At 63.9% G+C, this 57,671-nt stretch carries 47 protein-coding genes (2 of these 47 only partly in view); 21 read left to right on the forward strand and 26 right to left on the reverse strand.

Going from position 1 to position 57,671, the window contains the following annotated elements; translation table 11 throughout:
- The 17 genes from HLH35_RS09900 to HLH35_RS09980 all read right to left on the reverse strand — a co-directional run.
- Positions 1–502, reverse strand: partial view of an NADH-quinone oxidoreductase subunit N gene (locus HLH35_RS09900; protein WP_182978976.1) — the 5' portion only. Its footprint begins 959 nt before the window's first position; 502 of the gene's 1,461 nt are visible here — the first part of the coding sequence; its start codon is at positions 500–502; its stop codon lies off the left edge, out of view.
- The gene (locus tag HLH35_RS09905; RefSeq protein ID WP_182978977.1) at positions 499–2,001 is read right to left on the reverse strand and encodes a complex I subunit 4 family protein; all 1,503 of its coding nucleotides are present in this window, start codon (positions 1,999–2,001) and stop codon (positions 499–501) included. Before HLH35_RS09905 ends, HLH35_RS09900 begins: the two co-directional genes overlap by 4 nt.
- Entirely contained in the window at positions 1,998–3,848 is a 1,851-nt protein-coding gene (gene nuoL, locus HLH35_RS09910) for an NADH-quinone oxidoreductase subunit L (RefSeq protein ID WP_182978978.1), read from the reverse strand. The genes HLH35_RS09905 and nuoL overlap by 4 nt, the downstream gene beginning before the upstream one ends.
- A gap of 4 nt (positions 3,849–3,852) precedes the next feature.
- Positions 3,853–4,164 carry an NADH-quinone oxidoreductase subunit NuoK gene (gene nuoK, locus HLH35_RS09915; protein WP_182978979.1) on the reverse strand — a complete coding sequence of 104 codons (312 nt, stop codon included), beginning with the start codon at positions 4,162–4,164 and terminating at the stop codon, positions 3,853–3,855.
- Between the two features lies 1 nt (position 4,165).
- A complete protein-coding gene (gene nuoJ / locus HLH35_RS09920; protein WP_182978980.1) occupies positions 4,166–4,693 on the reverse strand; it encodes an NADH-quinone oxidoreductase subunit J in 528 nt (175 codons plus the stop codon).
- 14 nt (positions 4,694–4,707) lie between these two features.
- Complete coding sequence (nuoI, locus tag HLH35_RS09925; RefSeq protein ID WP_182978981.1) at positions 4,708–5,220, reverse strand: NADH-quinone oxidoreductase subunit NuoI; 513 nt, start codon at positions 5,218–5,220, stop codon at positions 4,708–4,710.
- Between the two features lie 14 nt (positions 5,221–5,234).
- On the reverse strand, positions 5,235–6,191 hold the full coding sequence (gene nuoH, locus HLH35_RS09930) for an NADH-quinone oxidoreductase subunit NuoH (protein WP_182978982.1): 957 nt from the start codon (positions 6,189–6,191) through the stop codon (positions 5,235–5,237).
- Entirely contained in the window at positions 6,188–8,893 is a 2,706-nt protein-coding gene (gene nuoG, locus HLH35_RS09935) for an NADH-quinone oxidoreductase subunit NuoG (protein WP_182978983.1), read from the reverse strand. The genes nuoH and nuoG overlap by 4 nt, the downstream gene beginning before the upstream one ends.
- Before the next feature lie 13 nt (positions 8,894–8,906).
- Positions 8,907–10,202 (reverse strand): NADH-quinone oxidoreductase subunit NuoF, encoded by a 1,296-nt coding sequence (gene nuoF, locus HLH35_RS09940; RefSeq protein WP_182978984.1) that lies wholly within the window; start codon positions 10,200–10,202, stop codon positions 8,907–8,909.
- On the reverse strand, positions 10,199–10,693 hold the full coding sequence (gene nuoE, locus HLH35_RS09945) for an NADH-quinone oxidoreductase subunit NuoE (protein WP_182978985.1): 495 nt from the start codon (positions 10,691–10,693) through the stop codon (positions 10,199–10,201). Before nuoE ends, nuoF begins: the two co-directional genes overlap by 4 nt.
- A complete protein-coding gene (nuoC, locus tag HLH35_RS09950; protein ID WP_338029332.1) occupies positions 10,680–12,410 on the reverse strand; it encodes an NADH-quinone oxidoreductase subunit C/D in 1,731 nt (576 codons plus the stop codon). The genes nuoE and nuoC overlap by 14 nt, the downstream gene beginning before the upstream one ends.
- A gap of 63 nt (positions 12,411–12,473) precedes the next feature.
- Positions 12,474–13,115 (reverse strand): NADH-quinone oxidoreductase subunit B, encoded by a 642-nt coding sequence (locus HLH35_RS09955; protein ID WP_182978987.1) that lies wholly within the window; start codon positions 13,113–13,115, stop codon positions 12,474–12,476.
- A gap of 2 nt (positions 13,116–13,117) precedes the next feature.
- Complete coding sequence (locus HLH35_RS09960) at positions 13,118–13,534, reverse strand: NADH-quinone oxidoreductase subunit A (protein WP_246384999.1); 417 nt, start codon at positions 13,532–13,534, stop codon at positions 13,118–13,120.
- 67 nt (positions 13,535–13,601) lie between these two features.
- Positions 13,602–15,026, reverse strand: coding sequence for an efflux transporter outer membrane subunit (locus HLH35_RS09965; RefSeq protein WP_182978988.1), 1,425 nt, complete (start codon positions 15,024–15,026; stop codon positions 13,602–13,604).
- The gene (locus HLH35_RS09970; RefSeq protein ID WP_182978989.1) at positions 15,016–16,215 is read right to left on the reverse strand and encodes an efflux RND transporter periplasmic adaptor subunit; all 1,200 of its coding nucleotides are present in this window, start codon (positions 16,213–16,215) and stop codon (positions 15,016–15,018) included. The genes HLH35_RS09965 and HLH35_RS09970 overlap by 11 nt, the downstream gene beginning before the upstream one ends.
- Entirely contained in the window at positions 16,208–19,378 is a 3,171-nt protein-coding gene (locus HLH35_RS09975; RefSeq protein ID WP_182978990.1) for an efflux RND transporter permease subunit, read from the reverse strand. Before HLH35_RS09975 ends, HLH35_RS09970 begins: the two co-directional genes overlap by 8 nt.
- Before the next feature lie 465 nt (positions 19,379–19,843).
- Positions 19,844–20,374: a hypothetical protein gene (locus HLH35_RS09980; RefSeq protein WP_246385009.1), complete on the reverse strand. Its 531-nt coding sequence runs from the start codon at positions 20,372–20,374 to the stop codon at positions 19,844–19,846.
- 327 nt (positions 20,375–20,701) lie between these two features.
- On the opposite strand from HLH35_RS09980, the gene HLH35_RS09985 reads away from it, so the two are divergent.
- The gene (locus HLH35_RS09985; protein ID WP_182978991.1) at positions 20,702–21,739 is read left to right on the forward strand and encodes an alpha/beta hydrolase; all 1,038 of its coding nucleotides are present in this window, start codon (positions 20,702–20,704) and stop codon (positions 21,737–21,739) included.
- A 145-nt stretch (positions 21,740–21,884) separates the two neighbouring features.
- Here HLH35_RS09985 and HLH35_RS09990 read toward each other — a convergent pair whose 3' ends face one another.
- The 3 genes from HLH35_RS09990 to HLH35_RS20310 are packed head-to-tail and all read right to left on the reverse strand — an operon-like array spanning position 21,885 to position 25,384.
- On the reverse strand, positions 21,885–22,475 hold the full coding sequence (locus tag HLH35_RS09990; protein WP_246385000.1) for a polysaccharide biosynthesis/export family protein: 591 nt from the start codon (positions 22,473–22,475) through the stop codon (positions 21,885–21,887).
- 45 nt (positions 22,476–22,520) lie between these two features.
- A complete protein-coding gene (locus HLH35_RS09995) occupies positions 22,521–23,837 on the reverse strand; it encodes an outer membrane beta-barrel protein (protein ID WP_182978992.1) in 1,317 nt (438 codons plus the stop codon).
- Positions 23,838–23,890: 53 nt separating this feature from the next.
- Entirely contained in the window at positions 23,891–25,384 is a 1,494-nt protein-coding gene (locus tag HLH35_RS20310; RefSeq protein ID WP_182978993.1) for an O-antigen ligase family protein, read from the reverse strand.
- A gap of 230 nt (positions 25,385–25,614) precedes the next feature.
- Between HLH35_RS20310 and HLH35_RS10005 the strand changes: the two genes are divergently transcribed.
- The gene (locus HLH35_RS10005) at positions 25,615–26,484 is read left to right on the forward strand and encodes a glycoside hydrolase family 16 protein (protein WP_182978994.1); all 870 of its coding nucleotides are present in this window, start codon (positions 25,615–25,617) and stop codon (positions 26,482–26,484) included.
- On the forward strand, positions 26,481–27,380 hold the full coding sequence (locus HLH35_RS10010; RefSeq protein ID WP_182978995.1) for a glycosyltransferase family 2 protein: 900 nt from the start codon (positions 26,481–26,483) through the stop codon (positions 27,378–27,380). The genes HLH35_RS10005 and HLH35_RS10010 overlap by 4 nt, the downstream gene beginning before the upstream one ends.
- A gap of 338 nt (positions 27,381–27,718) precedes the next feature.
- Here the strand turns inward: HLH35_RS10010 and HLH35_RS10015 are convergent, their stop codons facing one another.
- Positions 27,719–29,716: a hypothetical protein gene (locus HLH35_RS10015; RefSeq protein WP_182978996.1), complete on the reverse strand. Its 1,998-nt coding sequence runs from the start codon at positions 29,714–29,716 to the stop codon at positions 27,719–27,721.
- A gap of 1,027 nt (positions 29,717–30,743) precedes the next feature.
- On the opposite strand from HLH35_RS10015, the gene HLH35_RS10020 reads away from it, so the two are divergent.
- From HLH35_RS10020 to HLH35_RS10065, 10 genes are all read left to right on the forward strand, one after another.
- Positions 30,744–31,448, forward strand: coding sequence for a sugar transferase (locus HLH35_RS10020; RefSeq protein WP_246385001.1), 705 nt, complete (start codon positions 30,744–30,746; stop codon positions 31,446–31,448).
- Positions 31,449–31,456: 8 nt separating this feature from the next.
- Positions 31,457–33,688, forward strand: a complete 2,232-nt coding sequence (locus HLH35_RS10025) for a GumC family protein (protein WP_182978997.1) — start codon at positions 31,457–31,459, stop codon at positions 33,686–33,688.
- The gene (locus tag HLH35_RS10030; protein WP_182978998.1) at positions 33,675–34,823 is read left to right on the forward strand and encodes a glycosyltransferase family 4 protein; all 1,149 of its coding nucleotides are present in this window, start codon (positions 33,675–33,677) and stop codon (positions 34,821–34,823) included. Before HLH35_RS10025 ends, HLH35_RS10030 begins: the two co-directional genes overlap by 14 nt.
- Complete coding sequence (locus HLH35_RS10035) at positions 34,820–36,118, forward strand: glycosyltransferase (RefSeq protein WP_338029329.1); 1,299 nt, start codon at positions 34,820–34,822, stop codon at positions 36,116–36,118. The genes HLH35_RS10030 and HLH35_RS10035 overlap by 4 nt, the downstream gene beginning before the upstream one ends.
- Positions 36,115–37,317 carry a glycosyltransferase gene (locus HLH35_RS10040; protein ID WP_182978999.1) on the forward strand — a complete coding sequence of 401 codons (1,203 nt, stop codon included), beginning with the start codon at positions 36,115–36,117 and terminating at the stop codon, positions 37,315–37,317. The genes HLH35_RS10035 and HLH35_RS10040 overlap by 4 nt, the downstream gene beginning before the upstream one ends.
- The gene (locus HLH35_RS10045; protein WP_182979000.1) at positions 37,305–38,888 is read left to right on the forward strand and encodes a lipopolysaccharide biosynthesis protein; all 1,584 of its coding nucleotides are present in this window, start codon (positions 37,305–37,307) and stop codon (positions 38,886–38,888) included. The genes HLH35_RS10040 and HLH35_RS10045 overlap by 13 nt, the downstream gene beginning before the upstream one ends.
- 203 nt (positions 38,889–39,091) lie before the next feature.
- Positions 39,092–40,183 carry a glycosyltransferase family 8 protein gene (locus HLH35_RS10050; RefSeq protein WP_246385002.1) on the forward strand — a complete coding sequence of 364 codons (1,092 nt, stop codon included), beginning with the start codon at positions 39,092–39,094 and terminating at the stop codon, positions 40,181–40,183.
- A gap of 290 nt (positions 40,184–40,473) precedes the next feature.
- Positions 40,474–41,937, forward strand: coding sequence for a mannose-1-phosphate guanylyltransferase/mannose-6-phosphate isomerase (locus tag HLH35_RS10055; protein ID WP_182979001.1), 1,464 nt, complete (start codon positions 40,474–40,476; stop codon positions 41,935–41,937).
- A gap of 84 nt (positions 41,938–42,021) precedes the next feature.
- On the forward strand, positions 42,022–43,029 hold the full coding sequence (gene galE, locus HLH35_RS10060) for a UDP-glucose 4-epimerase GalE (RefSeq protein ID WP_182979002.1): 1,008 nt from the start codon (positions 42,022–42,024) through the stop codon (positions 43,027–43,029).
- Between the two features lie 36 nt (positions 43,030–43,065).
- On the forward strand, positions 43,066–43,272 hold the full coding sequence (locus HLH35_RS10065) for a TOBE domain-containing protein (RefSeq protein WP_182979003.1): 207 nt from the start codon (positions 43,066–43,068) through the stop codon (positions 43,270–43,272).
- Between the two features lie 20 nt (positions 43,273–43,292).
- On the opposite strand, the gene HLH35_RS10070 is transcribed toward HLH35_RS10065, so the two are convergent.
- On the reverse strand, positions 43,293–45,365 hold the full coding sequence (locus HLH35_RS10070) for a UvrD-helicase domain-containing protein (protein WP_182979004.1): 2,073 nt from the start codon (positions 45,363–45,365) through the stop codon (positions 43,293–43,295).
- A gap of 217 nt (positions 45,366–45,582) precedes the next feature.
- Here HLH35_RS10070 and HLH35_RS10075 point away from each other — a divergent pair, with 217 nt between their 5' ends.
- From HLH35_RS10075 to HLH35_RS10085, 3 genes are read left to right on the forward strand one after another with little or no spacing between them, the layout of a single operon-like run.
- A complete protein-coding gene (locus HLH35_RS10075; protein ID WP_182979005.1) occupies positions 45,583–46,374 on the forward strand; it encodes an ImuA family protein in 792 nt (263 codons plus the stop codon).
- Positions 46,349–47,812, forward strand: a complete 1,464-nt coding sequence (locus tag HLH35_RS10080) for a DUF6504 family protein (RefSeq protein WP_456305638.1) — start codon at positions 46,349–46,351, stop codon at positions 47,810–47,812. Before HLH35_RS10075 ends, HLH35_RS10080 begins: the two co-directional genes overlap by 26 nt.
- Complete coding sequence (locus HLH35_RS10085; RefSeq protein ID WP_182979007.1) at positions 47,809–50,973, forward strand: error-prone DNA polymerase; 3,165 nt, start codon at positions 47,809–47,811, stop codon at positions 50,971–50,973. Before HLH35_RS10080 ends, HLH35_RS10085 begins: the two co-directional genes overlap by 4 nt.
- A 21-nt stretch (positions 50,974–50,994) precedes the next feature.
- On the opposite strand, the gene HLH35_RS10090 is transcribed toward HLH35_RS10085, so the two are convergent.
- The 4 genes from HLH35_RS10090 to HLH35_RS10105 form a co-directional block, all read right to left on the reverse strand.
- Complete coding sequence (locus HLH35_RS10090; RefSeq protein ID WP_182979008.1) at positions 50,995–51,174, reverse strand: hypothetical protein; 180 nt, start codon at positions 51,172–51,174, stop codon at positions 50,995–50,997.
- A gap of 96 nt (positions 51,175–51,270) precedes the next feature.
- On the reverse strand, positions 51,271–51,606 hold the full coding sequence (locus HLH35_RS10095; RefSeq protein ID WP_182979009.1) for a hypothetical protein: 336 nt from the start codon (positions 51,604–51,606) through the stop codon (positions 51,271–51,273).
- A gap of 126 nt (positions 51,607–51,732) precedes the next feature.
- Positions 51,733–52,548 carry a family 1 encapsulin nanocompartment shell protein gene (locus HLH35_RS10100; protein ID WP_182979010.1) on the reverse strand — a complete coding sequence of 272 codons (816 nt, stop codon included), beginning with the start codon at positions 52,546–52,548 and terminating at the stop codon, positions 51,733–51,735.
- Between the two features lies 1 nt (position 52,549).
- Complete coding sequence (locus HLH35_RS10105; protein WP_182979011.1) at positions 52,550–53,602, reverse strand: Dyp-type peroxidase; 1,053 nt, start codon at positions 53,600–53,602, stop codon at positions 52,550–52,552.
- Positions 53,603–53,939: 337 nt separating this feature from the next.
- On the opposite strand from HLH35_RS10105, the gene HLH35_RS10110 reads away from it, so the two are divergent.
- The 5 genes in view from HLH35_RS10110 to HLH35_RS10130 are tightly spaced (at most 53 nt apart) and all read left to right on the forward strand, a layout consistent with a single transcriptional unit that may run on beyond the window.
- Entirely contained in the window at positions 53,940–55,370 is a 1,431-nt protein-coding gene (locus HLH35_RS10110; RefSeq protein WP_182979012.1) for a cytochrome ubiquinol oxidase subunit I, read from the forward strand.
- Positions 55,371–55,373: 3 nt separating this feature from the next.
- A complete protein-coding gene (cydB, locus tag HLH35_RS10115; RefSeq protein WP_182979013.1) occupies positions 55,374–56,393 on the forward strand; it encodes a cytochrome d ubiquinol oxidase subunit II in 1,020 nt (339 codons plus the stop codon).
- The gene (locus HLH35_RS10120; protein WP_182979014.1) at positions 56,380–56,529 is read left to right on the forward strand and encodes a DUF2474 domain-containing protein; all 150 of its coding nucleotides are present in this window, start codon (positions 56,380–56,382) and stop codon (positions 56,527–56,529) included. The genes cydB and HLH35_RS10120 overlap by 14 nt, the downstream gene beginning before the upstream one ends.
- A 53-nt stretch (positions 56,530–56,582) precedes the next feature.
- Positions 56,583–57,032, forward strand: coding sequence for a nitrate reductase associated protein (locus tag HLH35_RS10125; RefSeq protein WP_182979015.1), 450 nt, complete (start codon positions 56,583–56,585; stop codon positions 57,030–57,032).
- 43 nt (positions 57,033–57,075) lie between these two features.
- A protein-coding gene (locus tag HLH35_RS10130) for an FdhF/YdeP family oxidoreductase (protein ID WP_182979016.1) crosses the window boundary here: on the forward strand, positions 57,076–57,671 show its 5' portion. Its footprint extends 1,708 nt past the window's final position; 596 of the gene's 2,304 nt are visible here — the first part of the coding sequence; its start codon is at positions 57,076–57,078; the stop codon falls past the right edge of the window.

The raw sequence follows: 57,671 nt of genomic DNA on the forward strand, positions 1-57,671 counted from the left end.
ACAGGAGGATAGCCGATGAGAGGCCGGCCAGGATCAGATATTTGATCGCAGCTTCGTCGGCCGTGGGATGGGTGCGGTGCCAGGCGATCAGGCCCAGCAGCGACAGGCTCAGTGTCTCCAGCCCCAGGAAGAAGATCACCATGTCCGCGCTGCCGGCCATGACCAGCGCGCCGAGCGTGCCGAGCAGCAGCAGCAGGTAGAATTCGTCGGAAGACGTGCCGGTCTCCCGCCATGCCATGATCATGGTGGCGGCCGAGGATAGCAGGATGAGCGCGGCAATGTAGGTGAACCATCCGTCGGGCACGAACAGCATGCCTGTCGGGTCGCCTGGCCAGGGGAGGAGAGGCCACCACAGGCTGGCGAAGGCCAGCAGCAGCGTTGCCAGTGCGATGAGGATGGCGCGCGCTTCGGACCGGCGCCACGCGATGCACAGCAGCAGAAGCGCGATGCCGCCGCCCAGGATTGGCAGCGAGGGTGGCAGGCCCGGAAGCAGGGCGGTCATGGGCGGGGGACCTCCGTCTGTGGCGCGGCGTGGGCGGGCGCCGGCAGTGACAGGTCCAGGACCGGTTGGGGATAGGTGCCCAGCACCAGCAGAAGGGCCATGGTGAGGCCCAGAACCGTCATTTGACGGGGGCCGAAATCCGCCGGCGGTGGCGCGTGAGTTGCCCCCTGGCCTGCGTGAGGCGGGCCCACGAAGGCGCGGCCGACCATGGTGAGGGAATAGACCGCCGAGAGTACCAGCCCGGCGGTGCCGAGGATCGCCATCGGCGGGCTGACGCGCCAGGTGGCGAGCAGGGTCAGGAACTCGCCGACGAAATTGCCCATGCCCGGCAGGCCGAGCGACGCGATGGCAAAGAACAGGCCGACGGAGGAGAGATGCGGCAGGGCCTGCCACAGGCCGCCCATGCGCCGCATGTCGCGCGTGTGCAGCCGGTCCTGCAGCGAGCCGGCGATGACGAACAGGGCGCCGGTGCTCAGCCCGTGGGCTACCATCTGCACCACCGCGCCGCGCATGCCCATGGGCGAGCCTGAGAAGATGCCCAGCAGCACGAAGCCCAGATGGCTTACACTGCTGTAGGCGATCAGGCGTTTTATGTCGTCCTGTGCCAGTGACAGCCACGCGCCGTACAGGATGCCGGCCACGCCCAGCGCCAGGGCCATCGGCGCGAACCGGGCCGCGGCCTCGGGGAACAGCAGGACGACGAAGCGGATCAGCCCGTAGCCGCCGGTTTTCAGCAGGATGCCTGCCAGCAGCACGCTGCCGGCGGTGGGGGCCTGGGTATGGGTATCGGGCAGCCAGACATGCAGCGGCACCACCGGCAGCTTGACGGCGAACGCAATGAAGAAGCCCAGCATCAGCACCATGGCGGCCGTTGGCATCAGGGGGGTGTCGGCCAGGGCGAAATAATCGAAGGTGAGGATGCCCGTGGCATGCTGGTGCAGGATGACGAGGCCCAGGATGGCGACCAGCATCAGCAGGCCGCTGCCCTGCGTGAACAGGAAGAACTTGATGGCGGCGCGACGCCGGTCCTCATGCCCCCATTGCAGGATCAGCACGTACATCGGCACCAGCATCAGTTCCCAGAAGAAGAAGAACAGGAAGAGGTCGGTGGCCAGGAAGACGCCGTTGATGCCGGCGATCGTCGCGAGAAGCAGCAGGTGGAAGAGGCCCGGCCGCTCACCGACGTCGCGTGCCGACAGGATCACGCAGGGAAAGGATAGGAGAGTCGTCAGCCACAGCATCACGAGGCTCAACCCGTCCATGTCCATGCGCGCGGCGATGCCCAGCGCAGGAATCCAAGGCACGGAGAAATGGGCGAGCCATGGGCCGTGGCCCCACCCGGCCGTACAGGTGATGAAGAGCAGCAGCAGCGCCTGCAACAGGATGGTTGTGATCGCAACCCACCAAGACAGGGACGATGCCTGTCTGTCCCGGTCGGATAGCCACGCGGCGAGACCACCGGCTGCCGGCAGCAGGATGAGGGCGGGTAGCGCGATCATGCCCGGATGCCCAGGCACAGGGCCACGACCGTGCCCGCCGCGATCCAGCCGGCATAGCGGCGGACCTGCCCGCTTTGCATGTGGCTGAGCATCCGGCCGCCGGTGCGAGCGGTCGCCGCCGTGGCGTCGGACAAGCGGTCGCATATATCGCTCTGGTTCAGTCGGCCGAGCGTGATGAACGGGCGTACGAACAGCATGTCATAGAGCGTGTCGAATCCCCAGCCGGTGCGTGCCAGGCGGGCGATTGCGTCCTCCGGCGTCGTTCGTGCCTGCGTGCGGGGGCGCCACAATAGCCATGCCACGCCGACACCGGTTAGCGGCACCAGCGAGCCCGCCCACAGCAGCCAGGATGGGCCCTCGGCCATCGGTGTGCCGAACAGGGGTGACAGGAGGTGCGACAGTAGATGCACTGGGGCGATGGTGTCGGGCATTTCCATCCATCCGCCCGCCAGTGCGAGAATAGCGAGGCAGGCGAGGGGAATGGCCATCGTTGCGCCGGTGTGGCCCTTGGGTTCCGTGTGCCGGGTTCCGAAAAACACGATGAAAACGCAGCGGAAGATATAGATCGCTGTTGCGAAGGCGCCGAGCAGGGCGCCGGCCCAGAGCAGGGGATTGGCGTGCCACGCGCCCTGGAGAATCATCTCCTTGCTGTAGAAGCCGGCCGTCAGCAGCGGCAGGCCGGCCAGTGCCGCAGCACCCGCCAGGAAGGCGGCGAACACGCCCGGCATGGCGGGTGCCAGTCCGCCCATCTGGTAGATATCCTGCCGGTGATGGACGCGCAGGATGATTGCGCCGGCCGCCATGAACAGCAGGGCCTTGAAGAAGGCGTGCGTGACCAGATGGAAGATCGCTGCCTGCCAGGCGCCGGAGCCGAGGGCCAGGAACATGTAGCCGATCTGGCTCATGGTCGAGTAGGCGAGGATGCGCTTGATGTCGGTCTGTACCAGGGCGCTGCCGGCGGCCAGCAGCAATGTGACCAATCCGACCAACGCGACGGCCGTCATCGCGGCGGGGACCGCCATGAACAGGGGGTGCAGGCGTGCGATCAGATAAACGCCTGCGGTGACCATGGTCGCGGCATGGATCAGGGCGGAGACCGGCGTCGGACCGGCCATGGCGTCGGGCAGCCAGGTCTGGAGCGGCACCTGCGCGGATTTGGCGACGGCGCCCCCCAGCAGCAGGAAAGCGGCCGTTGTCGGCAGCAGCTGGGCCGGGCCGGTGGCCACGATATGCAGCAGGGCCGCGATATCCAGCGTGCCGGCCTGGGTGGCCAGCAGCAGCAGGCCGCAGAGCATCGCCGCGTCGCCGATGCGGGTGACGATGAAGGCCTTGCGCGCGGCGGCGACGTTGGCAGCGTCGGTATGCCAGAATCCGATCAGGAGATAGGAGCAGATCCCCACGCCTTCCCAGCCGATATACAGGCTCAGCAGGTCTGATGAGAAGACCAGGACCAGCATCGCCGCGACGAACAGGGTCATGCAGCCGAAGAAGCGGGCGATGTCGGGGTCGTCGTGCATATAGCCGCCTGCGTAGAGAAGGATCAGGAAACCGACGCCGGTGACGACCAGCATCATGACCAGCGAGAGCGGGTCGAGGGCGAATGCGATCCGGGTACTGAAGCCTTCGACCTGCATCCACGACCAGAGCGTCACATGCAGGGCGCCGGTGGGCGGGGGAGCTGCCAGGAAACCGGCAGCGAGCCGGCCGGCCAGCAGGGCCGAGAGCCCGACCGATCCGGCACCGATCACACAGGAGGGGCGCGCAGGCATGCGGCCGGTCGAAACGAACAGGATTCCCGCGGCGAGAAGGGGGCAGAAGACGATCAACGGCAGGAGCAGAGCGTCCATTTCGCTATCCCTTCAGTCGGTTGCCGGTATCGGCGTCCAGCGTCGGGCGGCCGGCGGCATGCAGGCGCAGGATGATGGCCAGCCCGACGGCGGCCTCGGCGGCGGCGAGCGACAGGATCATCAGGAACATCACCTGCCCCTGTGCCGCGTGCCAGCGCGCGCCGGCGGCGATGAAGGCGAGTGCCGCCGCGTTCAGCATGATCTCGATGGACATCAGCATCAGCAGCAGGTTGCGCCGGGCCAGAACGCCCAGCAGGCCGGTTGCGAACAGGATGGTCGCCAGCAGCAGCGCCTGGGTGGGAGAGGCTGCGTTCATCTCACGCCTCTCCTGTCGCGGCGCCGGTGCCGCGAATGTTGCGGCCGATGTGAAAGGCGCTGACGAGGCCGGCCAGAAGCAGGAAGGAGGCCAGCTCCACGCTCAGCACGTAGGGGCCGTAGAGCATGATGCCGACGGCTTGCGGCCCGATCGAAACCAGGGTGTCGGGGGCTGCCGTGGGCGGCATGGCGCGCAGCGTGATACAGAGTGCAGCCAGCAGGAGGCACGAGAGGATGGCAGGGCCAATCCAGATTCCCGGTGCCATCCAGTGCCGTTCCCGGTCGCGGTCGGTCCGGCCCAGATTGAGCATCATCACCACGAAGACGAACAGCACCATGACGGCGCCCGCATAGATGATGATTTCCAGCATCGCGGCGAACGGTGCGCCCAGCGCCTGGAACACGCCGGCGAGCGACAGCAGGAGCACGACGAGATACAGCAACGCGTGCACCGGAACGGCGCGCGTCACGACCATGAGGGCGGCGCAGGCGGCGACCAGCGAGAAGAGGATGAAGGGGAGGTCCGACATGGTGCCTCTCCCGGCTATGGCAGCAGGGTGTGGATGTCGACGGGCGGTGCCTCGCGTTCGGCCTCGCCCTTGTCCTTGCCGGGAATTTTCACGCCGGCGACGCGGAAGAAGCTGTAGTCGGGATATTTTCCGGTGCCGCTGATCAGCAGATCTTCCTTTTCGTAGACCAGGTTCGGCCGCAGATATTCGCTCATCTCGAAATCGGGGATGAGCTGGATGGCGTAGGTCGGGCAGGCTTCCTCGCACATGCCGCAGAAGATGCAGCGGGAGAAGTTGATCCGGAAATAGTCGGGATACCATCTGCCGTCCTGCTCGGCCTTTTGCAGGCTGATGCAGTCCACCGGGCAGGCCACGGCGCACAGATTGCAGGCCACGCACCGTTCCATGCCGTCCGGATCGCGCGAGAGGATGATGCGGCCGCGATAGCGCGGCGGCAGGGGGGGCTTATGCTCGGGATAGCCCACCGTCACGCGGCGGTGGCCCATATGCAGGAAGGTCAGCCAGAGGGTGCGCAGGATTCCGAACATGGCATGGTCTTCCTCTATCCCGGCGCATGCAGGAGCAGGATCGCGCCGGTGGCGGCGATGTTGAGCAGGGAGAGCGGCAGCAGGATCTTCCAGCCCAGGGCCATCAGCTGGTCGTAGCGCGGGCGGGGGAGTGCCGCGCGCAGCAGGATGAACAGGCAGACCAGCGCCCCGGTCTTCAGGCCGAACCACAATGCGGGGGGCAGCAGCGGCCCCTGCCAGCCGCCCAGATACAGCGTGACCAGCAGGGCCGAGATCAGGACCACGCCGGCATATTCGGCCAGGAAGAACATGCCGAACTTCATGCCCGAATATTCGGTGTGGAAGCCGGCGCCCAGTTCGTTCTCGCCCTCGGGCAGGTCGAAGGGCAGGCGGTGCGTCTCCGCCACGCCGGCGAGCGTGAACACCACGCAGCCCAGCACCTGCGGCACGATGAACCACAGGCCGGACTGCGCCAGCACGATGTCGCGCATGGTGAACGAGCCTGTCTGCATTACGACGCCCAGCACCGACAGGCCCATGAACACTTCGTAGCTGATCATCTGCGCTGCCGCGCGCATGCCGCCCAGAAGCGCGTATTTGCTGTTGGAGGCCCAGCCGGCCAGTACCACGCCGTAGACGCCCATGCCCATCATCGCCAGCACGAACAGCAGCCCGACATTCAGATTGCCGGCGATGCTCCAGAACGCGGTGACGGGCACGACGCCGAAGGACAGCAGCACCGTCATCATGCCGATCGCAGGCGCCAGCACGAATACGCCCCGGTCGGCGAAGGGAGGAATCCAGTCCTGTTTGAACAGGATCTTGATGCCGTCGGCCACGGCCTGGAGGATGCCGCCCGGCCCCACGCGATTGGGGCCGTAGCGGTCCTGCCACAGGCCCAGCAGCCGCCGCTCGAACCAGGTCAGGAAGGTGGCCAGCCCCAGCAGCACTGCAAGGGTCACGCCGATGATCACCGGCATCGGGGCGGTCATGGCGTATCGTCCCCGTGCAGTTGCACGCGGACGGGGGTGGTGAAGGCACGGGCGGCCAGATGGGGCGGGCATAGGGCGATGCCGGGTGGCAGTGCCGGATCGTGCCGGACGGGCAGGGTGAGATGTTCGCCAGCCAGCGTGAGGCTGACCATGCCGCCATCCTGCAGTCCTGCCGGCAGCGTGCTGAGGCGCAGGGTGGCTGGCGTTACGCGCGCGGCGATGGGGGGCGAGAGGGCGCTGAGTTCCTCGGTGCCGAACAGGCGGGGTTCGGGCAATAGCAGGAGGTCGTCGGGGGCGGTGGTGAAGGGGGTTGGAATGTCATGGTGCCATTCGGGGGTCTCGGGAGGGATGCCGTCATCCAGCAGGCGCGTGCCGGCATCGCCACCCCGCATCGGGCCGCCGATTTCCTGCTGGAAGCGGTTGAGGGACTGGACGGAGTTCCAGCCGGGGGCGTGATAGAAGGGCATCAGGGCTCCGGGCATGTCCGGGGAATAGGCGCCTTCCATGGACGGCGAGAGCGGCGTGTCGGGCGATTGCGGCAAGGGGCGGTCGTGGACGCTGATATCGGCCCGGACGGCCGTGCGGCCGCTGATGCGTGCCGGTTCGCTACGGATCCTGCGGCCGTCGAGACGGTATTCGGCGTCGGGCGCGGCGTCGATGATGCGGGACAGGGCCGGGATCTCTTGCGCTATTGTGGCCACGATCTGGTCCAGGTTTGTCCATTCGGGTGCATCCGCGTGGGTGGCGGCTTGGGTGAGCTGTTGGGTCCAGCGCCAGCTTTCCTGAATCGGCATGGTGGGGGTGAGTGCAGGCAGGAAGCGTTGGGCGCGGCCTTCGGTGTTGACCAGTGTGCCGCCGCTTTCGGCGAAACTGGCGGCGGGCAGTAAGAGGTCGGCGCGCTCCGCCAGTCTTGTGGCGATATGGTCGATGACCACGAGGTGGGGCACGGCGGCGAGGAGTTCGTCCAGTGTCGCGGCATCCAGCCGGCGGGTGAGGTCGTTTTCCACCACCACCAGCGTGCCGATGTGCCCTGCGCGGGCCATGGCGCGTACCGCGTCGAGCGGGATACCGCCTGTCAGAGCCATGCCCATGCTGTTGCAGTCGGGAACCACCAGTGACAGTGCCGCGTCGGCGCCGGTGGCATGCAGGGCGGTGGCGATGTTGGCGGCGGCGTGGATGAGGGCGGCGTTGGCGTATTGCAGGCCGGCGACGATCAGGGGGCGGTGGGCGGTGCGCAGGGCGGTGGCGAGCGCGTCCGCCAGTTGGATTTCCGTTTCCGACAGGTCCGGCGCGTCGGGCGCCGAATTGTCGACCCTGTGGGCGATGGCGAAGCCCAGCCGGGCGAGGTTGTCGGGGGCCGCGCGGTGGATCGTGGCCGCTATCGGGTCGAGGTCGGTGGCGGCGGGTGTGAGCACCATCAGCGGCGAAGGGGCGTCGGCGCCCAGCATGCGCACGGCGGCGTCCATCCAGTGCGGCACTTTCGCGGCGTCGGCGGCGGGGAAAGCAGCCCGGCGCAGGGTCTGGCGCAGGGCCAGGCTCAGGCGCGGGGCGGTGACGCAGACATCCTCGCCCAGTACCAGGACGGCGTCGGCGGATTCCATGTCGTGCAGGCTGGGGTTGCGGGCCGGTGTCGCGCGCAGGAGGGCTGGGACCTGCATGGTCAGGTCATGCTCAAGCTGCGTCAGTCCGGTTGAAAACCGGTCAGGGCCGGTGAGGCAGCGCAGGGCGAAGTTCGATTCCAGCGACGCCCGTGTCGATCCGATGCCCACGATCGGACCGTCCTTGGCCATGGCGGCGAACCGTTCCAGTGCGGTTGCCATCGAGATGGGAACGGGGATGCCGTCCTGCCGCAGGATGGGCGCGCGCAGGCGGGTGGGGGCGCTGGTGAATCCGTGGCCGTAGCGCCCGCGATCGCACAGGAAATAGCGATTGACCGCCTCGTGATAGCGATTGATCACCCGGCGGACCGTGCCTTGCCGCGCATTGACGATGGTGTTGCAGCCCACGGCGCAGTGCGCGCAGACCGAGGGGGCGCCGCGCATGTCCCATTTGCGGCTGTAGACTGCCGAGAACGGTTTGTCGGTGAAGACGCCGGTGGGGCAGACCTCCACGAGATTGCCGCTGAAGGCGCTTTCCAGCGCGCCGTCTTCGTGGCGGCCGAAATAGAGGTCGTTATGGGCCGCGAAGGCCGCCAGATCCTCGCCGCCGGCATAGTCGCGATAGAAGCGCACGCAGCGATAGCAGCCGATGCAGCGGTTCATTTCGTGATTGATGAAGGGGCCCAGATCCTGGTTGCGGTGCGTGCGCTTGGTGAAGCGATAGCGGCGTGAATCATGGCCTGTCATGACTGTCATGTCCTGGAGGTGGCATTCGCCGCCTTCGGGGCAGACGGGACAGTCGTGCGGGTGGTTGGTCATCAGCCATTCGACGACACCGGCGCGGAATTCCCGCGCCTGGGGCTCGTCGATGGACAGGATCGCGCCGTCGGTGACTTGTGTCATGCAGGCCATGACGATGCGGCCGGTCTTGTCGTCTGGGCCGCTGAACTGCTTGATGGCGCACTGGCGGCAGGCGCCCACCGAGCCGAGGTCCGGATGCCAGCAGAAATAGGGCAGGTCGGCCCCAGCCTCGAGGCAAGCTTGCAGCAGATTCTCGTCCGTGCGGGCGGGGCAGGCGCGGCCGTCGATCAGGATCGTCGCCATGGTCCCGTTCCTTCTATGCGGCGTGGCGCAGCGGGCAGGCCCGCTGGCGGATGTGGGCGTCGAAATCCTCGCGGAACAGCTTGAGGCCGCTGGCCAGCGGGGCCATGGCGCCCGGTGCGTGCGCGCAGAAGGTGCGGCCCATGGGGCCGAGCATGCGGGCATGGTCGTGCAGCCGGTCCAGATCCTCGGGTTCGCCGGTGCCGTTCTCGATCGCATTCAGCAGGCGCTCGACCCATGGCAGCCCGTCGCGGCAGGGCGTGCACCAGCCGCAGGATTCCTGGGCGAAGAAATGTTCCAGATTATGCAGCATGCCGACTGGGCAGGTCCGGTCGTCCAGCAGGATGGCCAGGCCGGTGCCCAGCCGGCTGCCGGCCTTTTCCACGGCGCCATAGTCCATCGGTATGTCGATCTGTCCGACGTCGAGGAATGCGGTGGAGGCGCCGCCGGGCAGCAGCGCGCGCAGCCGGTAGCCGTCGCGCATGCCGCCGGCATGGTCCTCGACGATCTCGCGCAGGGGTGTGCCCATCGGCAGTTCCCACGCGCCGGGCCGGCGCACGCGGCCGCTGACGCCGTAGAGCTTGGTGCCGCTATCCGGGCCTAGGCCGAGCGAGACGAACCATTCCGCGCCGTTGGTGACGATGTGCGGCAGGTTGCAGAGCGTCTCGACATTGTTGACGACGCTGGGGGCGCCCCACAGGCCACCGACCTGCGGGAAGGGCGGCTTGCTGCGCGGCTGCGCCCGGCGGCCTTCCAGCGCGGTCAGCAGCGCGGTTTCCTCGCCGCAGATATAGCGGCCGCCGCTGGCGTGGACGTGGATTTCGAACCCGAAGCCGGAGCCCAGGATGTTCTCGCCCAGCCATCCGACCTGCCTGGCTTCCGCGATTGCGCGGTTCAGCCGCTCCAGCGCCAGATGATATTCGCCGCGCAGGAAGATCACGCCGTGGCCGGCCTGGATGGCGTAGCCGGCGATGATCATGCCTTCGATCAGTTGCAGAGGATTGCCTTCCAGAAGCATTCGGTCCTTGAAAGTACCGGGCTCCATCTCGTCGGCGTTGGCGATCAGGTATTTGCGGCGGGTGGCGGCGGGGTCCTTAGGTACGAAGCTCCATTTCTGGCCGGTACCGAAGCCCGCCCCGCCGCGGCCGCGCAGTTTCGATGCGGTTACCATGTCGATCACCGCGTCCGGCGTCATGTCGCGCAGGGTGCGGCGGACTGCCTGCCAGCCGCCGGCGCGGCCATAGGCGGCGCAATCGGGCGGGCCGTCGGGCAGGCCGATCATGGCGGTGAGGGGGCGGTCGGAGATGGTCATGGCGTGGGGGCCCGCAGGGTGTCGGCCAGTTGCTCCGCCGTCTCGGCATTCAGGTCGCCATGCAGGGTCCGGTCCACCAGCATGGCCGGTGCGTGGTCGCAATGGCCGAGGCAGACGATCGGCAGCAGCGTGACCGCGCCATCCGCCGTGGTTTCGCCCGGCCGGATGCCCAGCCGGGCTTGCAGGCGCGCGCAGACCGCATCGCGGCCCATGATCCAGCAGGAGACGCTGTCGCACAGCAGGATGACGTGCCGCCCGACCGGGCGGCGGAAGATCAGGTTGAAATAGGTGGCGATACCGTCGAGATCGGCTGGCGACATGCCGAGCAGGGATGCAGTTTCGGCCAGATGTGCGTCGCTGACCCAGCCGAAATGGTCCTGCACCATCGTCAGCGCGGAGACCGAGGCTGCGCGGGGCCGGTGCTCGGCCTGGGCGAGATCGGTGATCCGGGTCCGTAATGCGGGGGGGAGCGGGGCGTCAGCGGTCGACATCGGCCATCACGAAATCGATGCTGCCGATGATGGCGATCAGGTCGGCGATCATGGCGCCGCGGCTGATCAGCGGGATCATCTGCAGATGGGGGAAAGAGGGGGTACGGATGCGTGTGCGGTAGGACATCGTGCCGCCGTCGCTGATCAGGTGATACTGGTTGAGCCCCTTGGTGGCCTCGACGCAGCCGCGTGCCTCGCCGGGCGGAATCACCGGGCCCCAGCTCACGTTCAGGAAATGATGGATCAGGGTTTCGATGTCGTGCATCGTCCGCGCCCTGGGCGGCGGGGTGGTGAGCGGATGGTCCGCCTTGATCGGGCCGGCGGGCATGTTGTCGACGCATTGGCGGACGATGCGCAGGCTCTGGCGAATTTCGGCGATGTGTACCACCACGCGGTCGTAGCAATCGCCGTTCGTGGCCGTCGGGATATCGAATTCGAGCTGGTCGTAGCAGGCATAGGGCGCGCGGCGGCGGTAATCCCATTCCAGCCCGCAGGCACGCAGGCCGGGGCCGGTGACGCCCCATTCGATCGCCTCGCGCAGCGTGTAGGCGCCGACGCCCTTTGTGCGCGCGCGGAAAATGCCGTTGCGCATCACCATTTTCTCGTATTCGTCGAGGCGTTTCGGCAGATAGTCGAGAAAGGTGCGGATCAGCCCGTCCCAGCCGGTCGGCAGATCCATCGCGACGCCGCCGATACGGAAGAAGGCCGGATGCATGCGAAAGCCGCAGATGGCTTCGATGATCTCGAACACCCGCTCGCGGTCGGTGAACATGTAGAATACGGGCGAAAGCTGGCCGACATCCTGGCTCATGGTGCCGTAGAACACCAGGTGGCTGGCGATGCGGAACAGTTCCGCCAGCATCACGCGGATCATCTGCGCCCGGGGGGGCACCTGAATGCCCGCCAGCGTTTCCACTGCCATGACGTAAGGGAAATTGTTCATCACGCCGCCCAGATAATCGACGCGATCGGTGTAGGGGATGTAGCTGTGCCAGGATTGGCGCTCGCCCATTTTCTCGGCGCCGCGATGGTGAAAGCCGATATCGGGCACGGCATCGACGATGCGTTCGCCCTCCAGTTGCAGCACGATGCGGAACACGCCGTGCACGCTGGGATGGTTGGGGCCGAGATTGAGGAACATGAAATCGGTGTTCGCCGAATGGCGCCGCATGCCCCACTGGCCGGGATCGAAACGCAGGGCTTCCTGCTCGCGCTTCTCCTGGTCCTCGGTCAGGCTGTAGGGCGGCATTTCCGTGGCGCGGGCGTAATGGTCCTTGCGCAGCGGGTGGCCGACCCATGTTGGCGGCGTCAGGATACGGCGCTGGAACGGGTGCCCGTCGAAGACGATGCCGAACAGGTCCCAGGCCTCGCATTCGTACCAGTTCGCGTTCGGCCACAGGTCGGTGATGGTGGGGGCGTGCGGGCGGTCTTCCGGCAGCGGCACCTTCACGCGCAGTTCGTCGCCGGCGTCGGCGAAGGAGAGCAGGTGATAGACCAGGGTGAAGGCGGATGCGGGCTGGTCGCCGCGATGCGTGCGCTCGCGCTCGTCGACCACCGTCAGGTCGAAGAGCATACGGAGGGCTGTGTCCGGTTGTTTCAGGCGGGCGAGGGCATCATGCACATCCTGCCGCGCGATCCAGACCGTCGGCACGCCGTCGCGTGTTGCTTCGATGGTCAGGATTGCTGGCGTGGGGGCGTGTGTCAGCTGCGCGAACATGGTGTCGGGCGCGCGAAGATCGGCCGGCCGGGGTGGGGTGGCCACGATCATCGTCGCCTCCGTTCAGAGCGCGTCGGGGGAGCGGAGGTCGCGCGCCGCACGGCGCACGTCGCGCTTGGCGTCGCGCATGCTGGGTGGTGTGACGCGTTCGATGCCTTGCGGGCCGACCATCCAGCTCAGCGGGCGCCGTTGGGTGCCGATGGCGTTCTGCAACAGCATCAGCCCTTCCAGCAGCGCGTCGGGGCGCGGCGGGCAGCCGGGCACGTAGACATCGACCGGCAGGAAGGAATCCACGCCTTGCACCACGCTGTAGATGTCGTACATGCCGCCTGAATTGGCGCAGGAACCCATCGAGATGACCCAGCGTGGCTCCAGCATCTGATCGTAGAGATACTTGATGATCGGAGCCATTTTTACGAACACGGTGCCGGAGATGACGATCAGGTCGGCCTCGCGCGGGGTGGCGCGCAGCACTTCAGACCCGAAACGGGCGATGTCGTATTTGCTGGTGAAGGCCGTCGCCATTTCGACGTAGCAGCAGGAGAGGCCGAAATTGAACGGCCAGATCGAATTCTTCTGGCCCCAGGACACGAAATCCTGCAGGCGGCCCATGACCAGGTTGCGACGGACCGTCTCGGTCACGGTCGGGTTCTCCGGTCGCGCGGAGGCCGGGGCGGCCGAGGCCGAGGTCAGGGACCAGCGCATGCCTATGATACCTTTCGGGTCAGACGCTGCGTGGGGCCCCATTCCAGGCCCCCGCTGCGCCACAGATAGGCCAGTGCGATACCGAGGAAGATCGTGAACAGAAGTACTGCGCCGTAGCCTTGCCACCCGGCCTGCCGCACGATCGGAGCCCATGAGAACAGGAAGACCGCCTCGGCATCGAAGATCACGAAGAACACGGCGATCAGATAATATTGCACCGGCAGGCGCAGATGGGCCGAGCCCACGGGCAGGATGCCGGATTCGAACGGCAGGTTCATCGACGCGCCACGGGCGGGGCCGACACGCCGGTTGCCGGTGACGGAAGCCAGGGCCAGCATCGCCGACAGCAGGGCTGCGATGGCGATGGCATAGAGCATCAGGGGATGCAGCGCGCAGAAGCTCCACATGGACAACACCATCGGGTTGTCGCGGCAGAACGTGTGCCGCGGATGCCGGGTTGCAGGGTGGGAAATCTTTGCCGAATATTTAACGGTCTTGTGGAGTGCGCCAGCCGTTCGCCTGCCATCCGCCGCCCATGGCGCGTACGAGGTCGATCCCTGCCACCAGGCGGCGGGTGGTGATGGTGATCATGTCCTGGCGTGCCTGTAGCTCTGCGGTCTGGGCGATGACGACCTGGAGATAATCCACTGCGCCTTCGCGATACTGGATGCTTGCCAACTGGTTGGTTCGGGCGGCGGCGGAGACGGCCTCCTCCTGTCGTGCGGAGGCGTCAGCCAGGTGGTTGAGCAGGGCGAGCTGGTCTTCGACCTCGCGGAAGGCGTTGAGTGTGGTCTGGCGGTCATTCGCCGCGGCTTCGGCATAGGCGGCGTGCATGGCCGCCAGGTCGGCGAAGCGGCGGCCGCCGTCGAAAACGGCCAGCGTTGCCAGTGCCGGGCCGAGGGCCCACACGCCCGTCCCGGCCGATAGCAGCATGCCCGTTGTCGTTGCCGACCCGCCCGATGCGCCGAGGGTGATGGTGGGGAAGAAGGCCGCGCGTGCGATGCCGATCCGCGCGTTCGCCGCCGCCATGCGCCGCTCGGCGGCGGCGACGTCCGGGCGGCGTTGCAGCAGGGCGGATGGGGCTGTGACGGGAATGACCGGCACGGGGTCCGTGGCGCTGGTCGGGGGGAGGGAGAACAGGGACGGTTCCTCGCCGATCAGCACGGCGATGGCGTGTTCGGTCAGGGCGCGATCGGCCACCTGCTGGTCCAGTTGGGATTGGACCGAGGCCAGTTGGGTGCGGGCGCGGCCGACATCGAGTTCGCTTGCTGCGCCGCCGGTAAAGCGGGTGGTCGTCAGGTCCAGCGCCGCCTGATAGGCGGCAATCGTGCGGCGCAGGACGTCGATCCGTGCGTCCAGCCCGCGAAGCTGGAAATAATCCTCGCCCAGTTCGGCTTCCAGGCTGAGGCGCATGGCGGCGAGATCGGCGGCGCTGGCCTGGGCCTCGGACCGTGCTGCGGCAACGAGGTTGCGGATGCGGCCCCAGAGATCGGGCTCCCACGAAATGGTGCCGCCGGCGGCGTAGGTGCGATAATCGAAACGATTGCCGGTCTGGGCGAATACGGCGCGTTCGCGCTCGGCGCTGGAGGAGGCGTCGATCTGGGGAAAGAATTCGGCCCGCGCGCGCCGCACCAGGGCGCGGGCCTGGTCGTATCGCGCCACCGCCGCCGCAAGTTGGGGACTGTTATGTTCGATCCGGGCTTCCAGCGCGTTCAGCCTGTCGTCCGCCATGATTGTCCACCAGTTCGGGCGGCCGGCCGTGTCTGCCGGTTGTGCCGGGGTCCAGGGGCCGCTTTCCTTGAAGGCCGGGAGGGTAGGAGGAGCGGGTTTGTGGTAGTCGGGCGCCAGGTTGCAGGCAGAAAGCAGCGTCAAGGTGAGAAGCAGGGCTCTGCCCCGGGAATCAGGTGCCATGCGTGGTGTCCTGCGGCCGGACTTCGTCGCCGTCGCGCAGATCGTCCCTGGGATTGTCGATGACGGCGCTTTGCGGTGGCAGACCCGTGACCTCCAGCTCGGTGCCGAAATCGGTCACGATGGTGATGGGCTGGATCTTTACATGGTGGCTGGAATCCATCGTCGCGACAGTGGTGCCGTCGCGCCGGAACAGCAGGCTGCTGGCGGGCACGCGGACGGGGGAGGATGCGGTGCCGGCAGTGGCATCGGTGCCGGGGAAGGTGAAGGCGATCTGGGCATAGGCGCCCGGTTTCAGCAGGTTTTCGCCATTGTCGTAGACAAGCTGCACCAGCATGGCCCCGGATTGGGGATCGACGGCGTTCGATGAGCGGATGAGGTGGGCCTGGAAGGTGCGGCCGGGGTAATCGGGTACCGTGAAAGCGACCACCATGCCGTCCTGTATCCGGGCGGCATAGGATTGGGGCACGCTGACATAGAGGCGCAGCCTGGCGACATCGGAAACAGTGAAGAGCGGCTGGGCCGCCGAGGTGCCGGCGACGATCAAGGCGCCGATATCGGTGGCGCGGCTGGTCACGATGCCGGTGAACGGCGCCATGATGTGTTTGAAGCCAGAGAGGGTTTCCAGCCGCTCCACCTCGGCCGCTGCCTCGTGGCGCGTGGCCTCGCTAGCGGCGAAATTGCCCCTTCGTTCGTCGGTTTCCTGCTGGGACACCGCGTTCTGCGCATTGAGGCGGTCCCAGCGGCGGGTGGTGATGCGGGCGAGGTCGCGCTGGGCGGTGCGGGTTGCCAGTGCGGCGCGGGCGGCGGCGAGTTGCTGGTCCACGTCGGGCGTGTCGATGTCCGCCAGCAACTGGCCCTGCTGCACCTTTTGCCCGATATCGACATACCAGCGGCGCAGATAGCCGTTGGTCCGGGCGTAGACGGGCGCGCTGTACCAGGCTTGCAACCGTCCGGGCAGGACCAGCCTGTCGGGTGCCATGCCGCCCGGATGGACGATGGTCACCGTCGGGATTGTGGCGGCCAGTGTTTCCGCATGAAGCTGGTGGCGGGCATGCAGGCGCAACAGCGTGCCCGCCACCAGGACCAGCGCGAATAGCGACGCGGCGATCAGGACGAACCGGCCGAGCCGGGGGGATGGTCTGTCGCCTTGTGTCTGTGTCTCCGTCTGTGTCGGGGCGGGGTCAGGCATGGGCGGATGCTTCATGCGCGGCAGCCCGTGCGCGGCGTTGATAGATGATGGCAAACAGGGTCGGCACGAAGAACAGCGAGGCGCAGGTGGCGAAGATCAGCCCGCCGACGACGGCGCGGCCGAGCGGGGCGTTCTGCTCGCCGCCCTCGCCGAAGCCCATCGCCATGGGCAGCATGCCGATGACCATGGCCAGCGCGGTCATCAGCACCGGCCGCAGGCGGGTCTTGCCGGCCGCCAGCGCCGCTTGCAGCGCGTCGCCATGTTCGGCGAGCTGCTCGCGGCAGAAGGCGATGACCAGGATGGAATTGGCGGTGGCGACCCCCATGCACATGATCGCGCCGGTCAGTGCCGGGACGGAGAGCGGCGTGCCGGTGGCGAACAGCATCCAGCAGATCCCGGCCAGCGCCGCCGGCAAAGCGAGGATGATGATGCAGGGATCGGTCCAGCTCTGGAAATTGATCACGATCAGCAGATAGATCAGCACGATGGCCCCCAGCAGCCCCGCGCCGAGGCCGGAGAAGGCGGTGGTCATGGATTCGTACTGTCCGCGCAATGTCACCGTGACCGTCGCCGGGCGCTGGGGCTCCAGCCGGTCCAGCACCCGTTGCACGTCGGAGGCGACGGCACCCAGGTCGCGTCCGTCGTTGCCGGCGAAGATGTCGATCAGCGGGCGGATATTGTACTGCCCTTCCACGGGCGACGTCGTGCCGCGCGTGATCGTGCCCAGTGCGCCTAGCACCTGGGGCCGTGTTGCCAGGGCGCCCGTGCCTGTCACCGGCAGGCCGATCACGTCCGATAGCGCGCCGATCCGGTATTCGGGCATCTGTACCGAGATCGGGTAGGTCACGTTGTTCTGCGGGTTCAACCAATAGAGCGGGGCGGTCTGCGATGTGCCGGCGATCGAGGTTGCGATGCTGCTGGTGACGTCGCCTTCCGTCAGGCCCAGCTGGTTGATGCGGGTGCGGTCGACCTCGAAGCGCAGTTCGGGATAGCTGGCGGGCTGCTGGATCCGGGCGTCGACCAGCCCGTCGATGCGGCGGATGTCGCGCAGCACCCGTTCGGCGAACTGCCGTGTCTCGTCGGGCTGCGGCCCGCTGACCTGGATGTCGATCGGGGCCGGGGCGCCGAAATTGAGGATCTGGCTGGTGATGTCCGATGGCAGGAAGGCGAAGGTGGCCTGCGGGAACAGCCGGGGGAGGTCGGCGCGCAGGCGGCGGATATAGCGTTCGGTGGGATGATGGTCCTCCTTCAGCGCGATCAGGATGTCCCCGTCCTCGGGCCCGATCGTGCCGGAGGCGCTGTAGGACACGTTGATGGCGCTGTTCGGCAGGCCGATCATGTCGGCGATGGACAGCACTTCGCCGGCCGGGATGCGCGCGCGGATCTGTTTCTCGACATCCAGGAAGAGCGAGGCGGTTTCCTCGATCCGCATGCCGACCGGTCCGCGCACATGCAGGGTTATCGCCCCTGCATCCACCTGAGGAAAGAAATTGCGGCCGAGAAAGGGCAGGAAGGCCAGGCTGAGGACGGCGAAGCCAAGAAAGAGGCAGATGAAGCGGCCGCGATGGGCCAGCACGGCCTCCAGCACCCTGCCGTACTGCTCCCGGAATGACGCGAAGCGCCGTTCGAACCCTTGCTGGAGGCGGGTGAACATGCCGTCCCTGTTGTCGTCCCTATGGTTGTGGGGGCGGAGCAGGAACATGGCCATGGTGGGAACCAATGTGCGCGAGAGGAGGAAGGACATCATCATCGCGAACATCACCGACAGCGCCATCGGCACGAAGAGAAAGCCCGACACGCCCGGCAGGTAGAACATCGGCACGAAGACGATGCAGATGCACAGCAGCGACAGGAAGGCGGGCACGATGATCTCGCCCGAGCCGTCCATGATGGCGGGGTGCACGTCCTTGCCCATCTCCAGATGGCGTTCGATGTTCTCGATCGTTACCGTCGCCTCGTCCACCAGGATGCCGACGGCCAGTGCCAGCCCGCCCAGCGTCATGACGTTCAATGTCTGGCCGAAGGCCGACAGGATGGCGACGGCGCCCAGGATCGAAAGCGGGATCGAGGTGGCCACGATCAGGGTGGAGCGCCATGAGCCGAGAAAGAGCAGGATCATCAGGCTGGTCAGCCCGGCCGCGATCGCGCCTTCGCGCAGCACGCCGCTGACGGCGGCCCGGACGAACAGCGACTGGTCGTTGACTGGTGTGATCTGAAGCTGCTTCGGCAGGCCGCGCCTGGCGTCGGGGATCGTGTCGCGGATGCCCTGGACGATGGCGATGGTGGAGGTGGCCCCCGATTTCAGCACCGTCAGCAGGGCCGAACGCTGGCCATCGACATGGACGATGTTCTGCTGCGGCAGCGAGCCGTCGCGCACATGGGCCACGTCGCGGACGCGGACCACGGCGCCGTTCACCGTCCTGACCGGCAGCATGTTGAGCTGCTCGACCGACAGCGGTGCGTTGTTCAGTCGGAGATTATACTGGTATTCGCCGATTTTCACGAAACCGGCGGGGGTGATCTGGGTCTGGATGGACAGGGCGTTGGCCACGTCCAGGCCGGAGACACCGCGCGCCTGCAACTGGCTGGGGTCGAGGTCCATCTGGATCTGCCGCACCCGGCCGCCATTGGGGAAGGGGATGGCGGCACCCGGCACCATCACCAGCCGGGTGCGGATGAAGTTGAAGCCGAAATCATAGAGCTGCTGTTCGGTCAGCCCCGTTCCCGACAGGCCGAGCTGGAGGATCGGCACGGTGGAGGCGTTGTAGTTCAGGATGAGCGGCGGCGTTGTCCCGACCGGAAGCTGGCGCAGCAGTGTCTGGGCGATCGCCGTGACCTGGGCGTTGGCGAGGCGCACGTCGGCGCCGGGCTGGAAGAAGATCTTGGTGACCCCGATCCCGGTCAGGGCCTGGCCTTCGATATGCTCGATATCGTTCACCGTCGTCGTCAGCGCACGCTGGAAGGGGAGCTGGATGCGGCCCGACATGTCCTGCGGCGAAAGGTTGGTATAGGTCCAGGCGACCGCGACGACGGGAATGCTGATATCGGGGAAGATGTCCTTGGGCGTGCGAATGGCCGACAGCACGCCGGCGATCACGATCAGGATCGCCATGACCACGAATGTGTAGGGCCGGGCGAGCGCCAGCCGGACGATCGCGTTCATGACCGCGCGGTGCGGGCGTGCGGCCGATCCGGTGGAAGTGCCTCGCAGGGTGTCCTCTCCGGCGCGTGCCCTTTCCCGGCAACGCGCCGCCCGCTAGTCCTCCGGTCCTGCATCAAGCGGCATCTTTCCATGGTCCGGCGTAAGGAAGCTTGGCATGTGGGCATGGTTGCCCGCCAACAGTTGATATAGCTGCCGGCGGCAGAGGAAAGTTCGTCAATTGCGAGCGATCACGATGAATTTTACAGGCGGTTTGAAGAGTCGCCTGCGGCGGAATGAGGAAAGGAGCGTGCTACCGTCTGGTCCGCATCGCAGGTGCCTTAGAACGGTCGGCATGATCGCACTTTTATGGAAGAACGCATGGATAAGGACGGCGTATGGGATTCGGCACGCGTGCGGAGACCGGCCGTCGTCGACCCGGGTCATGCATGATGAAAATGACGATGTGGGGCGAGGGCCTGTGCACCTTCATTTTGAGCGGATGACGGCGCGTGATTCCTGATTTTCGGTGTCCACGCTGATACGTTGGTAAACCGCCAGAGACAGGACGACGATCGTTGCTGTCACGAGAAGCCCGATGGGATAGAAAATCTGCTGGATATGTTCCCTGCTGACTTCGAAGACTGACACCAGACCCTCGATGAAAACGGCGATGATGATCGTTGTGATGAATTTTGTGAGGCTCAGGCGCGCTTCGAGAGGCGAGACCTTGACGCGGCTTTGAATGACTTCCTCTTCCATGAAATATTTTGCCACGTCGAATACGGCGATGGCGATAACGACATAGCTGATGGCAAGAAGAAGGGCGTCGCGTCCTTCGTGCCAGGAGGTCAGCAGCGTAAACAGCAGATTGAATACACCGTAGAAGATGAGTCCCAGGGACAGGATCATCAGCATGACACTTGCAGTACCGAAGGCGGCGCGGGAAACTTTCTTTAATGTGCCTTCGTAGGTGATCGACATTTCCTGACCCGACCTTGTTGGGATGATCTGCATCATCATGCTCAATGATGAATCGACGGCTGGATGTTAACCGGCTCTTCCTGGTCGTTTCCGCTGGCCTTCACATGTGGGAAGCGCCCCCTTGGCACGCGCCAGACTTCAACGCCGCATATGGCCGACAGTTCGACCTTGCATGCATCGGGGGCGTTGAGCGCCCGCTGGGCGGACGCGCGTGGCGGTCGGTATGACCGTCTGGCCGCGCCAGCTTCTCATGACGCTGGCGATGCGAACGATCATCCGCTGGATCGCAAGAGCGTTCATATCGTTATTCTGGCGGGCGCCGTGAACAGGTCTTCCGGCCCTTGATATCGGGGAGTTCCTATCATGTCCTGCATGCCTTTGCGCAATCGGGGGCGCCGCCGCTTTCTCGGCTTTGCGGCCCTTTCCACCGCTGCGTTCGATCTGGGTATGTTCGGTCGCCCTGCGCGTGCGGCGACGCGATCGGCCAGTCGGCCGGCGGCTATGTCTGCTCTACCGGCGCCTCGGCAGATCGATGCCGGCCCCTTGTCCGTCGGCTATGTCGAAATGGGGCCGGCGGATGGCCCCGTTGTCATGCTGCTGCACGGCTGGCCCTATGACATCCACAGTTTTGCGGAAGTCGCGCCCATGCTCGCCGCAGATGGTTATCGCGTGGTCGTCCCGTATTTGCGCGGATATGGTACGACTATATTCCGTTCGGCGGCCACGCCTCGGAACGCGCAGCAGGCAGCCCTTGCGACCGATGCCATTGCGCTGATGGATGCGCTGGCTATTCGCAGGGCGATCTTCGCCGGGTTCGACTGGGGAGCCAGGACAGCGGACTGTGTTGCCGCCCTGTGGCCGGAGCGGTGCATCGGACTGGTCTCGGTCAGCGGCTATCTGATCGGCAGCCAGAGGGCCAACGCAGTGCCGTTGGCGCCGAAGGCCGAACTATCCTGGTGGTATCAATTCTATTTCGCGACCGAGCGCGGGCGGCTGGGCTATGCCCGCAACACGAAGGACTTCAACCGGCTGATCTGGCAGCTTGCTTCCCCGAGATGGAATTTCGACGACGCGACCTACGATCGTTCGGCCCGTGCCTTCGAGAATCCAGACCATGTTGCCGTCGTGATTCATAATTATCGCTGGCGTCTCGGCCTTGCGGAAGGGGAGGCGCGCTATGATGCGATCGAGACCCGGCTTGCGGCCTTTCCGTCCATTACCGTGCCCGCCATCACGATGGAAGGGGATGCCAACGGCGCGCCGCACCCGGCGCCCGAGACCTATCGGGCGCGCTTCGCCGGGCGCTACGCACACCGCCTGATCTCGGGTGGGGTCGGCCATAATCTGCCGCAGGAGGCACCAGCTTCCTTCGCGGATGCCATTCGTGCGGTTGCAGCGTGACAATGCGCACGACATCCGAAAGGATCATGCGCCGACAGGCATGGTCTCCCGGGCCAGGGTGCGGCCAGAGCCTGGAGCCCGGAATCTTCCGCCATGCGAGAGGAAAGATTCTGGCGTTCCAGGGCCTGTTGTCACCGATGGTGCATCAGAAGTGTCGTTCGTAAACCTTGATGACATCATCAGGCTTTACGTAATCCTGCGGTTCGATGCGGCCGACCACCGCGCCGCCTGGCTCCTGACGGACGACATAGGCGTAGTCCTGGAACGCGCGGTAGGAGAACCCTCCGGCGGCCGCTACAGCCTTCAGCATGGTCATGCCAGGCTGATAGGCGAACTGTCCGCCATGTTCGACCTCGCCGATGACTGAAACCGGGCGGTATTCCACGACCTGCACGGTCACCTTCGCGTTGCTGAGAATATGCTGGTCCTTGAGTGTCGTGGCGACACTCTGGCCAAGCTCCCCGGCTGTCAGCCCCTCGGCCTTGACCATGCCGATCAGCGGAAAGGCGATGCTTCCGTCGACGGGCACGCGTGCATCGGTCTGGAACTGATTTTCACCGAACGTCGAGATATTGATCCGGTCGCCGACGCCGATCGTGTAGCTCGCCGGATCATACCGGGGGATTGGTGTCAGATCACTTCCAGGTGCGCACCCGGCGAGCCATGCCCCCGTGAGCATGAGCGGGAAGCCGAGTCTTGCGGTACGAACACCAAAAGTATGATGGAGCGGCGACATGTCGGAACTTCCCTGCTGAGGTTGGTTGGTAATGATCGTGTCAGGTCACAGATTCAGATCCACCCGTATCATGACGGTGTTGACGGTAAATTTTCCTGTCGTACCCAGGACGTTCTGATTGGAGATTGCGTAATCGAGGTTCAGGCTGAGGTGTCGGCTGACGAGCCATTGAGCCGAAAGCCCCCCACCGAAGATGGTCTGGCTACCGCCGGACTGGGTCAGGATGCTGCCGACAAGGTGTGTCGGCGTGTTTTGGTATTCTCCTTTCTGAAAAGTGAAATACCCGGACAGGAGGACGTCGCGCCGGTATTGGTGGGTGAGGCCGAGTTGCACGTTTGTGTAGGTGAAGCCGGCCACGTTTTCGAAGGCGCTGTCCTCGATCCCGTGCTGGACGTCCAACTGAAGGCGTGTCAGGCGGGTGGGTGCCCACCTGGCCTGGGCTTCCACGATCGGCGTGGCGTAATCGGGATAGGCGGCATTGCGGTAGAAACGGCGCTGATATCCGGCCATGACGCGCAGGTCGACCAGGTGGACGGCGTTGTAATCGATTCCTGCCAGGAGCGCCAACCCGTTGGAATCGCGGCCCGGATAGCCGGCGAGCCCATGCGTATAGCGGATTTCGGTTCCGCGCAGCATGACCAGCGCGCTGGCTGCTTCCGTCCAGCGGTAGCGGCCCGTGAGGCTTTCGACGATCACCGCCCGATTCCGATAGGTCTGGGGGACGGCAATGCCGATTGCCGAGGGGAGCCGGGCACTTTGATCGAACGCGAAATTCGTAATGTTCGCTTCCGGAATCAAGGAAAAGCGTCCATCGCGCGCCATCGTATAGCTCAGCGCCGCTCGGTCGACCTGGTATTTGACGGGTTGGATCGTCGCGAAGCTGCCGATCGTGTTGGGCACCTGGACCAGGCTGAGATGGGAATAGTCGAAGCCCAGCCTGTCATTGGCGATATCGTGGTATCCGCCGATCGCTGCCGTCCAGGTTGTCTGGTTCTGGGACCCCTGGCTGGGATAACGGAGGTCGGAGACCGAGGCGTTGGTATAGAGACGGTCCGCCGACCAGTCCGACGTCAGGCCGATCTGCGCCATGGTCGATATGATCGCGCTCTGCACGCCGCCCGGCAAACGATTGGCATTGTCGATATAGCCGACGCCCTCGTTCAGGTCCCCATTCAGCTTGAACCCGCCGAGATGCAGCCCCTGCGGCTGGAATTCCTTGCTGAGCCGGAGCTGTTCCTCATCGACCCAGATTTCGCCGACGCCCCGCCCGATCTCGGGAAAATACTGGCTCAGCACCTGTGCGGACGCATGAGCCGGAAAGAACGGCGCGGCGCAGGCGAAGGCGCCCACGAGACGGTACATGCCCGTTCTGCGCGCTGATCGGTCTGGCCCGTGCGTGACGGGAAATCGTATTGTCACTGTGTGATCACCCACGAGTGCTGGAGGGGGCGGTCCCGCATGTCCGTCCCGCCCTCGGGCTGACGTCGTGCGGTCGGAGGAAAAAGGCGGGCGGGTGCCTTGCTGGCCTGCGCGCGTTCCGCCCGGGCGATGCCGGAAATCAGCAGTGCAAGAAAGACGAAGAAAGTGGCGGAGGTGATCGTCGGGCCGGAAAGGCATGCGGAGACCAGGTAGCTCACGATGATCGCGCTGGCCCCGTTCACAAGCTGGATGTCCTGAAGTTTGCGGTCCATCTTTCCCAACGACCTGACGCGGGACACAAGGCGCCATCCAAACCATATGAGGCCAAGCATGCCAGGGACGCCGATAGCCGCCAGCAGGCCGGGAACAAGGCTGGACGAACGGTTGCTGCCCCAGCCGACGCCGAAGCCGAACGTGTCCAATGCCGCCTGCAGGCTGTCGAGATCGGTGGAGCTGCGCTCATTATAGGATTCGCTGCCCTGCTTGTTCGTCACGCTGTCGAAGATCGTGTTGAGACTGGTCAGGAGGTCGGGGACCATGACAGTCACAAGGACTGCCAGCAGGACACTGAGGAGCAGGAATTGGATGGCTCGCCGCCTGATGATGGGCAGGAACCGTTTCGCATGGATTGTGAGACCCATGATGACCACGATCAGAGCCCCGATTCCCACGGAGACAATCCCGGTCGCTGATGTGGAAAGCAGAACGCCGGCGATGGCGACGGCCAAAGTAATTCTGACCAGTGTGCCCGGAAAATCATTGAGGATCAGCCATCCTGAGCAGAAGGCGCCAGCCGCCATGTAGCTGCCAAACGCAGATGGTTCGGAGAAAGTTGCATTGATCCGTGGAAGAGAACCGATGGTTTGTTCCGTAAGGATCGACCATCCGGGGTTCGAATAGAGTATGTCGGAGGGAAAAGGAACATGCGCGACATGACTGGCGAACTGCCAGACGCCGAAACCGAAGGCGATCAGGATGCTCGCAAAATAGGTGCGCAGGATGCCGACAGGATGAAAGGGATGCCCCGCCGGCCCTTGCCGCGTTGCATATAGCGCGACCATTACGAAAAGAACGATGTTCAGAAGAAGGTAAAGATCCTGATTGAGGTTGGACAAAGTCGGAGCGAGGGGAGTGATGACGAAGGGAGGCGTGGATTTTTGCGGCCAGACATAGGCTCGCCCCTCAAAGAGCCGAGGGCTTAGCCAGGATGTCAGGATTGCCCACCCCGCGATGCCGATAAGGGGAGCGGCGAGCGGCCAGACCCGCGCGCGACCGGGATAGCGGGCACCGAGCAGGAATTGCGTGCTGATATAGGCAACCATTGTCATGGCCGGCAGTATGCTCGGGGCGATGCCGAAGCTGCCGATCGTGATCGCGGCGCTGGCCTCGAAGATCCCCGTGATGACCATGAGCTGGATAAGTCGCTCCGGACGGGTGGCCCATATAAGGCATAGAGGCGCCAGGACCAGGAAGAAAAACGTGATGCCCACGAGACTCCCCTCCCGCCGCTTTTATGCGGCGTTATGTGTTGGACGCCCGAGCGTACCGGGATCGAAAAGATGGACGGAATGCGTTGGATGTATTAATCATCATCTACGTCCGAACGCAGATCAAGTTTCTTTTTAGGCATGTATCTGCCTCCCGGAAGCGGGACGGGGGACAACCTCTGATCGGCGGCGACGTTGCCTCGCAAGGAACCGGCTTTGTCCAAGGAGGCACCATGACCAGGTCCATTTCAGCGATCGTCGAAAGACTGCGGCAGCGTATCGTCCCCGCCATGGCGGGCGGTTTTGTCATGTTGGGTATCGGCTGGGCTGGTCTCTGGGGGGCCTCGTTCGGGGCTTCTCCAGGTGATATGATCGACCTCAAGGGCCGCACTTTGATCTTTGACGAGGAATTTGACCGTCTCAGCGTCTCGCCGCACGGTCCCGACACGGTCTGGAGCGCGCATACGCCATGGGGGGGCGATTTCGGTGATGCCGGCTTCCGCGACAAGGAACCGGGTTTACCGTTCAGCGTTCGAGACGGAATCCTTCGGATCGAGATGCGGAAAGCGGCGGACGGCAAATGGCAGTCGGGTCTTCTGTCATCCTCGCCTGGTTACGGTCGCGGCTTTACCGCGCCTTATGGCTATTTCGAGATGCGGGCACGTCTGCCCGCCGGGGATGGGGTGTGGCCCGCCTTCTGGCTTGATGAGCTGACGCCGGCGGGGTCTGGAAAACATTCTCTGGAAGTCGATATCATCGAGCATTACGGTCGTTTTCCCGCGGCCTATAATACGACTGTCACGGAATGGAATCCGAAGAACAGCCATGAAAACCATTCGCAGATGCATATCCAGCCCGTGCCGAGTGGGAGCCTTTCGCAGGCATTCCACACTTACGGCGCGGAAGTGACGCCGCAATGGGTTATTTTTTATTTCGACCGTCGTGAGATCTGGCGTACGCCTGCGCCGTCGCGCCCGCTTGGGGGGCTCGATGTGCTCGTCGATCTGGGGCTGGGTGGCGGCTGGCCGATCGACAAGGCGCCTAGCCCGGCAATAATGGAAGTTGATTACATCCGCGTTTATCAGAGCAGGAAGGCACCATGACGTTACGGGAGGGAGAAGCGATGAAGATTGTCATCGGTATTGCCACGGCCGGCCGGGCATCCGTCCTTGCCGAAACCCTTCATGATCTCAAATACCAGACCCGCCAGCCCGATGAAGTGGTGGTCTGCGCGCCGTCGGAAGAGGATATTCTGGGTGCCGCGGAGGCGTTTCCCGGGGTGCGCCTGATGACCGGCCCGCGCGGACTGACGCGACAGCGCAATGCAATCATTGCCGCTGTTCCCGATGCTGAAATCGTGATGTTCTTCGATGACGATTTCCTTGCAGATGCGCATTATCTCGAGGCGGTCGAGACGCATATGGAAGCGAACGATCGTACGGTCGTCGTGACCGGGGCCGTTCTCGCCGATGGGATCAAGGGACCGGGCCTTGGTGTCGCCGAGGGCCGGGCCATTCTGGCGGCATGCGCGCAAAGGAACGGCCCGGGGGCGCCCGAGTCTGTCTTTACCGGATATGGCTGTAACATGGCGCTTCGTCTGGCGCCCATGCGGGCTTTCGGCCTTTCGTTCGACGAGCGTCTGCCGCTCTATGGATGGCAGGAAGATGTGGATCTGTCGCGTCGGCTTGCCGCCTACGGTGAGATATTGCTTCTGCCAGGCGCGCAAGGTGTTCATCTGGGCGTAAAGCGCGGTCGCAGTTCCGGGATTAAGCTGGGATATTCGCAGGTTGCCAATCCGCTTTATATCGCGGCTAAGGGGGAGGGGTATCCCCGCACCCGCGCCTGGGAGCATATTATCCGCAATCTGCTCTCGAACATCGCGAAGGCTCTGCGTCCCGAACCCTATATAGACAGACGTGGTCGCCTCGTGGGAAATATGCTTGCTTTCTTCGATCTCGTGCGCGGACGGATGACGCCGGAGCGGGCAGCAACCTTATGATATACGATTTTCTTTGACACGCTTATCTCCGGGATGGCCGCGCACAAGCATGATCCAGACAATTCTTGCCGCCATTGGCGCCTATATTGCGCTCAGTTTCCCGATCGCCCTGCTGATCGGCCGCTGGATCAGGATTTCACGGAGGAAATGACAGCGGATCGAAGATACCTCTTTTCAGGCCGCTGACGGAGCCTGGGCCGCCGACGATCGGGCGCGGATGTCCTGGGCTTTGTGGCGGCCGGCTCCCCGTCGTGCGACGTCTCGACAGGGAATACCATGCAGGACATGAAACTAGGCGAGCCGCTCGCCGGCAGGCCGGTCTTGCGAGCGGTCCCTTGTCATTCCGGAAGGCCTGTCAGGCGCAGCGCGGCTGCGAGTTTCGCGCGGGCTCCGGCGGGCAGGTAGGGATGGGCCGCCATGACACGCCGGATCGTGAGGGTGGGGTCGAGTGCGGAAAGCCGGGCCAGGATGTCGGCGCGTTCGGTGCTATTCTCCTCGGTGGTGAGTGCCACGAGATGATACACGAGGGCCGATGGAAGCTGTGGATAGAGGGCAGCGACCATCCGTCCGATCTTGCTGGCTTCCTTGGGCAGATCGACCAGAAACAGATAGAGCGCCGCGCAGGGGTCCATCGCCACGCTGAGCGGTTGGGCATTTCCTGATATGCGATAATGGCTCAGAAGCTCGCGGGCCGCTTCCTGCTGGCCGTTTACCAAGGCCAGCAGGGCCTGGAGTGTCCGGTATGGGGCGAACCAGGCCTGATCGGGGCCTTCGTTGGTGATCCTGAACGCGGATAGAAGCGCGTCGGCCGTATCCGCGTAGCCGGGAATATGACAATAGACGAAAGCGAGCAGGAAATTGCGGCTGATATTGTGCTGCGAAAGAGTGGCCGCATGCTGCGCGGCTGCCAGGGCACGCGCCACCCCCGCCGGGTAGTCGCCCTGGAGAAACGCGCCGGCGCGTGTCATCTCCATTACGGCGCGCGCAATAGCGACGAGCGGCAGGGTCGGACCCAGCCATTCCGCGAATTTGAGAAGGGTTTCAGCTTCGTGCAATGCGTGCTGGTTGGCTTGCAGCAGCGTGACCAGCGCCCGGGCTGCCAGTTGATCCGGGGCCAGGGTCTGAATACTGCGCTTGAGGAGGGTCCTGGCATGGCGGAGGATGATAGCCCATTGCGCCGACAATACCGCCCGGGCGAGCAGGGGCACGGCGAGGCCGGGATTCTGCCTGGCATCCGATGGCAAGGCGGCGCGCACTGTCCAGATCATCTCGCCGCCGTTCTGCACGTCGATCAGCCGCAGCAGCAGAACGGAATATTCCTGCGGGCCTTCGGCACCGGAATGCAGGATACCCGTGCACAGAAAATCAACGTTCTTGCTTCGAAGGTTCTCGATCCAGTCAGGCGCTGCATGCGTGCCCTCGGGAGAGGGGCCCGGGATAACAAGCGTAAAGGCATCGGACCCGACGAACAGCACGTTGAGCTGGCTCCCGAGTTCGTCCGCCAGCGCCGTCAAAGACGGCTCTTTCGTTTCAATCGGTATCAGGGCAAGGCTGAGGGAGCGTACTGTGGGCGACGGGACGGGGGGCGCAGGTTCGCCTTCCGCTTTCTGCGGGTGTGAGCCGCTCTCGGGTGGATCGGACAGGCGACGCAAGGTTTCGAGTGCCGGCGCCGCCTCCTTCCAGGGGAAATGGCTGGAAGGCAGCGGGGAATTTGGTGGGGGATGGAACTGGCCCGTCCGTGTGTTCGGGGGGGAGGTGTCGGGAGCGCTTTCGATGGGCGGGGGACCTTTCCAGCTGAATGATGATATGGGGGGGAGGCTGCTGCCTGGATCGTTCGGGGGCGCCTGTTCGGATTTCATGAGGCGCTGGACGTGACGAGAAAACCGTGCGCGCTGGGTCTGAAGCCAGAGGTCGAAGGCCGGGTCGATACCGTTCAGGTCCAGAAACAAAATTTCCTCCGGTTCGACTGTGTGGTCCAGCGCATCCAGGCAGCCGGCGTAGATTTCTTCGATATCCACCGATGTCAGGTCTGGCTTGAGCGTCAATGTATGGCGCCCGATGTCGATAATCTCGGTGCCGAAAGGCTGAAGCACGTCGAGCAGGCGATGGATCTCCTGCCGCAGGGAGGCACGTGCGAGATCGGTCGGACGTTTGCTCCACAGAAGTTCGGTCAGGCGTTGCCGCATGACGGGCTTGCGGTTGGACAGGGCGAGAATGGCCAGCAATCCGCGTGTTCTTCGGGCGCCCGCGGGAAGGACGTTCTTTCCCGTCGCGGTCGTGGCGACCATCTGCCCGATCAGTCGAATATTTAGGATGTTTGCCCCCGGCCCCGGCACGTCACGCTAACTCCCCGCTCGTGATGGGCAGCGTGTGTCGCCAACTCGTATCCCGATCGGATACGAAAAACGAACGGTCGTCGTTCCGGCTTCCTTCTTGTGCGCGAGGATCAGAATGAGGCTGTGCTCCGGAGTCAGGACAAACGCATACGTTCCGTGCTCCGGAGCGTCTCCGGATCGGTCGAGAGTGGCATTGAGATCGTGGAGAAGAGAACGACCTTCCAACTGTTCGATTGTCTGAATATATGCGCCGGTGCGTTCTGTCCCCGTCAAATAACAATGGCGTTAGAAGGACATCCGCCGGATCGGCCCGGCGCAGTCCCGGGGATGCCGACATCGACAGTCCGGCATGAACTTCCGCCGTCTTTTCAAGCTTGTCGCCCCGCATCGCTTTCTCCCCTGTTTTAGCGTTGTTCCTGCTTCGTGCGTCGTTTCACGATCAGTCCTGCGTGAGGCCACACTCCTTGACCGAGGAAAAGAATCACGACGCTTTATTGCTGTGCGCATCCGTTCGCTGCCCAGCACGAAGAACAACACCGGACGGGAGAGGAAGACACCGCAAGAAATAAACGCGCGGCAACATAAGAAGTACCAAGATCTATCGTTCCACGGAGTAACGAAATATTACGTTAAAAATGGCAAATTTATGCGTTAAATCGCTTTCTCCGCTTGACGACGATTCTTTGTGTCTAGAACGAAACGCTCGCAATTATGTGATCGGTAATTTATGCAACCTGAAAAGACGGCGAAGCTGATTTGACGAAGAAATATAAGAATTTCAATGGGGAATCCATATTTTCACATGTAAATAACGGTGGATCTGGATAATAATTACTTTCGTCAATGATTAAAAACACATTATGGGCTGCTTTTATTATTGCGCCGTGCTCGTCTGCACAGGCAACGTTCCGATCATATCAGGGAGGTAGCAATCTGATCGGGATCATGCCGGTTCAACTTGCCTGTCAGCTTCATTCTTCGCAGATGACGAGGTGCTAGTATGTCTGGTCTGCAACAAGAAAAATTCATGGGGACCGCCTTTGTCGCGGATGATGCGACGGTTGTTGTCCCCTATGTCGGGCTTATCGGCGGGCAAGTCGCCAGGCCCGAAAACGCCGCGCCGATCCGCGATCCGCGCAAACGCATGATGGATGTCGTGGTCGCGGGGACGATGCTGTTCTTCGCGTTGCCTGTCATGCTGGTGATCGCCGTGCTGGTTCGTCGTGACGGCGGAGCGGCCCTGTTCGGTCATAGCCGGATCGGGGAGAACGGGCGAAGCTTCCGCTGCCTCAAGTTCAGAAGCATGGTTTCCAACGCGGACCAGGTCCTGAAGGATCTTCTGGAGCGGGACGAGGCCGCACGCAGGGAGTGGGTAGAGACCCAGAAGCTGCGTCGTGATCCACGCATCACGCCCCTGGGCCGCTTTCTGCGCGCCACAAGTCTGGACGAGCTTCCGCAGTTGCTGAACATCCTGCGCGGTGACATGAGCCTGGTCGGGCCGCGCCCGATCATCCAGGCCGAGGTCGAGCGCTATGGCGACAATATCACCTATTATTATGCGACCCGACCGGGCCTGACGGGACTCTGGCAGGTCAGCGGGCGCAGCAATACCAGCTACGCACGGCGTGTGGCGCTGGATAGTGCCTATGTCCGCCACTGGACGTTCTGGAAGGACGTCGTGATTCTCCTGAAAACGATTCCCGCCGTGCTGCGGCACGACGGTGCGCAATAGGCCCCGCCATGACAATGCTGTCCGTCCGCGACGAATCATTCGTCGGTCCGCCGCCCGTGCCGCTTGCGGCAACGGCGGCGGAGCATGTGCCGCTGGGAAATGCGCTGGTCATCGTTCGGCGTCGGAAATGGACTGTCCTGCTGATTACAGCCGGGCTGTTCATTCCCATGGCGGGCGTGATCCTCTCCATCCCGCGCTATTACGAAACCCAGTCCTCGCTCCTTGTCGATACGGGAAAGACGGAGTTCACCGATCTTCAGGCTCATGGCGGCGCCGTCAGCGGCGACACGCTCATGATTCACACTCAGACCGACATTCTCCTGTCGAGGGACATGGCTGGAAAGGTGGTCGACCGTATCGATCTCGTCCATCGGCCTGAGCTTCAGAAGATCATCTATCCGTCTGCGCCGTCACCCGGGCCGTGGGGGGTGATGGATGTTGTCCGTCACCGGTTGGGCCTCGATCCCGCGCCCCCCAAGCCGCTCTCGCGCACCGAGCAGCGTCAGGTTGCGATTGACTGGCTGCTGCGGCATGTGACGGTCGGGAATGACGGCCGCTCGTACACGATCGCGGTCAGCGCCAAGACGAACGATGCGGCGTTGAGTGCGAGGATCGCGAATGCGTACGCCGCCACCTATCTGGACTTCATGCGTGATCTCAAGATCACGACTGTTGCCCATGCCCATGAGTGGCTGAACGAGCAGATCGGCGCGCTTCAGTCGCGTGTGGCCGAGGCGGAAGGGCGCGTCGAAGAGTTTCGCCGGGCGCATGGCCTGGTCCTGAGTCAGGAAGTTTCCCGCGATGGGGATCAGACGACGCTGACGGGACGCCGAATGAGCCGCGTCGACATCGCGCTGACGGAAGCTTCCAACAAGCTCGCCGAGCAGCAGAGCATCTATGACCAGGTGCAGGCAGCGCGGCGCGGCGGATCGCTGGGGGCGTTGCCCGCCGTGGTGGCGTCTCCGCTCGTCCAGCAGATTTCGGGCGAACTGGCGCAGCTGGAAAAGCAGCGGGCTGATCTGCAGACGACGGACATGTCGGAAAGCCCGCGTCTACGCCAGCTTAATTCTGCGATCGCGGGGCTTCGTGCCCAGCTTGGAGCGGAGGAGAGCCATATTGCCGGCAGCCTGCGCGCGCAGCTCGATGCGACACGCGCGGAGGTCGCGACGCTGGAGGCGCGGGTGCGTGATCTCAAGGGCGCTGTCGCGGGTGAGAACGTGGCCGAGGTGCAACTGCGTCAGCTCGTCAGTGAGGCGGAGGCGGCGCAGGCGGTCTATCGCGATTACCTGACCCGGTTTGAGCAGACATCCGCCCAGGCGGCGATGCAGGAGCCGGATGCCGTACTCATCTCGTACGCGCAGGCGCCTCTCGCGCCGTCGGGTCCGCATCGGGGACAATTGATTGGCGCGGCCGGCCTCCTTTCGCTCGCGGTGGGCTGCTTCGGTACAATCCTGCTCGAACGGCTGAGGCCCGGCGTGCGCACGCTGGAGCAGCTTGAACAGAGGACGACATTGTTTCCGCTCGGTGTTGTTCCCTTCGCGGGGCGTGAGCGCCGGCCTCTGCTGGAATACCGGACATCGTCCTATACGCTTTCGGTCGATCATATCTGCAACATGCTGCGTCATGGCGACGAGCGGTTTCGCGCGCAGGTCGTGCTGGTGACGTCCGCCCTGCCGGGAGAGGGCAAGACGTTCCTTTCCGTCGCCCTCGCCGCGAGCACGGCGCGCAGCCAGGCGCGGGCGCTTATCATTGATGCGGATATCCGCCGCAACCAGGTCGGCCTGTCGATCCGTCCCACCTTCCGCCCTCCCCAGGGTGAAGGCCCGGGTGCGTCCCGCCTGCCGGGGCTTACGCGGGACATCATGCAGAATGTCGACCTGATCACGCTGCGGGGCGCGCGCTCCAACGGGAGTGGGCGGTATCTGCTCGATCTGAAGCAGCTTGCGGCGATCATCGCGGAAGCGCGGACGCTCTACGATCTGATCCTGATCGATATGCCGCCCGCCCTGGTCATTCCGGATGCCGCATCTGCCGGACGATTGGTGGATGGCGCGGTCATCGCCGTGCGGTGGCAGCGGACCGAGATGGATGCCGTGCTGACGACCATGCGGCGGCTCCACGCGTGCGGCGTGCGCGTGCTGGGTGGGATTCTGACCCAGGCGGACATGAACGACCTCGGGCGGGACAGCGGCATGCATGCCTATCTGGCGCAGGATCTGCACGGCTATGACAATGCATGAGGCGCGGGAGTTCCCCGTTTATCTGAACGGCCGTTTCCTGAAGCAGACGCTGAGCGGCGTTCAGCGTTTCGCGACCGAAATTTCCGCCGGGCTTGTGCGGCAGGGGGTGATTTCGGAAATCGTCGTCCCGCCTGCCGGCAAGGAGGGAGGGGATCGGGGGGCGAGCCGTTTCGGGAATGTCCGGATCAGGAAATTCGGCGCCGGGGGAGGGCATCTGTGGGAGCAGGCCATGCTCCCGTGGGCGACGTCCGGCGGTCTTCTGGTCAATCTCGGCAATACCGCCCCGCTTCTGGCGCGCCGGCAGATCGTCGTGATCCATGATTGCGGCTGGGCAAGCGTGCCGGAGGCCTATTCCGCGCGTTTCCGGACAATTTACCGCGTGATGCAGGCCGGGCTGGTCGCGAGGGGGGTGAGGATCGTCACGGTGTCGGAATTCGCCCGGGGCGAGATCATGCACCATCTGGGTGCGCGGGCGGAGCAGATTTCCGTCATTCCGGAGGGCGGGGACCATGTCCGGGCCGTTCCGGCCGATGCCACGGTTCTGGCCGCGAATGATCTGTCGCCCGGGCGCTATGTGCTCGTGGTCGGCAATCTTGTTGCGCACAAGAATCTGCGTGTTCTCGCGAAGCTCGGCGAGGCGCTGGCGGCACGCGGCCTGGTGCTTGCCATTGTGGGGGCACGACGGGACGGGATCTTCCAGCAGCAGGGCGGTGAGGATATGCCACGGGTCGCCCGCTATCTGGGCCGGGTATCCGACGGCGCCCTGCGCGCGCTGTACGAGCATGCCGCCTGCTTTGTGTTTCCTTCGCGCTACGAGGGGTTCGGGTTGCCCGCGGTGGAGGCGATGGCCTGTGCCTGTCCGGTCGTCGCGAGCGATATTCCGGTCCTGCGGGAAGTCTGCGGCGAGGCTGCGCTGTTCGCAGATCCGTTCTCCCAGGATGCCTTCGTGCGTCAGGTCATGCGTGTCCTCGACGAGGATGGACTGGCCGGCCGGCTTCGCGAAGCCGGGGCGGTGCGTCTGCTGCGCTACAATTGGGCGCAGGCCAGTGCCGCGATGGCCGGCATTATCGCTGCCGCCCTGCACGCCGTTCCCACCCCTGTTCGCCGTCCCTCCAGCATGGAGCCGTCCAGATGATGCGCAATTCGCATGTCGTACCGGCGCAGGGAGGGAGCGGAGCGAAGGAGCAGCCCCCCAGGATTGCCGTCATCCATGAGTGGCTGGAGAAGTATGCCGGGTCGGAACGTGTTCTGGAGCAGGTCCTGCTCTGCTATCCTTCGGCGGATGTCTTCGTGGTCGCGGATTTTATGCCGGAGAAGCAGAGGGGTTTTCTGAAGGGGCATGTTGTCCGGACCTCCTTTATCCAGAAACTTCCTTTTGCAAAACGCCATTTCCGAAAGTTTCTCGGTCTGATGCCGCTGGCTGTCGAGCAATTCGACCTGACCGGCTACGACCTCGTGATTTCCAGCCATCATGCGGTTGCGAAAGGCATCATTACAGGGCCGGACCAGCTTCATATCAGCTATGTCCATAGTCCGATGCGCTATGCCTGGGACCTTCAGGCGCGCTATCTCGAGGAACGTGGGCTGCGGTGGGGTGCGATGGGTCTTTACACGCGGTGGCTTCTCCATCGGCTTCGGAACTGGGATGCGCGTTCGGCCTCCGGGGTGGATCTGTTTGTTGCCAATTCGCGCTATATCGCCCGGCGCGTGCAGAAGACCTGGCGCCGGGAGGCTCTGGTTCTCAATCCGCCTGTTGCCGTAGAGAAATTTCGTCTTTCGTCCGAAAGGCAGGATTTCTATCTCGTCGTCTCACGCTTCGTTCCTTACAAGCGGATCGACCTGATCGCCGAGGCGTTCAGCAGGATGCCCGACCGCAGGCTCGTCATCGTTGGGGAAGGTGAGGGCGATGCGGCGATCAGGGCTGCTGCCGCGGGTTGCGCGAATATCGAGATCCGCAAACCCGTGCGGATCGACGAGCTTATCGCGCTGATGGGACAGGCACGTGCTTTCGTCTTTGCCGCAGCCGAGGATTTCGGCATCGTTATGGCCGAGGCGCAGGCCTGTGGCACGCCAGTCATCGCCTACGGCGTGGGAGGAGCCTGCGATATCGTGATCGGTGCAGATGAAACTGATCCCACCGGTCTGCTGTTTCCCGAACAGACGGCGGAGGCGATTGTCGCGGCCGTGCGGACGTTCGAGGAGAATCGCCATCGTATCCATTCCGAAACGTGTCGCGCCAACGCCATGCGTTTTTCGGAGGAGGAATTCCGTCGACGTTTCATGGAAATCGTCGACGAAGCCATGGCTGCGCGCTCTTGTCAGCCGTCCGGCACGACGGACAGGGTCAGGATGGTGCGGGATGCGGGGAATATCATGGCGGATTGCTCGAGTGAGTCGCAGCGTCACGGTATGAAAGATGAAGTGTTATGAATGCTTTTTATGAATACCGTAAAACGATCATTCATCTGTCGAAGCATTGCGGCCGCGCCAATGGCAACGTGCATGTTGCCGTTGATCTGGCGTGCGAGCAGGCCCGAGCCGGGCATAGCGTCTATTTCTGCAGCGGGGGCGGCACATTTGTCGGGCTGCTGGAGCGCGAAGGCGTTCACCACGTGATGCTGCCGCAGGACCAGAAGAAGCCTCTCGCGATGTTGCGCAGTGCGGTGGCGTTGACGCGGCTGTGCCGCACCATTCGGGCGGACATCATCCATGCCCATATGATGGGTGGTGCCCTGATCGGCGCCATCGCGTCTCGTCTCGCTTCCGTTCCGTTGGTGACGACGGTTCACAATTCCTTCGACCGGCATTCGGTTCTGATGCGCATGGGGGGCAGAATTGTCGCCGTCAGCGAGGCCGAGCGGCAGGCGCTTGTCAAACGCGGGTTTCCGCCGGAGCGGACGCGCGTGGTGTGGAATGCGCCGGTCGGGTCCGCCAGGCATGATGCGGTATCCGTGGAAGGCGAAGCCGGGATCGTGCCGACATTGCGTCATCCCAACATCACGCTGATCTGCGGTCTTCATGCGCGCAAGGGGGTTGCCGACGTTATTGAAGCTGCGGCGCATCTTCTGCCGTCAATGCCCGAGTGGACCGTCTATATCGCCGGGGAAGGCCCCGATCGGGCGGACCTGGAAGCGCGGGTCGTGGCGTGCGGCCTGTCGGAACGGGTCATCTTCCTGGGTTATGTGGATACTCCCCAGCTGCTCTATAGTCAGGCCGATATTTTTGTCCTCGCGTCCTATGCTGATCCCGGTAGCCTGACGATTGGCGAGGCCCGTGCCGCCGGTTGCGCCATCGTTGCGACATCGGTCGGTGGAACGTCCGAGATGCTGGAGTTCGGAGCTGCTGGGCGCCTGGTTCCACCGGGGCAGCCTGGTATTCTCGCGCAGGCACTTGGCGAAATCATGCGCGATCCCGACCGGCGGGCGGCGATGAGACAAGCCGCGCGTCGGGGCGCCGAGATCTTCGATGTCAAGCGGTTGGTACCGGACTATATGAGTGTCTACGAAGAAATCATCGTCAGGCGTCGCGCAGGGCAGGGAGCGTCTCGTGGCGTCCTTGTTTCGGAACATGACGCAGCCGTCAGCCCCCGTTCTGCGAGCGGACAGCAGGGGGATGCATGTCTGAGATAGCGAAGCCGGCCAATATCGGTGCGCGCGCGGCGACCGGCGCGGCGCTGATGGTCGTCGCCCGATTGGTGACGCGGTTCATTGATCTCGCAAGCATGCTGGTTCTGACGCGCATCCTGCTGCCGGCCGATTTCGGGCTGGTGGCGATCGCCGCAAGCTTGTGCGCCTTGATGGAATCGGTTCTGGATCTGCCGATCAATCAGGCCTTGCTGCGTCTGCCGGTCATCGAGCGCGTGCATTACGATACGGCCTTTACGATCGGTCTGATCCGCGGTGCCGTCCTTATGGCCATCCTTATGGCCAGTGCGCTGCCTGCCGCGCATTTCTACAATGATGCACGCCTGCTCCCGCTTATATGCGTTCTTGGACTGAGTCCCTTCATGCGCGGCCTCGTGAGCCCACGCATGGCCGCGTTCCAGAAGCAGCTCAGTTTCTGGCGCGACTTTGCCATCGAGCTCTCCGGTAAAGGCATCAGCTTCGTCCTCGGGACGGTGATTGCGCTCCTTACGCACAGCTATTGGGCCATTGCGCTCAATACAGTGATGTATTCCGGCGCCATTATGATGCAGTCATACTGTTTTGCGCCATACCGCCCGCGGCTGAGCCTGCGCGAGAGGCATGTCTTTATAGACTTCGCCGGGTGGATGACGATGGCGCAGATCGTCAGCGCGCTCAACTGGCAGTTTGAACGCCTGCTGTTGGGCAAGGTGGTGAGCCGGACCTCTCTCGGCCTGTTCGCGACCGCAGGCGACATCACGAACATCCCCTTCTTCGCGCTGTTCGGTCCGATGGCGCGCCCCCTGTTGGCGGCGTTCTCTCATCTAGGGGATGATAAGGAGCGACTGGCGGCCAGCTACCAGAAGGCGTCGGCTGCCATGGCGACGATCGGGTTGCCGCTGCTGATTGGCGAGAGTCTGGTCGCGGACAGTACGGTCCGTGTCGTCGTTGGCCCGGCCTGGTCGGGGGCGGCTCCGATGGTCCGCTGGCTGGCCCTGAGCCTGACGCCCGCCGTGTTCACCCTCGCCACTCTGCCGCTGCTGATGGCGTTCGGTCGGACAAAGACCGTCCTGATGCGCAATCTTCTCGAATTCGGCGTCAAATTTCCTCTGGTAATCATCGGCGTCCTGTGGGCGGGGTTCTCGGGCGTTATCGCTGCGCGTTTCGTGTCGGAACTCGCCGCGGACATATTCGGTCTCTTCCTGGTGCGTGGCCTGATCGGCCTTGGCGTCTGGCGGCAGATTCTGGAGTGGAAATTCAGCGTCGGGGCGTCCCTGTTCATGGTGCTTGCGGTTGAAATGCTGAAATGGCTGCTGCCGCCTGTCGATACGTTTGAGCATGCCGCTGTTGACCTGACCGCCTGCGGCATCGGTGGTGCGGTTGCATACACAGGTTCCCTTTTCATGTTCTGGTCCATGTCTGGTCGGCCTGATGGTATCGAGCAACTGGTCTTCGATCGTGGCCATCGGGCCTTGTCCGCGATAAAAGGAAAGAGTGTCGGCATCTTTCGTAAGCCGGTGACGTTTCCTGTTAATCAGATCGTCGTCGAGTCCGTCTCGCAGGACTCCTTTCACTGAAGATTTATCGGAGCCCGGACAGAAATCGCGGTCATGGACGTCGAAGGAACGAGATCGCCCAGAAGTCGGGTTCGTTGAGCGGTTCTTGTTTTATCCTGAGTGTTGCCAAAGCGTATTGTCATTGGGTTGGCCGGCGTGGCGCGTGTCGTCATGTTATTGTTTCAGAAAATGCCTTCGGTGATCTCCTTCAGGAGTCAGAGCCCATGGGAACTGAAGAATCCATGCGAATCGAAAAGAAGGCCGAGCGTGTGGCGAAGAGCTGTGTCTGCTACACGACAGATATGTCCTATCTGTTCCCGAGTTTCGTCAGTGCGCTGCAGGCGCGCCGGTTCACGCGGCGTGATCTGGCGGATATTGTCATTGTCGCGTTTGGAATTGACTCTGTAGCCGAAGCAATATTCGCCGAGGCTTGCGCACGCGCCGATATCGTGTTCATGAGCCGAAGCGAGGCCGATATTCGGGGCGCCCCGGCCATGCTGGCGCGTCTGTTTCTGTCGGAGCTTCTTCCGCGACAATATGATTATTTTCTCTACGTGGATGGTGATACCCAGATCTGCGGTCCGCTGGATGATCTGTTGCTGAAGCCCGTTCCGTACGGAATGTTCTACGGCGCTCCCGATCCGATGACATTTGCGCGGGACGACACGGATCGGCAGAGCCGCACCATTGCGGCGCATCTTGCATCGCTCGGCCTGTCATCGGCCGATGCATGCCGGTATTTCAATTCCGGCGTGATCTATGCCGAGCGTTGGGGTTGGGCGCGCATCGGAGCGGAGGCATGGAGGATTTTTTCCAGCCAGCCGGCGGTGTCTCGTTTTCCCGACCAGGATGTTCTGAACCTCGTCGGCCTGCCGCATTGCCTTTCCATGTCGCTGTCGTGGAATTTTCCGGTCTTTATGAACAATATCCGTGTATCTTCCATGATCAGGCCGCGGATCGTTCATTACATGGCACGACCCAAGCCGTGGGAGGGCACGTTTCCGCCCTGGAATGCCGAAACCTCGGCGGTGTATGGCGAGGTCGCGCGGGCTTTCCCGAAAACGGCGCGATATTGGCGCAGGCTGAAACGTGCCACGTGGCTGCGCCATCACCTCCATCAGCGTTACAAGCGTGTGCATGCGCTGGTCACATGGGGATTCGGCGCGAAGAGGCGGCGTATCCTGGCTTATGAGTACGGCTTGAAGCGGGATGAGGCTATTCAGGGGCCGCCCGGTCGGGATGTGGGGGCGGTCCAGTCTGTCCTGAGGCCTTCCGTCGGGGCTTTTTTTGAGGCCAGTGAGGAGACCGTAGGATGATGGCGGAGGCAGGCTGCCATGCACGGGCGAGGCGTATGGTCGGATGAATCCGTAACGGCGAAGTTATTATAATAGAGACGAAACAAAGTTATTGAACGGTATGTCATTGTCTTTGGCTGACACTCGGCATGGCATGTGTTACCTGCTATTCATACGATTTCGTCGTGGTCTGTCCGGGCGGCATAGCCAGTTTGCCGGGAGGTGCTGCGGCGGCAGGAGCCGGAGCCATGCGGCGAGAGGGGCCGGGGGCGACATGATTTTGCAGGCAAGTAGAGCAGAAGGACCATGCCATGTCTGACACCACTCTTCCGATGATTGGCACCAAGGCTGCCAGCACGACCAGGATCGTGCCGGTCATTCTGTCCGGTGGAACAGGCAGCCGGTTGTGGCCGCTGTCGCGGGCCAGCTACCCGAAGCAGCTCTGGTCGCTGGTCGGATCCCGGACGATGCTGCAGGAAACGGCCCGACGCGGGATTGGCGCGATGTTCGACGCGCCGATCGTGATCTGCAACAACGACCATCGCTTCCTGATCGCCGAGCAACTGTGCGAGGCCGGGATCGAGAATGCGCGAATCGTGCTGGAGCCCGCAGGCCGCAACTCCGCGCCCGCCATCGCCGCGGCCGCCCTGCTGGCTGCCGAAAGCGACCCGGATGCCGTGCTATGGATCATGGCCGCCGACGCTGTCATCACCCGGCCGGAAACGCTTGAACAGCTTCTGCCCGCCGCCGCCGCCGCCGCGCAGCGCGGCCATATTGTTGTCTTTGGCATGCAGCCGACGCGGCCGGAAACCGGGTATGGCTATATCGAGGCCGGCAAGCCGCTGTCGCGACTGCCTGAGGCCAGCATGGTTGCCGGCTTCATCGAGAAACCGGATGCGGCAACCGCCGCCGAACTGGTGGCGTCGGGCAAATATATGTGGAATTCGGGCATGTTTGTCTTTACCGCCCGCACGCTGCTCAAGGAAATGGAAACCCATGCCCCGGTGGTGCTGGCGCCGGTCCGGCAGGCTGTGGAGCGCCGCACCAGTGATCTGATCTTCCAGCGTCTCGATCCTGCCTCTTTCCTTTCGACGCCGGATATATCCTTCGATTATGCCGTCATGGAGCATACCGACCAGGCCGCGGTCATTGCCGGCGATTTCGGGTGGACCGACATCGGCAGCTGGGACGCGCTGTGGGATATCGGTGAGAAAGATGCCGACGGCAATGTGACGCAGGGTCACGTCTGCCTGGAATCGGTCCATGGCAGCTATGTTCGTTCGGACGAGATCCTGACCGCCGTTGTGGGCGTGGACGACGTCGTCGTGGTCGCGACCCGGGATGCCGTTCTGGTCACGCAGCGGAGCCGGGCGCAGGATGTCAAGAAGATCGTCGCCCGCCTGCAGGCCCAGGGCCGGAAGGAAGCCGAAGCCCATAATCGCTGCTATCGCCCGTGGGGATTCTACGAGAGCCTGATCCAGGACACGCGCTTCCAGGTGAAGCGCATTGTCGTGATGCCCGGCGAGAAGCTGTCGCTGCAGAAGCATTACCATCGCGCCGAACATTGGGTCGTCGTCAGTGGTGTGGCATTGGTGACGCGCGATGCCGAGCAGATCACTGTCCATGAGAACGAGAGCATCTACCTGCCGCAGGAATGCACCCACCGGATGGAAAATCCGGGCAGGATTCCGCTGGTGCTGATCGAGATCCAGACCGGGTCCTATCTGGGCGAGGATGATATCGTCCGCTTCGAGGATACTTACAACCGGACTTGAGGATCATCAGGCGATTGTAAAGGGCTCATCGGGGGCCAGAATCACGCGCGGATTGCAGGCCGCGAGACAGTTCGAGGCTGGGACATGACAAATCGATCCCGTTTTCTGGTTACCGGTGGGGCGGGTTATGTGGGCAGCCATGTCGTCGCTGCCTTGCGGGACGCGGGGCATGATGTGCTGGTCTTCGACAATCTGCGTACCGGCCATCGGGAGTCGGTTCCCGATGACGTGACATTTGTCGAAGGGGACCTGGCGGACCGCGCCATGGTCGATACGATCCTGGCCAGCGGCCCGTGGGATGGGGTGTTGCATTTCGCGGCGCTGTCGCTGGTTGGCGAAAGCATGCAGCACCCTTTACGCTACATGGAAGCCAATGCGGGACTGGGCTTTACCTTGATCGACGCCTGTATCCGCCATGGCGTGAAACGCTTCGTTTTCTCCTCGACCGCCGCCCTGTTCGGCCAGACCGATGATGCGCTGATTACCGAGGAGACGCCGATCATTCCCGGCTCTCCCTACGGCGAAAGCAAGCACATGGTCGAGCGGGCGCTGCTCTGGGCCGACCGGATTCATGGATTGCGCAGTGCATGCCTGCGCTATTTCAATGCTGCGGGGGCTGATCCGGATGGGCGGATCGGTGAGGACCATCGCCCCGAAACACATCTGATCCCGCTGGTGATCGATGCGGCGCTGGGGCGCAGGGACGCGCTGCAGTTGTTCGGCGACGATTATCCGACGCCGGACGGAACCTGCATCCGCGACTATATCCATGTCACGGACCTGGCCCATGCCCATCTGGCGGCGCTGGACGCCATCCGGGATCGCAGTGTGGTCTATAATGTCGGCACCGGGTTCGGTCATTCGAACATGGAGGTGATCCGCAGCGTCGAGCGTGTGACCGGACGCGTGGTCCCCTGGCATCTGGCCCCCCGTCGCCCGGGGGACCCGGCCCGGCTGGTCGCCGGGGCCGAGCGACTGCGGCGGGAAACCGGCTGGACGCCGCGTTTCGTAACGCTCGACGAGATTGTCGAGACGGCCTATCGCTGGCGTCTGGCCCATCCCGATGGTTATGGTCCTGTTGGCGGCGTATAATCTGTGCGGCGCGGATGGGGGTGAAAGGGAGACGGCATGAAACTGAGCGCGCGCAACCAGATCAAGGGCACGGTCACGGCTGTGACCAAAGGCCAGACCACCGGGCATGTGACGATCGATATCGGCGCAGGTGTCGTGATCACCTCGGCCATCACCAACGAAGCGATCGACGATCTTGCCCTGGCCGTGGGCGACGAAGCCTATGCCGTCATCAAGGCATCGGACGTGATGGTGGGCAAATAGAGCGCGGCGCGTCTGCCGGCCTATCCCCACATGCCGCGCAGCCGCGCGGCCATGTCGATGCGGACATGTTTTGCGGCGTCCTGGCGCTTCTCGTCCTCCGGCGTGACGAGCGGCCATGCGCGCGTTTCGAAGAGCGGCAGCATCTCACGGTCGATGAAGCGGGTTCGCGCGGCATAGACATGGCGGTCGCCCATCCCGTGCTGCCCGCGAACATGGAAGCGCAGCGGCACGATCAGGTCGAGGGAATCCTTTGCCCGCGTCATGGCGACATAGAGCAGGCGGCGTTCCTCGTCGATTTCCTCGGTCTCGCCGGTGCCGAGATCGGAAGGGATGCAGCCATCGACGGTGTTGAGCACGAAGACGCTCTTCCATTCCTGCCCCTTGGCGGAATGGATGGTGGAGAGAATCAGGTAATCCTCATCGAGCAGCGGCACGCCGGCCTGATCTGAGGTTGCGTCCGGCGGGTCCAGCGTCAGGTCGGTCAGGAACCGCTCGCGGGAGGGGTAGCCGCCCGCGATCTGCTCCAATTGCAGCAGGTCGGCCAGGCGGGTGGTTGCGTCTTCGTGCAGCCGTTCGAGATGCGGCTCGTACCAATGGCGGATCAGGCCGATTTCGGACGGCCAGCCGACGGAGCGGTTGCTCAGGCCGTGCATCGTCTCCACAAAACCGGCCCAGCCTTCGCCCGCATGGGCCGGCGCCTTGGCCTGCATCAGGGCGGCGATTGGGTCTACTGCGTCCTGCATGGCGTCGAGCACCCGTCGGGCTGAAGTCGGGCCGACGGCCGGCAGCAATTGCATCACCCGGAATCCGGCCATCCGGTCGCGCGGATTTTCCGCGAAACGGAGCATGGCCAGCATGTCCTTGACATGCGCGCTGTCGAGGAATTTCAGGCCGCCGAACTTCACGAACGGGATGTTGCGCCGTGTCAGTTCGACTTCCAGCGACCCGCTATGGTGCGAGGTCCGGAACAGCACCGCCTGCTGCTTCAGCACCGTACCCTGTTCCCGGTCTTCCAGCACGCGTTCGACGATATAGCGGGCCTGGTCGGCATCGTCCTTCACGCAGACCAGGCGGGGCAGGGCGTCGGATTCCCGGTCGGTCCAGAGATTCTTGGCAAAACGTTCGGATGCCTGCCCGATCACCGCGTTGGCGGCGGCGAGGATCGGCTGGCTGGAGCGGTAGTTCCGGTCGAGCGTCAGGACGGTGGCCGGGGTGGGAAAAGCGGATGGGAAGTCGAGGATGTTGCGCACCGTCGCGGCCCGGAAGGCATAGATGCTCTGGGCATCATCACCGACGACGGTCATGCCTGTGCCATCGGGCTTCATGCCCAGCAGGATCGTGGCCTGCAAGCGGTTGGTATCCTGGTATTCGTCGACCAGCACATGGTCCCATGTGCCGCCGATTTCGGCCGCCAGCACCGGATCGCCCATCATCTGCGCCCAGACCAGCAGCAGATCGTCATAATCCAGCACGTTCTGGGCCTGCTTGGCCGCCACGTAGGCGCCGAACAGGGTTTTAAGCTGTTCCTGCCAGCTTGCGCACCATGGGTAATGTTTCAGCAGCACGTCGCCCAGCGGTTGCTCGGCGTTGACCACGCGGGAGTAGATCGCCAGGCAGGTATTCTTGGTCGGGAAGCGGCTTTCGGTCTTGGAAAAACCCAGTTCGTGCCGGACCAGGTTCATCAGGTCGGCGGAATCCTCGCGGTCATGGATCGAAAAGGCCGGGTCCATCCCGAGCTGTTCGGCATGGTTGCGGATGAGCCGCGCGCCGATGCCGTGGAACGTGCCGGTCCAGGTCAGGGCGTCGGCCATCGCGCCTGCCTTGTCGCCCAGCACCTGGGCGCAGATATGCTCCACCCGCCGCGCCATCTCGGCACTGGCCCGGCGCGAGAAGGTCATCAGCAGGATGCGGCGGGGATCGGCGCCGTTGACGATCAGATGCGCGACGCGGTGGGCCAGCGTGTTGGTCTTGCCCGAGCCGGCCCCGGCGATGACCAGCAGGGGGGCAGCGGGAGATGCCGCGCCATGCGCGACTCCGTGCGTTACGGCGGCCCGTTGCGCGTCATTCAGCCTGTCGAGATATCCGTCGCCCACGATTGCTCCCGTAACCCACTGGAAATGAGGGTGTTCCCTGATGAATGTCTACAGTTTCCGCCATGGCGCGGCGCGGATCAAATGCGGATCAAATGTCGTGGGCCGTTTCGAAAATCGTTGACGCCTGTCCCGGATATGGAACAAATAGAGAACATAATTGCCTGCCCGCCGGTTGGGAAGCCCCGGTCGGGATAGCATGGATGGACTGTCTTGCCGCATGCCCGCACCCGAACCCCGTCCCGCGCTGGAGGTGCTGCGGGAGCAGATCAGCCGCCTGGAAGGCCGGGCCGGGCGCAGGCGGGCGGTCCTGCCGTTCGGCCTGGCGGAGATCGACAGCCGCCTGCCGGGCGGCGGGTTGGCGCTGGGGGCGCTGCATGAGGTGGCGGGCGGTGGATGCGACGCCCAGCACGCTGCGGCCGCCGGCCAGTTTTCGGCCGGGATCGCGGCCCGGACGCGGGGCAGGGTGCTGTGGATCGTCAGCCGCCAGGATGTCTTCGCGCCGGCCCTGATGCAGGTGGGGCTGTCGGGGCGGCGGGTCATCTATGTCGAGGCCGGATCGGAGGTCGATGTGCTGGCCTGTTTCGAAGAGGGGCTGCGGCATGGCGGCCTGGGGGCAGTGGTGGCCGAAGTGACGCGGCTGTCGATGACGGCCTCGCGCCGCCTGCAACTGGCCGCCGAGACATCGGGCACGCTGGGCATCGCGATCCGGCGGTGGCGGCGCCCGACCGGGGCGGCCGATTTCGGCCAGCCGACGGCCAGCGTCACACGCTGGCGGGTATCGGTTCTGTCATCGGTTGGCCTGCCGGTGCCGGGTGTGGGGCGGCCGCGCTGGAGGCTGGAGCTGATTCGGGCACGGGCTGGGGACGAAGCCGTTTTTGACGTGGAGGCCTGCGATGGAGAAGGGAGGCTTGCCCAAGACGCGCCTGTCGCGGATCGTCTCGCTCTACCTGCCATTCTGGCCGACGGAGCGGGTCCGGAAGAGGTTGGGCGCCGGCGCGCCCGCGCCTGACGCGGCGCTGGCGCTGGTTGGCCGCGAGGGGCGGCGGCGGGTTGTGCTCTCGGTCGATCTTGCTGCCCGCAAGGCGGGAGTGCGTCCTGGCACGCCGGTGGCCAAGGCGCAGGCGCTCCATCCCGACCTGACCATCATGGATGCCGATCCGCAGGGTGACCGTGCGGGGCTGGAAAAGCTGGCCTTGTGGTTTCAGCACCGCATTGCCCCCATCGTGGCTGCCGACCCGCCGGATGGCATCGTGCTGGACACCAGTGGGGCCGATCACCTGCATGGTGGCGAGCAGGCCATGCTGGCAGCGATGGTCCAGCGGCTGCGCGATACCGGGATCACCGCCAAGGCCGTTGTGGCCGAGACGCTGGGGGCCGCCCATGCGCTGGCGCGTTATGGTCGGGCGCGGATGCTGGTCGTGCCGCCCGGCGGGGTGGTGGCCGCGATTGCGGATCTGCCTGTCGCGGCCCTGCGCCTGCCCGAGGGCATTGTCGATGGGCTGCATGCGCTGGGCGTGTCGCGCATCGGTCCGCTTGCCGCCATGCCGCGCGCGCCGCTGGCCCTGCGGTTCGGCCCGGATGTTGCGCGCAGGCTGGACCAGGCGTTCGGGCGTGTGGCCGAGGCCATTGTCCCTGTGCGCCCCGTTGAATCGGTGGAGGTCTGCCGGAATTTTGCCGAGCCGATCGGGGCCGCCGAAACGATCGCCCGCATGATCGGCACGCTGGTACCCCCGCTCTGCCAGTTGCTGGAAGAACGTGGGCTGGGCGGCCGGTGTTTCGACCTGCTGCTGTACCGGGTGGACGATCGTGCCGAAGCGATCCGGGTTGCTACCGCCCAGCCGGTGCGGGACGCCAGGCGATTGATCCGGCTGCTCTGCGAGAAGATCGAGACCATCGATCCTGGTTTCGGGATCGAGCGCATGGTGCTGGCGGCCTCGCGGGCCGAGACGATGGGCGCGCGCCAGGCCCTGTCGCTGCTGGGCGAGGCGGATGAGCCCGACATTTCTGGCCTGATCGACATTCTGTCCAATCGTGTCGGCATGCAGGCGCTGTATCGCTGCGCGCCGGTCGAAAGCGATATTCCGGAACGCTCCTTCTGCCGCGTACCTGCCCTGGCGCCGGACGACGCGCGGGACTGGCCGGATCACTGGCCGCGCCCGACGCGCCTGCTGCCCCGGCCCGAGCCCGTGCAGGCCATGGCCGAACTGCCCGACCAGCCGCCGGTCTTCTTCATCTGGCGCGGTGTGCGGCGGAAGGTGAAATGTGCCGACGGGCCGGAACGGGTGTTTGGCGAATGGTGGAAGGGGGATGCCGAACTGACCACGGCGCGCGATTATTTCCGGGTGGAGGATACGTCCGGAGAGCGGTTCTGGATCTATCGTGCCGGTGACGGGGAACATGGCGAGACCGGGTCGCAGGGCTGGTTCCTGCATGGGATCTTCGGATGAGCCGTTACGCCGAATTGCAGGTGACGAGCTATTTTTCCTTCCTGCGCGGGGTGTCCTCGCCGGCCGACCTGTTCCAGCGGGCGAAGGCGCTGGGGATCGAGGCCCTGGGGCTCTGCGACCGGAATACGTTGGCGGGCATGGTGCAGGCCCATGTGGCGGCGAAGGAAGCCGGGGTCCGGCTGGTCGTCGGCTGTCGCCTGGATCTGGCCGATTTTTCGCCTGTACTGGTCTATCCGATCGATCGGGCCGCCTATGGTCGCCTGTGCCGCCTGCTGACCATCGGCAAGGCGCGGGCCGGGAAGGGCAGGTGCCATCTGCTGTGGGAAGATCTGGTCGCATGGGGGGAGGGGTTGATCGTCCTCATGGTCCCGGATGGGGCCGATGAGATGTGTGCGGTGCGTTTGCGTATGCTGAAGGAAGCGTTTCGTGATCGTGCCTATATGGTGCTGACGCTGCGGCGGCGGCCCAATGATCAGATGCGGTTGTATGAGCTGGCCGGTCTGGCGCATCAGGCCCGGGTGGCGACCGTGGTGACCAATGATGTGCTGTTCCATACTCACGACCGGCGCATCCTGCAGGATGTCGTGACCTGCATCCGGCATAATACCACCATCGATGAGGCCGGCTTCGCGCGCGAGCGCCATGCCGACCGTTATCCCAAGCCGCCTCATGAGATGGCGCGCCTGTTCGCCCGCTATCCGGAGGCGATCGGCCGTACGATCGAGATCATGGAACGCTGCACATTCAGCCTCGATGACCTTGCCTATCAATATCCCGACGAGGTGTCGGTGCCGGGCCAGACGCCGCAGCAGGCGCTGGAGGAATTGACGTGGGAAGGGGCCCAAAAATTCTATCCCGAAGGCATTCCCGATACGGTCAGGCAAAGCCTGAAGCATGAGCTGGCCCTGATAGGGCGCATGAACTACGCGCCCTATTTCCTGACCGTGAACAGCATCGTCCGTTATGCCCGTTCCGAGGACATTCTGTGCCAGGGGCGGGGATCGGCGGCCAATAGTGCGGTCTGCTATGTGCTGGGTATCACCGCCATCGACCCAGCGCGTAATAATTTGCTGTTTGAGCGGTTTGTCTCCGAGGCACGGGGCGAACCGCCCGATATCGATGTCGATTTCGAGCATGCCAGGCGCGAGCAGGTGATCCAGTGGGTCTACGGCCATTATGGCCGCGATCGTGCGGCCCTGACGGCCGTGGTGATCCGCTATCGTGCCAAGGGGGCGTTGCGCGATGTCGGCCGGGTCATGGGGCTGCCCGAGGATCTGATCCGCACGCTGTCGGGTCAGATCTGGGGCTGGTCGAAGAATGCGGACCCTGAACAGTTCAGGGATACCGGCATCGACCTGTCCGACCGGCGCATCCGGCTGACGCTGGATCTGGCATGCTGCCTGATCGGCGTGCCGCGCCATCTGTCGCAGCATCCGGGTGGTTTCGTGCTGACCCATGACCGGCTGGACGAGCTGGTGCCGGTTGAGCCGGCGGCGATGCAGGACCGCCAGATCATCGAGTGGGACAAGGACGATATCGATGTTCTGAAATTCATGAAGGTCGATTGCCTTGCATTGGGCATGCTGACCTGCATGAAGAAGGGGCTCGATCTGCTGGCCGACTGTAAAGGGGAGCATTTCACGCTTGCCACGATTCCGGCCGAGGACCCTGATACGTACGACATGATCCGCAAGGCGGATACGATCGGGGTGTTCCAGATCGAATCCCGCGCGCAGATGTCCATGTTGCCGCGCCTGAAGCCGCGCGAATTCTATGATCTGGTGATCGAGGTTGCCATCGTGCGTCCCGGCCCGATCCAGGGGGATATGGTCCATCCTTATCTGCGGCGGCGGGAAGGGATCGAGAAGGAAGACTATCCAACCCCGGAACTGGAGAAGGTGCTGAAAAAGACCCTGGGTATCCCCCTGTTTCAGGAACAGGCGATGCAGGTGGCAATGGTTTGCGCCGATTTCACCGCCAGCGAGGCCGATCAACTCCGGCGCGCGATGGCCACCTTCAAGAATACCGGCACGATCGGCAGGTTCCAGACCAAGCTGGTCGAAGGCATGAAGGCGAATGGCTATGCGCCCGAATTCGCCGAACGGATCTACCAGCAGTTGGAGGGATTCGGGTCGTATGGATTCCCGGAGAGCCATGCGGCGAGTTTCGCAATCCTTGCCTATTCGTCATCCTGGATGAAATGCAGGCATCCCGATGTGTTCCTGGCCTCGTTGCTCAATTCCCAGCCGATGGGGTTTTATGCGCCGGCCCAATTGGTGCGGGATGCGCGTGAGCATGGGGTCGAGGTGCGGCCGGTTTGCGTCAATGTCTCGCGCTGGGACAGCACGCTGGAAGGGCCGGCGACGGAAGGGGGGCGTTTTGCCGTCCGGCTGGGCATGAGCCTGGTCAAGGGGCTGACCGACAAGGATGCGGCCTGCATTGTAGGCGCCCGTGGGGTCAGGCCCTTTGCGTCTGTCGATGATCTGTGGCGCAGGGCCGGGGTGAGGGTGGCGGCGCTGACGCATCTGGCCGAAGCGGATGCGTTCCGGCCCAGTCTTGGCCTGCCGCGGCGTGAGGCGCTGTGGGCGATCAAGGCGCTGCGTGACGAGCCTCTGCCGCTGTTCGCGGCGGCCTCTGTTGGGCGGGAGGCGGAGGAACCTGCCGTGTGGCTGCAGCCCATGCGGGAGGGGGCCGAGGTGACGCGGGATTACAACCGGATCGGTTTGACCCTGCGTGACCACCCCGTTGCCTTTCTGCGCGATGATCTGCACGGGATGGGGATCGTGCCCTGCCGGCAGGCCATCGAGGCCAGGGATGGCAGGCGGTTGACGGCGGCCGGTCTGGTGCTGGTGCGCCAGCGGCCCGGCTCGGCCGAGGGCGTGGTATTCCTGACGCTGGAAGATGAAACCAGTGCGTTGAACGTCATCATATGGCGCGACCTGTTCGAAAAATATCGCAGCCGGGTCATGTCGGGGCAGATGCTTGCAGTCATGGGCAGCGTGCAGAAGGAAGGGGGTGTCGTGCATCTCGTCGCACGCGAGATCACGGATCTTTCCGACCTTCTGGCCGATGTGGGCAACCGGGGGGCGGGTGGAGACGATGGGGCAGGCGGCAGGGAGAGAACTGAAAGGGTTCTCGTAAAATCGAGAGATTTTCACTAAAGGTGGCGCCTGCCCATACGGTCAGAAAGGGGAAGGGCCGCCTGCCTCCGGGTCCGGCTCCTGTTCGTCGATCGCCAGGATGGCCTCTTCCCTGCTGGAGAAGGGACCTGCCAGAAGGATGGTGGTGCCATCCATGATGTACCATCCGTTTTCACGAGGGGCGACGGGATCACTCCCGTCGTCAAGGTAGACTGCGATCATTCGAGCCTCCCATGGGTGACCTGTTCGGAACCTGACGGCAGGATATTCTGCCGGGGATTGGACCGCGCGCAGCAGAAATCCTGTGTCGCTTGCGTGTCAGCTCTGGTCCTTCAGGGCCTTTTCCTCGTCCTGCCGGGTTGCGAAGGGCGTTTCCCGCTTGTTGTCCAGTTCGTTCATGTAGCCGCCCGGATTGCCCAGATTCTCTTCCAGCCAGGCTTCCTCGATGGGCTGGCCGTTGGCGTCGAGGGGAACGGGGGGCTCCACCGGGATCTGCCCGGCATCGGCATTGAGTTCCATCCCGATCAGGTCGGCGGCGGCTTCCTTGTAGGCCTCGGGGCCGGAAGCGGGCTTTCCGTCGGCGACCCACATCTCTTTCGCCTTGGCGAGAATGCGTGCGTCTCTTTCGGGGGAGGATTCCAGGGGGTTTTCCATTCCAATTATCCTCGTAAAGGCCTGTGATGGGGCTGGCTGGTCCGGCGCGGTGCGGCTGGCTCCTGTGGGATAAAACGCTCCATGCCGGTGTCCGTTGCCCGCGCCCGTTCGGGCGCGGGCGGGCGATCAGGCGGGGGGCCGTTCGGGCTGATCGAGGGCGACGGTCGCCTCGCTGGTCAGGACGCGGAAGACGAAGCTTTCCTGCAGGTACAATTCGACCGTATCCGCCGAGTGGGACAGATAACCGATCGAAAAATCCTGTCCGATATCCAGCGCCAAGTCGCCGCCGCGCATCGAGACGACGAATGCGCCCTCGATGGCCGGTGCCCAGATGATCTTTCCGTCGATCATGCTTTCGATATGCTTGCAGACAGGATAGCCGTCATCGTCGCCGCCGCTGACATTGGCGAAGGCCTGGGCGCCGAGGACCACCGAATACGGGCCGTTCACGCCGGCCAGGCGCAACGCGTTCAGGGCGTCGGCGATGGCATGCGGGTAGTCCCTGGCCTGGGCGGGGAGCTTGAGATGGGCGTTCGACGTGCCGTTGCGGATGCCGGGGATGCAAGCCGCCGCATAGCCGTCAAAGATCGCGCGGTCTTCGGCGAAGGCGATCTGCTTCGCCGCGTCCTTGACGGGCTGCCAGTCGGAATCCAGCGATCCGCGCTCGACGGCGTCGATTTCCGTGCGCGACAGCGTGAAGGGGACGCGCAGTTCCACCAGCGGCAGGACCTCGCGTCGCAGGGCACGGATGCCGTTGCCGGGCGCATCGATCAGGGTGCCGCGCCCGGTGCCGATGCCTGCGAATGCGGTCCCCTTCGGTTCCGAGGTGTCGACGACGCGGCGGCCGGCCAGGTGGCGGCGAATGGTGCGTGAGGCCTCTTCCTCGATCTGCGCCCAGGCCGCGCTGGAGATGGGGGCTAGATGTCTGTGGAGATTGTTCATGTCAGATTTCCTTCCTTAAGGAGCCGATACCCAGCGAGCCGTCATGCGAGCCTGTGCCGTGCTGATCGGGGGAGGAGGCAGGGAGGGGGGGCTGGTCGTCCGGGTTGGACGCCTCGGGGGCTTCGGCGTCCATGTCCGGCGCGTTATCCAGGAACTCGGCAGTGGGAATGAAGAACAGGGCCCCGGTCACGGCCGTGCTGACATCGAGGAGCCGGTCGTAATTGCCGGGCGGCTTGCCGATGAACATGTTCTGCAGCATCTGTTCGGTGCGCGCGGGGGAGCGCGCATAGCCAATGAAATAGGTGCCGAATTCACCCTTGCTCACTTCGCCGAAGGGCATGTTGTCGCGCACGATCTGCAGTTGCTGCCCGTTCTCCTCGATATTGGTGAGGACGTTATGGGCATAGCTGGGCTTGGCCGCGTCGGCGAGTTCGATGTCCGATACTTTGCGGCGGCCGATGATATGTTCCTGCACCTCGGTCGGGATGGCATCCCATTTCTTGAGGTCGTGCAGGTATTTCTGGACGATGACATAGCTGCCACCGGCAAAGGCGGGGTCTTCGTCGCCGACGATGGCCGCGTCGGTCGCGACCTGACCGGAGGGGTTTTCGGTGCCGTCCACGAATCCGAGCAGGTCGCGTTCGTCGAAATATTTGAATCCGTGGACTTCATCCACGACCTTGCCAGCGCCCGCCAGCCGGGAGACGATGGAAGCCGCGAGTTCGAAGCAGAGATCCATCCTGGTTGCGCGGATATGGAAGAGCAGGTCGCCCGGCGTGGCGGGGGCGTGATGCGCGCCCCGGATTTCCTGGAACGGATGCAGGTCCCGGGGGCGCGGGGTGCCGAAGAGTTGATCCCAGGCGTTCGAACCGATGCCGGTGATGCAGCTTAACCTCCCATCGGGGACCCGGAATCCGACACCGCGCACGAGAGAGGAGAGATCTCCCAGAAGATCGCGGACCTGCGCGTTGATCGAAGGGTTCTCGCTTAATGTTGCAACAAGAAAAATTGCTGCCTGGGTCAGCTTCGTACCAACGGGTTGCGGTGTGGCCAACGGACTGAAACTCCCTGCGGACGGGCTCGTATAACGATCACGGACGTTCAGCATAGGCAGATGACCGTTGATGACAAGATATCGGGATGGGCTAAATAACCAGAGCGATCACAAATCGCTCATCGTTATAACTGGTGTGCATAATACCATAAGCAAAAGGTCTTGGACGCCCCGCCCGCCGCGTGATCTAGCTGGGATGCTGGAACATCGTGGCAGGTCCTGCAGGACAAAATAACAGGCACGGCAGTCGCCCGTGGCGGGAAGACATCATCACGCTTCATTCCCGGAATCTGTCGCCTGACGCAGACGCCGATGTCAGGCTTTTAGGAAGGTATAGATGCAGACCGCTGCCCTTGCGCTGATCCTGGCGCGCTTTCAGTTCGCCTTTACCGTGGGCGTTCATATCATCTTCCCGGCCTTCTCCATCGGGCTGGCGGCCTATCTGGCCGTTCTGGAAGGGCTGTGGCTGAAGACCGGACGCCAAGTTTTTCTCGATCTGTATCGCTACTGGATCAAGGCCTTTTCGATCGTCTTCAGCATGGGCGTCGTGTCCGGACTGGTCATGTCCTACGAATTCGGAACCAACTGGTCGGTCTTTTCGAGGAAGGCCGGGCCGATTACGGGTGTTCTTCTGTCCTACGAGGTCATGACGGCCTTCTTTCTGGAAGCAGGATTCCTCGGCGTCATGCTGTTCGGCATGAGCAAGGTCGGGCGCGGGCTGCATTTCGCCGCGACCTGCTGCGTTTCGGTGGGGACGCTGATTTCGATGACCTGGATCCTGGCATCGAATTCATGGATGCAGACCCCGCGCGGCTATACGATCGATCCGGCCACCGGGCGCTTCATGCCCGACGACTGGCTTGCCATCATCTTCAATCCGTCCTTTCCGTTCCGGCTGGTCCATATGGGGCTGGCGGCGTTTCTCTCCGTCGCGTTCGCCGTGGGGGCGACCGGCGCGTGGCACATGCTGAAGGCGCGGCGGGCGGGGGCGATTGCGAGCGAGCCGGTCCGGGTGATGTTTTCCATGGCCATGTGGATGGCCGCGATCGTGGCGCCGCTGCAGATCCTGGCCGGTGATGCGCATGGGCTGAATACCCTGAAATATCAGCCCGTGAAGATCGCCGCGATGGAAGGCGACTGGGAGACCGAAGGACGGGCATCGGAGCTGCTGTTCGGCATTCCGAACATGAAGACGGAACGGACGGATTATGCCGTGAAGGTGCCGCTTCTGGGCTCGCTGATCCTGACGCACAGTCTCGACGGCAAGGTGCCGGGGATGAAGGATTTCCCCCGTGACCAGCGGCCGCCATCGCCGATCATCTTCTTCTCGTTCCGCATCATGGTCGCGCTCGCCATGCTGATGGCGCTGGTGGGGTTCTGGTCGCTGTGGCTGCGCCGGACCAGCGCCCTGTTCACCAGCCCGGTCTTTCATCGTGTGGCGCTGTGCATGGCGCCTGCCGGCTTCATCGCGCTGCTGTGCGGCTGGATCACCACCGAGGTCGGGCGGCAGCCCTGGACGGTCTATGGTCTTCTGCGGACGGCCGAGAGTGTTTCGCCGATCGTCCTGTCCAGCATGGCGATGACGCTGGCGGCTTTCGTGGTGGTCTATGTGATCGTGTTCGGGTCTGGTCTGGTCATCCTGCTCCGCCTGCTGGGGCGTGCGCCGGAGGAAGGCGAGCATATTCCCAGCCCCGCGCACCCCGCCGACGTGCTGGCGACGCATACGCATCCGGGGATCGCCGGCCCCATTCCCGATGAAGGAGCCTGAGCCATGATGGATTTCGCGTATTGGCTCCCGATCGTGTGGGCCGTCATCCTGGTCGCCGCGATTACGATCTACGTCATTCTCGACGGGTTCGACCTGGGGATCGGGATGCTGTTCGCGCTGGAACGCGACCAGGGGCGGCGGGATGTGATGGTCAATACGATCGCGCCCGTGTGGGATGGCAACGAGACGTGGATGGTTCTGGGTGGCGCCGTGCTTTACGGCGTCTTTCCTGGGGCTTACGCCACGCTTCTGCCGGCCTTCTACCTGCCGATCGTGCTGATGCTGCTGGCCCTGATCTTTCGTGGCGTGGCGTTCGAATTCCGCATCATGACGCGGGATACCGCGCGTGAGGGGCTGTGGGAGATCGCTTTCATGGCCGGGTCCGGCATCGCCGCGTTCAGCCAGGGAGCGATCCTGGGCGGGGTGATCCAGGGCATTGCCGTGACCGACGGCGCCTTTAGCGGCGGCGCGTTCGACTGGCTGACGCCTTTCAGTGTTCTGTGCGGGGTGGCGGTCATGTGTGGATACGCGCTGCTTGGCGCGACCTGGCTGGTGTGGCGGACAACCGGCGTGCTGGAGGCATCCTGCCGCAAATGGGGTCGGTGGCTGGCTGTCGGATTGTTTCTTGGCATCGTGGCGGTCAGTCTGTGGACGCCGCTGCTGCATGCGCCCTATCTGCGGCGCTGGACCGACTGGCCGAATATCCTCTTCGTCGCGCCGGTGCCGGTGCTGGTCGTCGTGCTGGGGGTTTTGCTCGCCACGGGATTGCGTCGCGGCCATTCGCGGGTGCCGTTCCTGTGTGCGCTCGGCTGGTTTTTCCTGTGTCTCTCCGGTCTCGGGATTACGGTCTGGCCGTATGCCGTGCCGCCCAGCCTGACGCTGTGGGATGTGTCGTCGCCGCCGTCGAGCCAGTTCTTCCAGCTTGTCGGCACCGCCATCCTGCTGCCGATCATCCTGACCTACACGATTTATTCCTACCGTGTGTTCCGCGGGAAAGTGACGGAAGCCGATGGCTATCACTGAGATCGTCAAGGGCAATGGAGACGATGCGCCGAAGCGCTTTGGTGTGCGGATCGGGTGGTTCGTTGCCATCTGGGCGTTCAGCACGGTGGTGTTTTTTGTGGTGGCGTCTCTGCTGCACCTGCTTGTTCCCAAATAACAGGGCGGCTCTTCGAATTTTCGACTGACAGCAGAAGTTCTGGACCTGGTTCGATGATTTTTGACTTTGAGAGTGACTTCGCGGGCTCGCTGCGCTGTATCCCGATGATCGCACGGCAGAAGCTCGATATCGCCGGCATAAAACTGAGCCTGCGGCAATGGAGCCGTTTCTCCCGCGAAGAGCGGGGGCAGCTTGCCGATCTGCCGTGCGAGACGAAAGCGGAACAGGGGGCGTATCGGGCGCTGGTCCTGCATCTGATTGCGGTGCGGACCGATGAGCCGCCACGCCCGCTTGTCACGAATGGCTTTGACGACTGGCGGGAGGCCGACCGGATGCCTGAGGCCGTGCGGACGCAGGCCGAGGCGGATGGCGTGGCGCCCCCGACGCCGGAACAATGGGCCATGTTGACACCGCTGCAGCGTTTTGCGCTGATCAAGCTCGCGCGCTCGCAGCATGAGAACGAGAATTTCGTGCCGGCCATGAGAGAATTCGGCGTCCTGTGACGGACGAGCGTATTCCCGGAAGCGGCCTTGGGAGGTTAATGTCATGAGCAAAGAAAAACCGTCCGAGTTCAAGCCCTATCATCATCCGGCCGGCGGCTGGGGGGCGGCAGGCGCGACCGCGAAAGTGCTGATGGAGCAGAGCGTGCTCGTCAAAGGGTCGCGCGGGCTGCTGGCCATGAACCAGCCGGGCGGCTTCAAATGCCCGAGCTGCGCGTTTCCGGACCCGGATCATCGCAAGACTCTGGAGTTCTGCGAGAACGGCGCCAAGGCGCTGGCGCATGAAGCGACGAAGGCGCGCGTGACGCGCGAATTCTTCGCGAAATACACCGTCACCGAACTGATGGAGAAGAGCGACTACTGGCTGGAGATGCAGGGGCGCCTGACCGAGCCGATGCGCTATGATGCCACGACCGACAAATATGTGCCCGTCGCGTGGGATGATGCCTTTGCGATGATCGGGCGCCATCTGCAGGCGCTGGACAGCCCGCATCAGGCGGAATTCTATACATCGGGGCGCACGGCCAACGAGACCGCGTTCCTCTATTCGATCTTCGTCCGGGAGTTCGGCACCAATAATTTCCCCGACTGCTCGAATATGTGCCACGAGCCGACCAGCCGTGGGCTGCCGGCGTCGATCGG

Source organism: Gluconacetobacter asukensis (genome assembly GCF_014174375.1).
Classification (GTDB): domain Bacteria; phylum Pseudomonadota; class Alphaproteobacteria; order Acetobacterales; family Acetobacteraceae; genus Gluconacetobacter; species Gluconacetobacter asukensis.

Coding starts and splice junctions, on each gene's coding strand:
- HLH35_RS10005 (WP_182978994.1), top strand. CDS start 25,615: ATGACCAGGTCCATTTCAGCGATCGTCGAAAGACTGCGGCAGCGTATC.
- cydB (WP_182979013.1), top strand. CDS start 55,374: ATGATGGATTTCGCGTATTGGCTCCCGATCGTGTGGGCCGTCATCCTG.
- HLH35_RS10035 (WP_338029329.1), top strand. CDS start 34,820: ATGATGCGCAATTCGCATGTCGTACCGGCGCAGGGAGGGAGCGGAGCG.
- nuoC (WP_338029332.1), bottom strand. CDS start 12,410: ATGTTCGCGCAGCTGACACACGCCCCCACGCCAGCAATCCTGACCATC.
- HLH35_RS10020 (WP_246385001.1), top strand. CDS start 30,744: ATGGGGACCGCCTTTGTCGCGGATGATGCGACGGTTGTTGTCCCCTAT.
- HLH35_RS09980 (WP_246385009.1), bottom strand. CDS start 20,374: ATGATGCAGATCATCCCAACAAGGTCGGGTCAGGAAATGTCGATCACC.
- HLH35_RS09990 (WP_246385000.1), bottom strand. CDS start 22,475: ATGTCGCCGCTCCATCATACTTTTGGTGTTCGTACCGCAAGACTCGGC.
- HLH35_RS09960 (WP_246384999.1), bottom strand. CDS start 13,534: ATGGTGTTGTCCATGTGGAGCTTCTGCGCGCTGCATCCCCTGATGCTC.
- HLH35_RS10120 (WP_182979014.1), top strand. CDS start 56,380: ATGGCTATCACTGAGATCGTCAAGGGCAATGGAGACGATGCGCCGAAG.
- HLH35_RS09970 (WP_182978989.1), bottom strand. CDS start 16,215: ATGCCTGACCCCGCCCCGACACAGACGGAGACACAGACACAAGGCGAC.
- HLH35_RS10050 (WP_246385002.1), top strand. CDS start 39,092: ATGGGAACTGAAGAATCCATGCGAATCGAAAAGAAGGCCGAGCGTGTG.
- HLH35_RS10100 (WP_182979010.1), bottom strand. CDS start 52,548: ATGAACAATCTCCACAGACATCTAGCCCCCATCTCCAGCGCGGCCTGG.
- HLH35_RS10030 (WP_182978998.1), top strand. CDS start 33,675: ATGACAATGCATGAGGCGCGGGAGTTCCCCGTTTATCTGAACGGCCGT.
- HLH35_RS10085 (WP_182979007.1), top strand. CDS start 47,809: ATGAGCCGTTACGCCGAATTGCAGGTGACGAGCTATTTTTCCTTCCTG.
- HLH35_RS10045 (WP_182979000.1), top strand. CDS start 37,305: ATGTCTGAGATAGCGAAGCCGGCCAATATCGGTGCGCGCGCGGCGACC.
- HLH35_RS10025 (WP_182978997.1), top strand. CDS start 31,457: ATGACAATGCTGTCCGTCCGCGACGAATCATTCGTCGGTCCGCCGCCC.
- nuoK (WP_182978979.1), bottom strand. CDS start 4,164: ATGAACGCAGCCTCTCCCACCCAGGCGCTGCTGCTGGCGACCATCCTG.
- HLH35_RS10055 (WP_182979001.1), top strand. CDS start 40,474: ATGTCTGACACCACTCTTCCGATGATTGGCACCAAGGCTGCCAGCACG.
- HLH35_RS09965 (WP_182978988.1), bottom strand. CDS start 15,026: ATGGCACCTGATTCCCGGGGCAGAGCCCTGCTTCTCACCTTGACGCTG.
- HLH35_RS09905 (WP_182978977.1), bottom strand. CDS start 2,001: ATGATCGCGCTACCCGCCCTCATCCTGCTGCCGGCAGCCGGTGGTCTC.
- HLH35_RS09985 (WP_182978991.1), top strand. CDS start 20,702: ATGTCCTGCATGCCTTTGCGCAATCGGGGGCGCCGCCGCTTTCTCGGC.
- nuoJ (WP_182978980.1), bottom strand. CDS start 4,693: ATGTCGGACCTCCCCTTCATCCTCTTCTCGCTGGTCGCCGCCTGCGCC.
- HLH35_RS10095 (WP_182979009.1), bottom strand. CDS start 51,606: ATGGAAAACCCCCTGGAATCCTCCCCCGAAAGAGACGCACGCATTCTC.
- HLH35_RS10125 (WP_182979015.1), top strand. CDS start 56,583: ATGATTTTTGACTTTGAGAGTGACTTCGCGGGCTCGCTGCGCTGTATC.
- nuoF (WP_182978984.1), bottom strand. CDS start 10,202: ATGACCATCTCCGACCGCCCCCTCACCGCCATGATCGGCCTGCCCGAC.
- nuoL (WP_182978978.1), bottom strand. CDS start 3,848: ATGGACGCTCTGCTCCTGCCGTTGATCGTCTTCTGCCCCCTTCTCGCC.
- galE (WP_182979002.1), top strand. CDS start 42,022: ATGACAAATCGATCCCGTTTTCTGGTTACCGGTGGGGCGGGTTATGTG.
- HLH35_RS10090 (WP_182979008.1), bottom strand. CDS start 51,174: ATGATCGCAGTCTACCTTGACGACGGGAGTGATCCCGTCGCCCCTCGT.
- HLH35_RS10010 (WP_182978995.1), top strand. CDS start 26,481: ATGACGTTACGGGAGGGAGAAGCGATGAAGATTGTCATCGGTATTGCC.
- HLH35_RS10040 (WP_182978999.1), top strand. CDS start 36,115: ATGAATGCTTTTTATGAATACCGTAAAACGATCATTCATCTGTCGAAG.
- HLH35_RS09975 (WP_182978990.1), bottom strand. CDS start 19,378: ATGAACGCGATCGTCCGGCTGGCGCTCGCCCGGCCCTACACATTCGTG.
- HLH35_RS10110 (WP_182979012.1), top strand. CDS start 53,940: ATGCAGACCGCTGCCCTTGCGCTGATCCTGGCGCGCTTTCAGTTCGCC.
- HLH35_RS10075 (WP_182979005.1), top strand. CDS start 45,583: ATGCCCGCACCCGAACCCCGTCCCGCGCTGGAGGTGCTGCGGGAGCAG.
- nuoG (WP_182978983.1), bottom strand. CDS start 8,893: ATGGCGACGATCCTGATCGACGGCCGCGCCTGCCCCGCCCGCACGGAC.
- nuoE (WP_182978985.1), bottom strand. CDS start 10,693: ATGTCGACCGCTGACGCCCCGCTCCCCCCCGCATTACGGACCCGGATC.
- HLH35_RS09955 (WP_182978987.1), bottom strand. CDS start 13,115: ATGCGCTGGTCCCTGACCTCGGCCTCGGCCGCCCCGGCCTCCGCGCGA.
- nuoI (WP_182978981.1), bottom strand. CDS start 5,220: ATGTTCGGAATCCTGCGCACCCTCTGGCTGACCTTCCTGCATATGGGC.
- nuoH (WP_182978982.1), bottom strand. CDS start 6,191: ATGACCGCCCCGATGCCGGTGATCATCGGCGTGACCCTTGCAGTGCTG.
- HLH35_RS09995 (WP_182978992.1), bottom strand. CDS start 23,837: ATGTACCGTCTCGTGGGCGCCTTCGCCTGCGCCGCGCCGTTCTTTCCG.
- HLH35_RS10065 (WP_182979003.1), top strand. CDS start 43,066: ATGAAACTGAGCGCGCGCAACCAGATCAAGGGCACGGTCACGGCTGTG.